Source organism: Providencia sp. 2023EL-00965, assembly GCF_033550225.1.
GTDB classification, from domain to species: domain Bacteria; phylum Pseudomonadota; class Gammaproteobacteria; order Enterobacterales; family Enterobacteriaceae; genus Providencia; species Providencia manganoxydans.
Genome location: NZ_JAWUEH010000015.1, coordinates 57,672 through 115,342, shown reverse-complemented (window position 1 = coordinate 115,342; position 57,671 = coordinate 57,672). Strand labels below are relative to the sequence as shown.

Below are 57,671 nucleotides of genomic sequence, written 5' to 3'. Positions count from 1 at the left end.
CCATTGGGCAACTGCAATTTTAAATGGCTCAGCTCATCTTTCGCTGCACACAGACTGCGTAACCATTCAATAAATTCAGGTTGTCTTTTACCTCGACGAGGGGAAACTAAGCGGATCACTCGCGCCGAAGCGAGGGTTTCACGAGCGCTAATATCACGAAGAATCAGCCTATCGTCATCCACCAGCCACAAAGGTGTATCAAGGATCAGTTCGGCTAATAATGGCGCCTTACCTTGCTCCGTTAGCAACGAAACGCGTCCTGTAATATGACTCGCGCCATGATAAAGGTGCACGGGTTGCCAATGTTTAATCACCGAGTCACACGTTAATTCAACAATCACCCTTGTCGCCGCAGCAAAAGGCTTCTCAGACAACAACCAATCACCTCGGGTGATATTTGTTTTATCAATATCCCCTGCAAGATTTAATGCAACACGATCGCCTGCTTGCGCGAAATCAGATTGTTGATTTTGCCGGTGAATTCCTCTCACACGCACTACAGAATCGGCTCCCGTTAGCCATAACGGTTCATTCAATGCAACTTTGCCCGCTAAAGCGGTGCCCGTCACCACGATCCCCGCACCTTTCACATGAAAGACACGGTCAATAGCGAGACGAAAACGTTGCTGTTGATTTTGATGATCGGCAGTTTTCTGATGCAGTTGTTGTAAATACGTCTGTAATTCAGGGATGCCACGGCCTTCATTTGCAGCAGTAATAAATAAAGGGGTATCGAGCCAGCCTTGGCGATGTAGTTCAGCTTCTACATCAAGCGCGACCTCTGTTACTCGCTGTTCATCAACGCGATCCGCTTTGGTTAAAACAGCCGTCACACATTGGCAACCCGCTAAACGCAAAATCGCTAAATGCTCTCGCGTTTGCGCCATAACGCCATCATCACAGGCAACGACAAGCAATGCATGATTAATCCCCCCCACGCCAGCTAACATATTACCTAAAAATTTTTCGTGGCCGGGAACATCAATAAAACCAATAGAGCTACCATCGGGCTGAGGCCAATAGGCATAGCCTAAATCAATGGTCATGCCACGTTTTTTTTCTTCGGGTAAGTGAGCAGTATTCACCCCTGTAATAGCTTTAATTAATGTAGTTTTACCATGATCGACATGGCCTGCGGTGGCAAAAATCATGACAATAACACCTGTAACAATCCATGCTCATCGTCTAAACACCGTAGATCAAGCCATAATTTGCCGTCTTTAATTCGCCCAATCACCGGTTTTGAAGACTGACGCCAACGTGTAGCAAGTAAGGCTAATGAGTTTCCACGTCCATCAAATGGCGTGAAAGTCACAGCATAGCTAGGTAGTCTATCTACAGGCAATGAGCCACTGCCTATTTGAGAGAGACAGGGTTCCATTTCAACCACAAATTTATCGCCATAAAAAGCTTGCAATGAAACAATCAGTCGTTCTGCTCGTACCTTGATTTCATCGGCACTGCGTGTCAACCAACGCAATGTTGGCAGTTCAGTAACCAACTTTTCAGGTGTGAGATAGAGCTTTAATGTAGCCTCTAAGGCTGCTAACGTCATTTTATCCGCACGTAACGCACGTTTTAGAGGATGTTTTTGAATTGCGTCAATCCACTTTTTCTTACCGAGTATGATCCCTGCTTGCGGGCCACCCAGTAATTTATCTCCCGATATTGAAACAAGATCGACACCTTGTGCGAGATAAGTTTGCGGCATAGGTTCGGCGGGCAAACCGTAAGCAGTCATATCCACCATCGAACCACTACCCAAATCAATGGCTGTTGGTAACTGATGTTGCCTGCCTAGCTCCGCCAGTTGTTCACCTTCCACTTCAGCAGTAAAGCCCTCAATACTGTAATTGCTGGTATGCACCTTCATCAATAATGCAGTTTGATCATTGATAGCATTTGCATAATCACGTAGATGAGTACGATTAGTTGTGCCGACTTCGACTAATTGGCATCCTGCTTGTGCCATCACATCCGGAACACGGAATGCCCCGCCAATTTCCACTAATTCACCACGAGAAACAATGACTTGCTGGCCTTTTGCTACCGTTGCTAATAACAGTAGCACCGCAGCAGCATTGTTATTCACAATACAAGCATCTTCCGCACCGGTGAGCTGACAGAGTAAATCTGCCAATGCGCGATCACGATGCCCTCGCGTTGCACCATCAAGAGAATACTCCAATGTGATTGGAGAGCTCATCACCTGATTCACTGCCATAATCGCAGGCTCTGCCATTACCGCACGCCCAAGATTAGTGTGCAACACGGTCCCTGTTAAGTTAAATACTGGTTTTAATGCGCTTTCTTGCAATAACCCATGCCGCCTAACTAATTCTGCCACCCAATCATTATGCCACTGAGGTAATTGCTCATGTTGTTGGATAAATTCACGTGCTTGCTGTTGCATATCACGTAACTGTTCCGTCACCCAGTGGTGCCCAGACTCAACAACAAGGTTTTGTACCTCATCAAGCTGAAGTAGTTTGTCGATAGCGGGAAGCTGGCGATATAAGGCGGCAATAGAGTCGTCGGCCATCGTGATTACTCTCTTATTAGTGACTATTTTTCGCCAGGAAATAAAAATGGATTAATACTACTACGAGCAAAACCTTCTTCTTCCATGCGCGCATCTAGGATAATAGAGGCTAGATCATCAGCAACGGCTTCGACTTTCGCTTCTTTCTCTTGATACAGAATTTTTAAATAACTGCCGCAATCACCACAGCTTTCAGCTTTTACCGCGGCATTTTCATCATCAAGCGACCAATAATTAAGATCACGAGTTTGTTCGCAGTTGCTGCATTTTACGCGCACCATATGCCACTCAGTTTCACATAAATTACAGTGCAAATAACGCAAGCCTTGTGATGTACCAATTTGTACAACACTCGATACAGGCATGCTATTACAAACAGGGCAGTAGTGACGATGATCGCCATGTTCCGCACGTGCTTTACCGGGTATTTGTGCTGCCATTTGCGCCCAATAAACCGATAATGCCGCCCAAACAAATATAGATTTATCGGAAGGCACCTTTTCAAATTGCTCACTTAACAACGCGGTGGCCATTTCTTCCAGTTCACTCTCTGACGCTTTGTCGAGATTTTCTAACGCAGGGCGTGCTGAATCAGGTACGACTGGCAATAATTCAGCAATGATGGCATGTAAAATGCTGTGCCAATGGTTGGTACGAGGGAAGGTTTTAGCATCTAATGGTGGATTGTTGCTTGCCATTGAACGTGTTAACACTGCGCTCATATCAATCTCAAGGGGATGATCATGCTGCGCATTATGTTGTGCCATTGCCACTTCCGCTGCAAACTTAAGATAATCTGCAAAAGGATGCTCTCCCGCGGCCAGTTCTTTTAATCGTTCAGCGCGTCGTTGATAGAGACTTTTTAAATTTGGGAATAGAACAGGAGGGATAAAACCAATCCCTTTTTCTTTTAATCTTTCTTGTCCTAAATCTTCTTTAGGGACGATACGAATACCCATCGCATTGCTCTCTTTTAAATTTTTTAAACGACTTGTCCGAGGCCATGGTAACCACTTCCTCGGATTTATTGTGCGTATTTTATGCTTATACCCCAAATAATTCGAGTTGCAGTTAGGCGACAAGTGAAGATAGACGGAGGAGCATAGATAAACTCTATGACTCGGCTAGCTGAACGTGGTCAACAACACTGCAACTTGAAGAGTTTCGGGTATATCAGCAAAAATTGCTGTTATCTACTACTCAGGATAAAACAAAAGTGGCTGAGTAGCTACTTTGTTGCCTTGGTATCAAGGAGTAATGTAAGTAATCATCTAATGAAATGGACTATACTCTAAGTAATGCGAAGTACAGCTAGGCAACAAACGAACATAGACGCGGGGTATGTGACTTGGCGAACGTAGCATAGTCAACACCTCTGCATCTTGAAGTATAACGAGTATATAACGTAAATTTTTGCAATATAATACGACCTTATAAATACCTACTATATTGCTCTTACATTGAGTGAATAACCTTGTCCTAACGAAATTTTCAGGCCTATTAATGCGATTAAGTTAATCTGACTATGTTTAGCTAGACTGAAAGATCGCAAATTGTCATCAAAAAAATAATATCATAAAAAATAAATTAATAACCTTCTTTATATTTCACTTAATTAGAATCGATAGACAACCCGCTATTCTCTTTTGAGAAATGACGTCCCATGGTAAAAATTAAGCATAATGGGATTAACGTTACTAATAATGCATATTCTCTGGCGTAATCCGCTAACATGGCCATCATAAAAGCACCACCCGCAAACCCAAATAGGGTCAAAAAGTAACAATAGCTTTTATACAGCGCTTCTCTTCTTTCTTGGCCTTTAAAAGCAACAGATTCCGCTAATGAGCTAAACCCTAACTGCACATTTAAAGTCACTGCAATATTACCATATAGCATGCCGTTAATTTTATGGAATGCATTACCCTGCATACCAGCAATAAAGGATAAGGCCCACACAGCATGGAAGCCGCTTGCCTCGACTTTATAAAAATAAATATAAGCGATCAGCAACAAAATTAGGATGATTTCTAATGATAACAGCGTGAATGTCCACGTTTTTTCATTGGTATTGTATTTATAACGTAACCAAGCCAATAGCATTGCCCCTGCACCAAATGCAAAGATGGTAATGATATACGGAATAATTGCCGCTAAACCATGTTTGGCGAATTCATAGCCTAACATAATGATGTTGCCTGATTGGAAAGTGGCAAACGATTTAGTGGTGAAAAAAGCATAACCATCTAACATACCTGATGTAATGGCTAATAAAAAAGCAATTGTTGGCAATTGCATAAAGGGGATTTTGGGTGTTGGTGTTGTCATAATTATTTAACCTAAAAGCAAATCTCTAAATAATTCAAGTGACAGGTAGTCAGTGAGCGTAGCGTAGTCACCTCCCCTGCAACTTGAAGTATGACGAATATAAAAAATAAATACTCCCTGCGAATTGGCAGAGAGTATTTTTCAAATATCATTTTTAAAATTAAGCTGTTAACGGTGGAAACCAAATCGCCTGCTGACCACTAATCAAGCGCTCTTGATTAATCCATGTATAGGGGGCAGGTACTTGTGCTTGTAACCTAACATCCGCTGCATCACGCTCAGCCGTCAAGGTTGGCGTTAGTACTACGGGTTCTGGCCCATAAATTGCTGCTGACGTAAAATCACGATCATGTCGGCCGCCACATACCACCCATAGCTGATTTAACGTCGCGATAGCATAGGGTATAAAATCAGCACGCCCAGTCGGTGGGTTATCAACAGAGAATAAATGGCTTTCGATTTCAACACGTAAATCACTCGGTAGCCCCGCAGGAGCTGCAATGATATCGGCACGTAACGTGCTGTATAAGCCACCGAGTTCTGGAACTTCTAATTCATGGGCCGCAGCTAATGCAATGCGCCCAATTGGTGTTGATGTCACGCTAACTGCATTACCCGCACTCGCCCAGCCTTTATCGCGTTCATTAAGATGTGTTACACGATATCTTGCTAAAATTTCTCCCGCAGGCCCTGCCAATACAACGGTATGATATAACTTATCGACGTCGATCTCAGGGTAGCTACCCACGACATATCCCTTACCAGCGGCGGCGATCTTGGTAATAGTTTGTTCAAACGTTCCGCCTTGTTTCTCTGCATGTGTCAGTAAAACGTTTGGATCATTGGTGTATGGCAATGCAGATAATTCAGGCAGTACCAACAGCTCATTTTCACCCACGGTGGCAGTATCAAGACTAGATGTTGATTTATCCCATTGGGCTGCAATCAATGTTGTTTGCACTTTTGTGGTCGTTGCATTGATATCCGTTGGGCTGCGGTGGAAAGCCAATGTCGGGAAATACAATTCAGGGCGACGTTTTGCCAGCAATGCTTCTCGCTGTTTGTCGGCCTCATCAAGAGAGATAGTCGCACAGAAAATACCGTTCAAGCCTGGCTCTAATTCAAGCGGGCTTAAAACTGGCGATTGTGCCACTTTATGACCCGAAGGCGCCCATACACTTGAACCACCGTTATAGTACAGTTGCCCATGAGTAATTGGATTGGTTTCAATACCACTGCGTGTTGCACAAACGACCCATGCACCATTAAATGCACTCATATGCTGCACATGAGCAACCGTGGAGTGATCCCCTAGCATCTCAGCAGGTGTCGCATTCGGCATCATACGGTCAGAAACTGAGTGCCAACCAATGATCTGCGCGCCTTCTAACGCTGCCAAACGTACATATTGCCAATAGGTATCGTCGTAACAAATTAATAATGCAATACGGCCAATTGGCGTATTAAACGTTTTCACTCCTGTATTACCCGGCGCAAACACTTTTTGGTCTTGGGAGTTCAAACCTATTTTACGATATTTACCAATAATACCTTCTGGACCCATCAATACCGCTGAGTTATAGGCTAATCCAGTATCCGTATCGCGTTCAGCAATACCAACGCTCATATACATACCCGTACGTGCGAGTATCGGTAAGATCGCCGCCGTTGTTTTGCCGGGTATGGTGTCGAGATAAGGTGCCAATTCCGCAGAATCAGAAAATAAATAGCCGCTCACTGCCGTTTCAGGGAATACCGCATAGTCGACCCCTTGCTCTGCAACTTTTTCCGCCGCCTCAGCTAAGCGACGAATATTGCCATCTAAATCTCCCCAAGCAGGGACAAAATCAACAGCGGCAACTTTACTGCTTTTTTTAATTATTACATTGTCCATATTATTAACCCTTAATATAAATAGGCAAATAATGGATGAGCAAAACCCGCTCATCATTATTATTGATAAGATATTGATGTGTCTGATTGGGTTATTTAATAATCTTTATACTCGATAATAATTCGTGTTGCAGATAGGCTGGGAGCACAACGGAATACAGCTCCCTACCTTAACTAAAAACCTGCAATTAGAAATATGTCGAATATAATTAAATAACTTTTTTATCTTTCATATTTGCTATTTGTTGATCGCTATAACCCAGCTCTTTAAGTATTTCATTATTATGTTCCCCCAAAAGTGGCGCACTTTTAATTTCAGGCGTAAACGATGAAAACTTCATTGGACAGCCGACAGTCAAATAATGCCCACGTAATGGTTGTTCGACTTCAACAATGGACCCACTGCCTCGTAAAGAGGGATCATCAACTAACTCTTTCATACTTAATACTGCGGAACATGGCACACCGAACTGATCGAAATAGTCGGTTAATTCATGCTTATCTTTATCTTTAGCAATTTCTTCGATGGCATCCCAAACATCTTGGATATGGCTAGCTCTTGCTTCTGTCGTGACAAAAGCAGGATCCGTTTTCCATTCAGGTTTACCAATTGCATCACAGGTATTTTCCCAATTATGATCTTGGTTAATAAAATAAATATAAGCATTGGGGTCGGTATCACTGCCTTTGCATTTCAGCATCGTACCCGGTTGTCCACCTCCACTTGCATTACCACCACGTGGAACGGCATCACCAAAAGTTCCATTAGGATATTGCGGGTACTCTTCTAAAAAACCCAACTTTTCGAGTCGTTGTTGGTCGCGTAATTTAACGCGGCAAAGATTCAATACCGCGTCTTGCATTGACATGGTCACGCGTTGCCCTTTACCCGTTTTTTCTCGTTGTAATAATGCAGCCAGTAGACCAATCAGTAGGTGCATACCTGTATTGCTATCCCCTAAAGCAGCCGAACTCACAACAGGTGGACCATCAGGGAAACCCGTTGTCGATGCTGAACCACCCGCTGCTTGTGCCACATTTTCATACGCTTTGACATCTGCATAAGGTGAATTTTCATTAAACCCTTTAATCGAGCCAAAGATCAGTCGCGGGTTAAGTTGCTGAATGATTTCCCACGTAAACCCCATATGATCAATCGCCCCCGGATGGAAGTTTTCAACCAGTACATCGGCTTGGCGGATCAGCTTTTCCATCACCTCTTTGCCTTCCGGCGTTTTGGTATTCAGTTCTAAGGAACGTTTATTACTGTTCAGCATGGTGAAATAAAGCGCATCTACATCTGGAATATCTCTAAGTTGACTGCGTGTCACATCACCAATACCCGGTCGCTCAATTTTTATGACGTCAGCACCGAACCACGCTAACATTTGGGTACAAGATGGCCCTGATTGAACGCCAGTAAAATCCAGTACTCGAATACCATCTAATGGAAGAGGAAAAGCCATAATCACTCCTTAATTTGCTGGCGATATGAAACCTATTAAATGCTTCACATCGGCCGATTTATGCGACTAAACGTGCGATATAAATCCACAATGGCGCCGCAATAATGAAACCCATCACACTGACCGCTAATGATGCGGTTCCTGTTCGGGTATACACATTAAATCGGCTCGCAATAATGGTTCCTGAGAATGCAGGTGGAAGCGCACCGGCTAATACCATCATTTGTAATTGTGTCGATTCCATATGGAATAATAGTCCAGCAATTAACATTAAACCTGGCATTAAAATCAGCTTCAGCATGGTGTTATAAATAATCTCACCATCGAATTCGAATTTATTTGCTGCCAATGTCAGTCCTGCTGCGAATACCGCCACCCCAGAGTTCGCTTTAGCAATTAAGTCGAATGTTGGATCCCAAACATCAGGAATTTTAATTCCGACGAGGACTAAAACGGTCGCTAATATTGGTGACCAAACAACGGGCTCTTTAAAGGCAGAAATAAGCGCACTCATACCACCGCCGCCTTTTTGCCCATTAGCGCTACCTGGGTTAAGTAAAAATAGGCCTATTGGGATAGTAATTGCGTTAACGATAATTGAAATAATCGCAACCACTAGGCCGGTAGAAACCGTATCACCATAGATAGGATCTAAGACCGCGAAGCCAAGAAAACCAATCGTTGGTGAACCAGCAATTAAGGCACAAACTGCGGCTTCTGGGCGCGAATGTTTAAAGAATTTTTTACAGCTAAAGAATGTGAAAAAGAAACACAGCAGCAGAACAACTAATGAAATAATCGTGAGTTTCATGTCAGCAAAAATCATGTCGCGATTTGCACGAACTAATGAAACAAATAATGCCGCCGGTAATGCGTAGTTTAATACTAGTTTATTAAATGCTTTTGCTTGGTCATTAGTAAATACGTTACGTCGACCACTCACGTATCCTAATACCATAATGATAATTATGGGCAATAAATCGCTCATAAATATCTTGAACATAAAATCCGTCATTAGACTCACCTTTTTTGGGCAAAAAGCGTCCTAATGCCACTTATTAACTAAGTGGCATTACGTTTTTATTTAATTGAAAAGGTTGTTTAGTTTTTGACAACCGATTTAGGATTTAAATTACCTATGTGACCACTTTCAGTGCCTACCGCAGGGTCAATCACCACATTAATCAATGTTGGTTGGCCCGAAGTAAGACCTGCTTTTAAAGCCTGTTGGATTTCATCAGGTGTGGTTGCGTTATAACCAATACCGCCGAAAGCCTCGATCATCTTGTCATAACGAGCGCCCTTCATGAACACGGTTGGACATGGGTCACTGTCACCATGCAAGTTAACGCCATCACCACGGTAAATACCGCCATTATTGAAAATCAAGATAGTTACTGGCAGCTTATAACGGCAAATAGTTTCAATTTCCATGCCACTAAAGCCAAACGCACTATCACCTTCAATTGCGACTACAGGTTTGCCACTGGTTACCGCTGCGCCCACTGCGTAGCCCATACCAATTCCCATCACACCCCAAGTACCACAGTCTAAACGCTGACGTGGTTTATACATATCGATGATATTTCGTCCATTATCGAGGGTGTTTGCCCCTTCGTTCACAACATACACATCTTTGTGATCGACCAGCACATCACGAATAGCACGCAGCGCGTTGAAATAATTCAATGGTGAAGTATCAGTATTCAGCTTAGCGGCCATTTTTTCGCTATTCACTTTTTTGATATCATCGATACCCGCCATCCAGTCACTCGGGGACTTAACTGGGGTTGATTTCAAGCCAGCAAGTAACGCTTCAATACTTGAATAGATGTCACCAACAATAGGCGCGGCAATTGGACGGTTGCTATCAATCTCTGTTGGCTCGATATCTAACTGAATAAATTGTGTTTCTGTTGACCAATGCTTACCTTTACCATGATCGAGCAGCCAATTCAGACGTGCTCCCATGAGCACTACCACGTCTGCATTTGATAATGCATGAGAGCGTGCAGCTGCCGCTGATTGTGGATGATCATCAGGCAATAGCCCTTTCGCCATTGACATTGGTAAATAAGGAATACCTGTTGTTTCAATAAATTGACGAATATTTTCATCTGCTTGTGCGTAAGCCGCACCTTTACCTAAAATAATCAACGGGCGTTTTGCCGCCGCCAATAATTTAAGGGCTTTATCGACTGATTCGGGTGCTGGTAACTGACGAGGTGCAGGATCTTCCACAGTAAAAATGGTTTTATCTGCTTCATCTTTATCCATTACGGCAGCAAGTACTTCTGTAGTTAAATCAAGGTACACGCCTCCCGGACGACCTGAAACAGAAGCACGAATAGCGCGAGCTAAAGCAATACCGAGGTCTTCTGGTTTATTCACTCGATATGACGCCTTAACAAAAGGTTTCGCGGTATTCATTTGATCCAACTCTTCATAATCACCTTGTTGCAGGTCGATAATGGCTCTATCGCTAGAACCACTAATTTGGATCATTGGAAAACCGTTAGTCGTTGCATTGGCTAACGCCACCATGCCATTTAAAAAACCGGGGGCAGATACTGTTAAACAAATGCCAGGTTTTTGGGTTAAATAACCGCTAATAGCTGCTGCGTTACCCGCTGATTGTTCATGACGAAAGCCAATATAACGAATGCCTTCTGCCTGCGCGTGACGCGCCATATCGGTGACAGGGATCCCCACAACACCATAAATTGTGTCGATGCCATTCTTTTTCAGTGCATCAACGATAATATGCATTCCATCGGTCAAGTTTTGTGTTTGATCGGTCGACATGTCCACCTCATAAAAATGTAAATCGTGTGGAGGGAGCTTCAATAAAGCTCCCTAATAGAGAATTAAATTGCTTTATTAGTACGCATAGATGCAATTTGCTCTGCGCTATAGCCCAATTCAGTTAATACTTCATCTGTATGTTCACCTAACAACGGTGCACTCTTAATTTCAGGGGTAAATGAAGAAAACTTCATTGGGCAGCCCACAGTGAGGTAAGTACCACGTTTTGGCTGCTCAACTTCCACAATACTACCGCTATCACGCAATGACTGATCACGTGCAATCTCACGCATACTTAGTACAGGTGCACAAGGCACACCATATTTGCTCAAATACTCAACGGCTTCGTGTTTGTCTTTATCCGCTAAGAATTTTTCAATTTCAGCAAAAATATCAAAGATATGTGGCTGACGAGCTTGTGGAGTGCTGTATGCGGGATCCGTGGCCCACTCAGGCTTGCCGATCGCCACACAAGTTTGTTCCCAGTCTTGCTCTTGAATAGTGAAATAAATGTAAGCGTTCGGGTCAGTTTCCCAGCCTTTACATTTTAGGATCCAGCCCGGTTGACCACCGCCACCAGCGTTACCACCACGAGGCACTGCATCACCAAATTTACCGTTTGGATATTGCGGGTACTCTTCGAGATAACCCACTTTTTCTAAACGTTGTTGGTCACGTAATTTGACTCGACAAAGATTCAATACCGCATCTTGCATCGACATGGTCACGCGTTGCCCTTTACCCGTTTTTTCACGATGTAATAACGCGGCCAATAAACCAATCAGCAAATGCATACCGGTATTACTGTCACCAAGGGCTGCTGCACTGACTAATGGTGGGCCATCCCAAAAACCTGTCGTTGAAGCCGCACCACCCGCAGCCTGAGCAACGTTTTCATACGCTTTAACATCTGCATAAGGTGAATTTTCATCAAATCCTTTAATCGAGCCAAAAATCAAGCGTGGGTTAAGTTCTTGAATATGTTCCCAAGTAAACCCCATATGGTCGATAGCACCTGGATGGAAGTTTTCAACCAGCACATCGGCTTGCTTGATCAAACGTTCCATGACTTCCTTGCCTTCTGGTGTTTTAGTATTCAATTCAACAGAGCGCTTATTGCTGTTCAGCATGGTAAAATAAAGCGCATCTGCATCAGGAATATCTCTTAGCTGATTACGGGTGACATCCCCCACACCGGGGCGTTCAATTTTAATTACATCAGCACCGAACCACGCTAACATTTGGGTACAAGATGGCCCTGACTGTACACCGGTGAAATCGAGTACTTTGATACCTTGTAAAGGAAGATCCATGAATTACCTCATTATTTAGCTGTCGTAAATGGAATTAAATATTTATTTAGCTGCGGTGAACGTCATTTCAAAAAGGATAATTTTTATTAGAATATTTCTTATTAAGAAATAATGATTTACACCGTTATAATAAATATCTCACTTAATGTCTAGAAAGCTAATATATTGAAGTTCAATTATTTAATTATTCTAATCTAGTAATATTTAGAGGTTATTAATATTTTATTCATTCACTAATCGAGCATACTGCTATTGAATTATTCTAAAAATGGCATTATTGATTGTTCTGATATGATAATTTAAAATCCAATTAAGAAAGTCTTATTTAAACCATCCTTTTAAAATCCCATAATATGAGCATCTATAAACGATCAACAACAAAAAAAAATACCCTTATAAATCAAAATAACGTAATTTAAGGAGCATCTTTAAATGATGAATATTTAAATTCTACTCAACAATAAACACATTATTATTGAATAGCATTCAAATATTATTTATTTGAAGTTAAACACAACAATATTCCGTAATTACCTCGTAAAAGGACTATGCCAAATCGACTCCAGAAAATTAATTATTATAATTAAGTAATAATAAAATGATTTTATATATCTTTATTGCATTATATTCTAGGCACAGCCAAGTGATAATTAAACGAATTACTAGGTGTAATGAGTCACTCGTGAACCTGAAATCAGCATACCTTAACAAAAAATACGACAACGTGAAGAATGGCGCGTAATGAATATTAAAAAACCCACAAGCAATATTGCCTGTGGGTTGATAACTAGTTAACAATTAAAGAATTTAGTTCTTCTCTTGTTGCTGCTGTTTCTCTTTTTCGACGATTTCACGATACCAACGTGGATGATGTTTCTTCGCCCAGCCACGTGTTACCCAACCTTCGACCATCGCGCGAACTGAACCTTTCACCCAAATTGCGGCATAAGCATGCACCACAATCATGATGATTAACGCAATCGCAGACAGAGAGTGCACCATAATCGCTGCACGGTAAATTGGGATAGAGAAAAAGTCAGCGAAGTAAGGACGCCACATGATCACACCACTTACCGCCAACAGCAGTAAACAGATAGTCACCACCCAATACACCCCTTTCTGACCAAGGTTATATTGCCCAACGTCACCTGCTTCTTCATTCTTCAGGACTTTACCGATATTTTTCGCCCACTTAATATCTTCTTTGTTGATAAAGTTATGGTGAAAATAACGGAAAAACATAAAGATAAACAACAGGAACATCGCCGTACCGACAAATGGATGCAGGATCCTAGCCAGTTGTGGTGTGCCCAAAATGTTCATAAACCAGTTGAGTGATGGGAAGAAAAACCCCAACCCACTAATGGCAGTGAACAAAAAGCAAATCACAACCGCCCAGTGATTGATCCTTTCAATCGGCTTATGGCGAATAATTTTTTCATTATCCTGCGGTATCATTTTTGATCCTCCCCTTCAACTGACTTTGAAGTCTCAGAAGTTGTTGAGTCCTGAATATCTTTCAGAGCCTCTTCTTCTTCCTTCTTGGAGACGCGGTTCGGACCAATACCCACATAGTGGAAGATGGCCGCCGCAAAAGTTGCAGCAAAACCAACCGCTGCTAACGGCTTCCAGATACCTTTCCAGAAAGTGACTGTCGGGCTAATGGTTGGGTTTTCTGGCAAGCCATGATACAACTGAGGCTTATCAGCGTGATGTAGAACATACATCACGTGTGTACCACCAACGCCTTCAGGATCATACAGACCCGCGTTGTTGTAACCGCGTGTTTTCAGTTCAGTCACACGATCAGTTGCCAGCGCTGTCATATCCTCTTTGGTACCAAAGTGGATAGCCCCTGTTGGGCAGGTTTTCACGCACGCAGGCTCTTGACCAACTTCAACCCTATCGACACACAGCGTACACTTGTATGCACGGTTATCTTCTTGGTTGATACGTGGCACGTTGAACGGACAACCCGCAATACAATAACCACAACCAATACAATGCTCTGATTGGAAGTCAACAATACCGTTTTTGTACTGAACAATTGCGCCTTCTGATGGGCAAGCTTTTAAGCAGCCGGGATCATAGCAGTGCATGCAGCCGTCTTTACGGATCAGCCACTCGAACTTGCCATTTTCTTCCACTTCAGAGAAACGCATGACAGTCCATGACTTAGCGGTTAAATCAGTTGGGTTATCATAAACCCCAACGTTTGTACCGATCTTGTCACGAATATCGTTCCATTCAGAACAGGCAACCTGACACGCTTTACAGCCGATACACGTTGTTACGTCGATCAGCTTCGCCACTTCTTCCTTATAGTCCCGTACTTGCGCTGGGGGCGTCAGGGAATTGGTGGCGGAACGACGAATAATGTCCTGTGATTGCATTGACATAATTTATCTCCTTACACCTTTTCCACATTCACAAGGAATGACTTAAATTCAGGCGTTTGCGTGTTGGCATCACCCACATATGGTGTCAGTGTGTTAGCAATAAAGCCTTTCACTGCTAAACCTTCAAAGCCCCAGTGGATAGGGATACCAATGGTATCAATATCTTTACCGTCGACTTTCAACGTATGAATACGTTTTGTGACCACTGCTTTCGCTTTAATGTAGCCACGTTTAGAGCTGACCTTCACCATATCACCTTGTTTAATGCCTTTTTCTGCCGCTAAGCGATCACCGATTTCGATAAATTGCTGAGGCTGAATAATGGCATTCAACAATGCGTGTTTTGTCCAATAGTGGAAATGTTCCGTTAAGCGATAAGTTGTTCCCACATAAGGGAATTCTGTCGCTTTACCCATTTGCGCCCAGTCATCTTTAAACACGCGCGCCGCAGGGTTAGAAACCACATTTGGATGCAATGGGTTAGTATCAAGCGGTGTTTCTATCGGTTCATAGTGTTCAGGGAATGGACCTTCAGCCATTTTATCCAGTGCAAACAAACGACCCATACCTTCAGGTTGCATGATGAACGGATGAACACCACTACCCGGAGGAGCGTTGCTATAGTCAGGTACATCCATACCAATCCACTTGCTACCATCCCATTCAAGGATTTGGCGACGCGGATCCCATGGTTTACCCATTGGGTCAGCAGATGCACGGTTATAGATAACACGACGGTTCAATGGCCATGCCCACGCCCAGCCAAGTGTGTTACCCAGACCTGTTGGGTCAGAGTTATCACGACGAGCCATCTGGTTACCTTTCGGTGTCCAGCTACCAGTAAAGATCCAACAACCACTTGATGTTGTACCATCATCACGTAATTGAGCAAATGAGCTCAACAGTTCGCCTTTCTTCACAATGACATTGCCATCAGCGTCTTTCAGATCGACTAAAGCATAACCATTGCTTTCTTGGGCAACTTCTTCCGGTGTTGGATTATCACGGTCGAGATAGTTCCATGTCATGTTTAGAACTGGCTCTGGCGTTTCTCCACCCTCTGTTTCATACAGCTGACGTATACGATGATAGATACCAGACAGAATTTCACCATCACTGATGGCTTCACCTGGGGCATCCGCACCTTTCCAGTGCCATTGCAACCAACGTGCTGAGTTAACAATCGAACCATTTTCTTCTGCAAAGCAGCATGATGGTAGGCGGAAAACCGTAGTTTGGATCTCAGCAGGATCCACTTCGTTTATCTCACCATGGTTTTGCCAGAAGTTAGCCGTTTCCGTATTCAGTGGGTCAATCGTGATCAAGAATTTCAGCTTAGACAGTGATTTTGCCACTTTGTTTTTATTCGGGAATGAGGCTAATGGGTTAAAGCCTTGGCAGATATAGCCATTCACTTCACCTTTATCCATCATTTCGAAGTAACGCAACACATCGTATCCCTGATCCCATTTAGGCAACCAGTCAAAGCCCCAGTTATTTTCTTTCTGCGCTTTATCACCATAGAAAGTTTTCATCATGCTGACGAAAAATTTCGGGTAATTACCCCAATAGTTCACCTGACCTGGTTGGGTCATTTTCGGTGTATTGGCCGCTAAATAACTTTCAAGTGTGGTTTGTTTATCCGATGGTAGGGTCATATAACCCGGTAAGCTTTGTGATAGCAAACCTAAGTCGGTCAGACCTTGAATATTCGAGTGGCCACGCAGTGCGTTCACACCGCCACCTAGCATCCCCATATTACCAAGCAGTAACTGGATCATTGCCATAGTACGGATGTTTTGCGCACCAATGGTATGTTGCGTCCAGCCAAGTGCATAAAGGAATGATGCCGTTTTGTCTTTAGCACTCGTTTCTGCAATGTACTCACAGACTTGTAGGAAGTCTTCAATTGGCGTACCACAGATGTTATTCACCACTTCTGGCGTATAACGGCTAACGTGTTCTTTCAGTAGATTCAACACGCAACGAGGGTGAGTCAAAGTTGGATCGCGTAATGCGAAGCCATTCTCATCCATCTCGTAGTTCCACGTGGTTTTATCGTACTGACGTTTTTCAGCATCGTAGCCTGTAAATAGACCATCATCAAAACCGTAATCTTCACGGATAATAAGGCTAGCGTTGGTATAAGCTTCGACGTATTCCTGCTGGATTTTTTTGTTATCCAGTAGGTATTTGATCACACCTGATAAAAAGGCAATATCAGTCCCTGAACGGATAGGCGTGTAGAAATCCGCCACCGCCGCTGTACGGGTAAAGCGTGGATCAATAACAATCAATTTAGCTTTATTATGGATTTTAGCTTCCATCGCCCAGCGGAAACCAACTGGATGCGCTTCTGCCGCATTACCACCCATAACGACTACAAGGTTGGCATTTTTAATATCAACCCAGTGGTTGGTCATCGCACCGCGACCAAATGTTGGAGCAAGACTTGCTACCGTTGGTCCGTGTCAGACACGCGCTTGGTTATCCACGGCAAGCATGCCGAGGGCGCGACTAAATTTTTGGGTTACAAAACCGGTTTCATTACTCGCTGCTGATGCACATAGCATACCCGTGGTCAGCCAGCGGTTAACCGTTACACCATCTTCATTTTGTTTAATAAAGTTAGCATCACGGTCTTCTTTCATCAGCTTAGCGATGCGATCAAACGCTTCGTTCCAAGTGATGCGTTTCCATTCGTTAGTACCTGGTTCGCGTACTTCAGGGTATTTGAGTCGACTTTCACTGTGAATGAAATCGATAAGTCCTGCACCTTTCGGGCAGAGTGCGCCGCGGTTTACCGGATGATCCGGGTCTCCTTCGATATGAAAAATGCTTTCTTTTGCATTCTTCGCTCCATCACCTAGGCTGTACATTAACAGCCCACAGCCGACAGAGCAGTATGTGCAGGTATTTCGGGTTTCTTTCGCACGCAGTAATTTATACTGACGTGTCGACGCTAACGCAGTTGAGGGTGCAAAACCCAGCGCTGCTGCCGTTGTACCAGCCATACCGCCAGCGCAGATCTTAAAGAACTGCCTTCTGCTGACTTGCATGGGGATCTCCTCATTTACATTGCTCTTGTTTACCTACTGAATATCTTAAATATCAATACTCAGGTAAACTGTTCTTATTCAACGTCTTCCGTATCGTATTCAGGTTCATTGCCTGAGAATGGTGTAAATTCTTTTTACCCATAATGAATATTATGTATCATTAGTGCTAGGAATTCATCTAATGCATGAAACAAATAACACGAAACAGTCAAAATCTCTCAAAATGATTGGTGCAAATCACACAAGCGTGCAACAAAAAGGCAACCTTCAACAGCCTGTCAATGACTGGGTTGCAGAAGAATTACCTGTCGCATTGGTCTATAACGGTATATCCCATGTCGTAATGATGGCAACACCAAAAGATTTACAGGATTTTGCGGTTGGCTTTTCATTATCCGAAGGGATCATACAGTCAGGGCAAGAAATTCGCGGGATTGATATTGTCCAAGGTTGTCATCGTGGTATTGAAATTCATATCGAATTATCCAGCCGCCGTTTTATGGGTTTGAAAGAGCGCAGACGCAATCTTGCAGGCAGAACAGGTTGTGGTATCTGCGGGACAGAGCAGCTCGATGAAATTTTCAAACCTATTATGCCTTTGCCTTTTACCCAAACATTTTCACTCAGCTACCTTGACCATGCTTTAACAGAATTAAAAAAAGTTCAAGAAATCGGTGCTATTACCGGCTGTACCCATGCCGCCGCATGGATTTCCCCCACAGGCGAGTTAGTTGGCGGCTGTGAAGATGTCGGCCGTCATGTGGCACTTGATAAACTATTAGGCATGAAGCATCGCCAAAACTGGCAGCAAGGCGCCGTATTAGTTTCTAGTCGTGCAAGTTATGAGATGGTGCAAAAAGCGGCAAGCTGCGGCGCAGAAATATTATTTGCAGTTTCTGCGGCTACCTCACTGGCAATTGAAGTGGCTGAAAAATCAAACCTCACATTGGTGGGCTTTTGCCGCCAAGGAAAAGCCACCGTATTCACACATTCAAGTCGGATAATTGATTAATCGTTATCCATGCTCCAATGGGTGTATCATCCACAAATTCGGTTCGATATACTCAATCCATTGTTTTTCAAAATCAACAGAAACAGGTACAAGTGCGCTAGGCACTACATATTGACCTGACTGCATAAAACGCATACCTGTCCATGACTCCCACTGTTCAATAGTGCCTTCTATCACCATTGAACGGTATATTGGCCATAAAATTTTACCACCTAGTCGCCAATGTGTGCGGATCCATGGATCAAATGGCTCACCCTTTTCATTTTTCCAAGCACAATAATCATCGAATGATTGCAATGGATAACAATGTTTGAGCGTTGGGCGAACAGGTACGACAACGGCTTTTGCACCATAGTTCATCGCCGCTTTTTTCAACGCGCTAATTAACAATTCGGGTATGTGATACCCACGATATTTAGGTTCAACCGTGACTGATAACGCTGAAACATAGCGGGTATCCCCTTGTTTGTTCTCAATCGCAAAGTTAAAAATATCATCCCAACCAAACTCTTTTAGCTTAGTCAGATCACTATCAGCCCATTGAAAAGGCACAGCTTTAATTACCCCAATAACCGTTTCTTTCCCCTTAACCGTTGTGGCGGCTAAAAATTGGAAATGATTCATTGGTTCTTGATAGAGTTGTTCCCAATACTCATCGGGAACTGCGGTTTCACACATGAATTGTGGCCATAAGGCGTCTAACAGCACCTCCGACTGTTCGATCAAATCAGGGCGCTGTACAAAGCTATAAATGTTTATCGTCGTGATATCGTTCATTAATTTAGACCTGATATTCATATTAATCAGTATTGTAATAAGTAATCAGGAATAGAGCTTAACGAAATATTAAACTTTCGTTATTTGCTACTTTTTTTACTCTAAAAATAAACCAATGAATTTAATAAGAATATTCCGACCACAATATAAGAATTTGAATTTATTGATTTAATTAGCAAAACAAAATCAATCAATTGATTTTGATCTGTTAATTGTGATGCAGATCACATTAATTTATTAATGCTGGTATTATGCCGGTTACGCCTAACTAGACTTCAAATGACTTTCAAACAACAGGAGATAGTCATGAAGCATTTATTGTTAGGTATCTCTCTGATTTGTTAGTCATTTTTCACCACCTATGCTGTAGCGAATGATTCTGGCGCTGATATTTAAGCGGTTATTAATTCCATTACAGGCGCTGATATCAGTATAGATGTTGATATTCCCGTGTTTCCTAGTCTGAATCTTTGATAATCATTTATCCTTATAGGAGATGGTCCATGAAAAACTTACTGTTAGGTCTATCAATACTTTGCTCTTCTGTTTTCGCAACCTATGCTGCGGCAGATGATATCGATGTTTGTCTCCAAGCAGTCGTTGATCCGATTACAGGCGCTGTTATCTGTTTAGACATTGATTTGCCAGATTTACCTGTTCTGCCAGGTCTGCCACTTTAATCATTGTTTACAGATATAGAGTAAAGACTCCACATATCATCGAGATAATACCGATCAGTCAAGACAGATAATCGGTCAACAAAACTCGTGATAAATAACCATAGCCTCATCAAATTTTTGATGAGGCTATTTTCACTACTTCTTGTAACAATAGTATAACAAAACGATTTGAGCAATTATTTACCAATACAAAAGCTAGAAAAAATACGGCCTAGCAAGTCATCTGAGGTGAATTCACCCGTAATCTCACTGAGTTCTTGTTGTGCTAAACGTAATTCTTCCGCCAGTAGTTCACCAGAACGAGCCACCACTAACTGCTCATGGCCCCGCGCTAAATGTATCGCTGCGGCATCCAGTGCTTGCAAGTGGCGACGACGTGCCAAAAAACCACCTTCCATATTGCTATTGAAACCCATGGTTTCTTTAAGATGGTCGCGCAGCAAATCAATACCTTTTTCCTCTCGAGCAGAAAGGCGGATCAGTGGATAACGGGCATCTTCAACAAATTCAATTTGTTCTCCCGTTTTATCTGCTTTATTGCGGATCACAGTGACAGGCAAAGTATCGGGTAAACGAGCCATAAATTCAGGCCAAATATCTTGTGGCTCCGTAGCATCGGTGGTTGTACTATCTAACATAAACAGTACCCGATCCGCCTGCTCAATCTCTTTCCACGCTCGCTCAATACCAATACGTTCAACTTCGTCACTTGCTTCGCGTAAACCTGCCGTATCAATAATATGTAGTGGCATGCCATCAATATGAATATGTTCACGTAAGACATCACGGGTCGTACCTGCGATATCGGTTACAATCGCAGCTTCACGACCTGCTAATGCATTCAATAAGCTTGATTTACCTGCATTTGGACGACCAGCGATCACCACTTTCATCCCTTCACGCAGTAAACTGCCTTGACGCGCTTCGCCGCGAACACGTCCTAAGTCGGCAATCACCTCATCCAGCTTGGCTTCGATTTTACCATCAGAAAGAAAATCAATTTCTTCATCAGGAAAATCAATCGCAGCTTCAACATAAATACGTAAAGTCGTTAATGCTTCAACCATATGATGAATTTGTGCAGAAAAAGCGCCTTGCAGTGAATTCATCGCTGAACGCGCAGCTTGTTCTGAGCTCGCATCAATCAAATCAGCAATCGCTTCTGCTTGTGCTAAATCCAGCTTATCATTTAAAAATGCACGCTCAGAGAATTCGCCAGGGTTAGCAATACGAATACCATCAATGGTTAAAATACGTTTGAGTAATAAATCAAGAATGACAGGGCCACCATGCCCTTGTAGTTCTAAAACATCTTCACCTGTAAAGGAGTTAGGGCCGGGAAAGAAAAGCGCAATCCCTTGGTCAAGCACACTATCATTGACATCACGAAAAGGCAGGTAGTCTGCATAACGTGGTTTTGGTAGTTTGCCCAATACAGTTTGAGCAACGAATGCCGCTTTTGGGCCTGATACTCGTAATATACCGACCCCACCACGACCAGGAGGCGTTGCCTGCGCAACAATCGTATCATTGGTTTGCATAATGTTTCTCTGTCATCCTATAACGAATTAAGGCGGTCATTAAATGGCCGCCTTAATATTATATCGATAGCTGAGCAGAAGGCTCATCTATGATTTACATTATTTCTTTTCTTTCTTATCGCGACTATGTAAACCACGTTTTTCCAGACCACGATAGATAATCTGTTGTTGGATAATCGTCACTAAGTTACTCACGATATAGTACAGTACCAGACCTGATGGGAACCACAGGAAGAAGATCGTGAACACGACAGGCATATAAGTCATGATCTTCTGCTGCATTGGGTCAGTTACCGCCGTTGGCGACATCTTCTGAATAACAAACATAGTCACACCCATCAGCACTGGAAGGATGTAGTATGGATCTTGTGCTGACAAGTCCTGTATCCAACCAAAGAATGGTGCATGACGCAGCTCAACAGACCCCATCAACATGTAGTAAAGGGCAAGGAAGATTGGCATTTGGATCAGCAGAGGTAAACAGCCACCCAGCGGGTTAACTTTTTCTGCTTTATACATCGCCATCATTTCTTGGCTCATACGCTGTTTGTCATCACCAATACGCTCACGCATTGCAGCCAGTTTAGGTTGCAGTAAACGCATTTTCGCCATTGAAGTGTACTGCGCTTTAGTCAGCGGGTACATGATACCGCGGACAATAAAGGTAATAACAATGATAGCAATACCCCAGTTACCGACAAAACCGTGAATGAATTTCAGCAGTTTGAACAGTGGCTGAGAGATAAACCATAACCAACCATAATCAACGGTTAAATCTAAGTGTGGAGCAACATCCGCCATTTCTGACTGGATTTCAGGACCAATCCACAATGTCGATGAATATGTACCCGCACCGTTTGCAGCAATGGTCACAGGCTCACTCTTATAACCAATGATTGCAGCGGTTTTATCAAGGTCGATGGTATAGAAAGTGCTTTTTTCGCTACTTGCAGGAACCCATGCCGTCGCGAAATACTGTTGCAGCATCGCTACCCAGCCACCTTTAGTGGTAATGCTGAGGTTTTTATCTTCAATATCGCTAAAACTATATTTTTTATAGTTAGTTTCATCAGAAGAATAAGCCGCACCACGATAAGTATGTAATGCAAAGTTGCTGCTACCCGTATCACGCTCTTTTGGTAATTGAATAGTCTGTTTCAACTGACCAAAGAAAGCGAGGTTCAAAGCTTGTGCTGTTGGGTTTTGAATATTGTATTCAACATCAACAGTGTAATGGCCGCGTTTTAAGACATAGGTTTTTTGATAAACCACACCGTCTTTATCGGTGAATGTCATTGGAACACGTAGCTCATCTTGGCCATCCTGTAATACAAAGCTAGATTCAGCCGTATTATAAACAGGACGTTGACCATTGTTATTCGCTGGGTTATCAGGGCCGTGTTGGCCAATCAGACCACTTTGTGCCTGATAGAGAAAACCTGGTGTAGTTTCTAGTAAGCGGAAAGGATCTTCCGAATGAAGGGTCGCAGGATAGGCTAACAAGTCAGCCTCATCGATATCACCACCACGTGTATTGATGCGTAAATCTAACACATCTGTTTTCACTGTGATCAGCTTACCTTGCCCACTGCTCGTTACAGTTTGGGAATCACTGCTTGGCATATCTGTTTGTTGTGTCGTTTGGACAGTTTTTACATCTTGGGTAACTTTATCGCTTTCCCAAGCCTGCCAGACTAAGAACGAAACAAATAGCAAAGCGATGAGTAGAAGATTGCGTTGCGAATCCATCGTTATAATTCTCTATTATCATCGTTTTTTTTAGGTGGAACAGGATCGTCACCACCAGCGTGTAAAGGGTGGCATTTTAATACGCGTTTCGCTGTTAACCAACTACCTTTTAACATTCCGAACCTGCGCAATGCCTCAATTCCATAATTTGAACAAGTTGGATTAAAACGGCAACGAGGCCCCAATAGCGGACTAATCGCCAATTGGTACCCCCTAATCAGCCCGATCAGGATTTTTGAGCCAAGCGATTGTGCCGACGCCATAACTTACCCAATGCTTCCGTGATTTGCTGGTTATCGAGATTAGCTACCCCTCTCCTTACCAATACCACAAAATCCATTGGAGGTAACTCATGTTGATGCAAACGAAAATATTCACGGGCTAATCGTTTAATACGATTTCGCTCATGAGCTCGTTTAACATTTTTTTTGGCGATGGTAAGACCGATGCGGGGATGCCCCAGCTCGTTTAGGCGACCAAGGATTGTTATCTCTGGGGAACTCGCCCTCTGCGGCTGCTTAAAGACATTATCGAAGTGCCTGGGAGTTAACAAACGTAACTCCCGGGTAAAAGCGAGCGTAACCACTAGAATAGAGGGCTAGCTTTATTACTTAGATGAAACGGTCAGACGAGCGCGGCCTTTAGCACGACGGCGAGCCAGAACCTGACGACCATTTTTAGTGGCCATACGAGCACGGAAACCGTGTGAACGGTTGCGCTTCAGTACGGACGGTTGAAAAGTGCGTTTCATAACGATTTCTACCTAACTTTTAAATTTATTACTGATTCAGTAAACGCGTTGGCAACCAGTGGAAACTGATTTACACCTGTGCCTCTATCGCAACAATATAGAAAGAGGCAGGATTGTAATAAAACATAGGGGGTCACGTCAATGAAATGACGCAATCAAACCACTTTTATTTATAGCCTGGCTGACAGGTTTGCTGACATATACTGTCACAGCGCATAAAGCGGTGTTTTCATTTTAATCACTTACCTAAACGTAAATGAGTCATCATAAAAATCGCTTCGACGCAGTACACAGGGTGGAAGATTATACGGACTCCACCCTAAAGCGCAAGGATCATCGGTCGATCTAAAAATATTTTTTGATCTTAGAGAATATTTTCCAGAAATAGTCTAAAGTTATCCCCAACGTTGTGGAAAAAAACATTGATGATCGCGATCAAACTGTATGCTTCTCTGTTAACCTCGTTGTCTTACCACATTTACCTGTGGATAAAAAGCATAAAAACTGTGTAAAAGAATGAAGATCTCTTGCCAATTTTACGGTATGATCTCCGGTCACATTTCTGATCTGAGGATCGGAAAATTCTTTGCTTAATCCGTACTTCTTTTGTTTCATTGATGATCTTGTTTAGGGGAGTCCACCGTGTCACTTTCGCTTTGGCAGCAATGTCTTGCCCGATTGCAGGATGAACTACCTGCCACAGAATTCAGTATGTGGATACGCCCTCTTCAAGCTGAATTAAACGATAACACATTGGCACTTTATGCCCCGAATCGTTTTGTCCTTGATTGGGTGAGAGATAAATACATCAATAATATCAATGAACTACTGAATGATTTCTGTGGTACTGACGTGCCTGCTCTTCGTTTCGAGGTGGGAAGCAAACCCATTTCCGTTTCTCAAACGAATACCCAGGCTCGCCCTGCACATGAAGCTCCCGCTGTTGTCATTCCTTCAGCGCCGATAAAGCCAAGTTGGGATAATTCAACTAAAATACAACCTGATGTCGCCTATCGCTCAAATGTGAACCCCAAACATACTTTTGATAACTTTGTTGAAGGTAAATCTAACCAGCTAGCTCGCGCAGCCGCGAGACAAGTTGCTGAAAACCCAGGGGGCGCATATAACCCATTGTTCCTCTATGGCGGCACGGGTTTAGGTAAAACGCACTTACTACACGCCGTTGGCAATAGCATCATGCAACATAAAGCCAACGCACGTGTCGTTTATATGCACTCAGAACGTTTTGTACAAGATATGGTTAAGGCTTTACAAAACAACGCGATTGAAGAATTTAAGCGCTACTACCGCTCTGTTGATGCATTGCTTATCGATGATATTCAATTTTTTGCTAATAAAGAGCGCTCTCAAGAAGAGTTTTTTCATACCTTCAATGCGCTACTAGAAGGTAACCAGCAAATTATTTTAACTTCAGATCGCTACCCTAAAGAGATCAATGGCGTTGAAGATCGTTTAAAATCGCGTTTTGGTTGGGGGTTAACGGTAGCTATTGAACCACCAGAGCTTGAAACTCGCGTAGCGATCTTGATGAAAAAAGCCGATGAAAATGAGATCCAGCTTCCAGGCGAAGTGGCTTTCTTCATCGCCAAGCGACTACGTTCTAATGTCCGTGAATTAGAAGGGGCATTAAACCGCGTTATCGCCAATGCAAATTTTACCGGCCGCGCCATCACCATTGATTTTGTGCGTGAAGCGCTGCGAGATTTACTTGCACTACAAGAAAAACTGGTAACTATAGATAACATTCAGAAAACTGTGGCTGAGTATTACAAGATAAAAGTTGCAGATTTACTTTCCAAACGCCGTTCTCGTTCTGTCGCTCGTCCGCGCCAGATGGCAATGGCATTGGCAAAAGAACTGACTAATCATAGTTTACCTGAAATCGGGGATGCCTTTGGTGGCCGTGATCATACAACGGTATTGCATGCTTGCCGTAAAATTGAACAGTTACGGGAAGAAAGCCATGACATCAAAGAGGATTTTTCTAACTTAATCAGAACATTATCATCTTAATTGCTATGAAATTTACTATTGAACGTGAGCAGTTATTAAAACCGTTACAACAAGTTAGTGGCCCATTAGGCGGGCGTCCGACGCTACCTATTTTGGGCAACCTTCTGTTACAAGTAAAAGAAGGGGCTTTGCTATTGACGGGAACCGACTTAGAAATGGAGATGATGGCCAATGTTCCCCTAACACAGGAACATGAAGTTGGAGCAACTACCGTTCCAGCACGCAAGTTTTTTGATATCTGGCGTGGGCTTCCTGATGGTTCAGAAATCCGTGTTGAACTCGATGATGACCGGTTATTGGTTCGCTCTGGGCGTAGCCGCTTCTCGTTATCAACTTTACCGGCGAGCGATTTTCCTAATTTAGATGACTGGCAAAGTGAAGTTGAATTTTCACTGCCACAGTCCATCCTGAAACGCCTGATTGAAGCTACACAGTTTTCAATGGCACATCAGGATGTCCGTTACTACCTTAATGGTATGCTATTTGAAACCGAAGGGCAGCTATTAAGAACTGTTTCAACGGATGGTCACCGCTTAGCGGTTTGTTCGATGGAAATCGCTCAAGAAGAGCTGCCATCACATTCGGTCATAGTTCCTCGTAAAGGGGTTATTGAGTTAATGCGCCTATTAGATGGCGGCGACTCACCCGTACAACTACAAATCGGTAGCAATAATATACGCGCCCATGTCGGCGGTTTTATTTTTACCTCAAAATTAGTTGATGGCCGTTTTCCTGACTACCGCCGCGTGCTACCGAAAAATCCAGACAAAACATTAGAAGCGCGTTGTGATTTACTCAAACAAGCTTTTTCCCGGGCGGCAATTCTATCAAATGAGAAATTCCGCGGTGTTCGCTTGTATTTCAGTGAAAACCAATTACGTATTACTGCCAATAACCCAGAGCAAGAAGAAGCTGAAGAGATTGTTGATGTCAGCTATCAAGGCACTGAAATGGAAATCGGCTTTAACGTTAGCTACATCTTAGACGTGCTAAATGCATTAAAAAGCGAAAATGTGACACTATTCTTAACCGATGCAGTGTCGAGTGTGCAGATTGAAGACTCCGCGAGCAGCGCTGCTGTTTATGTTGTCATGCCAATGCGTTTGTAATCATTTTCTATGATCCTTTCGCGTTTATTGATCCGCGATTTTCGTAACATTGAAGATACCGATCTCGCGCTAGCTAATGGGTTTAATTTTTTAATTGGCCCAAATGGGAGCGGTAAAACCAGTGTACTGGAAGCGATTTATACACTTGGACATGGTCGTGCTTTTCGCAGCATTCAAGCAAACCGAGTGATCCGTCACGAACAGGAACAATTTATCCTACATGGGAAATTGCGCCATCTTGATGGGTCACGCAAAGAGCTGTCACTTGGTTTAAGTAAAAACCGTGAGGGTGATAGTAAAGTAAGAATCGACGGTACAGATGGCCATAAAATTGCTGAATTGGCAAAATTACTGCCAATGCAATTGATTACCCCAGAAGGCTTTACATTACTGAATGGTGGTCCAAAGTATCGACGTGCATTTATCGACTGGGGGTGCTTTCATAATGAACCCTTGTTTTTTTCCGTTTGGTCCGATTTAAAACGGTTATTAAAGCAACGTAATGCTGCATTACGCCAAGTCAGTCGTTATGAGCAAATACGTCATTGGGATCAACAATTGGCGCCATTAACTGAACAAATCAGTCAATGGCGTAGTGACTATATTGCGGGTATTGCTGAAAATATTAAGCAAACTTGCCAACAATTTTTACCTGAATTTGTATTATCAGTTTCTTTTCAACGCGGTTGGGATAAAGAAATTGAGTATTCAGAATTATTAGAGCGCCAATTTGAGCGTGATAAAGCGTTAACCTATACCGCCTCAGGGGCACATAAAGCGGATTTGCGGATCAGGGCCAATGGCACCCCTGTGGAAGATATGCTTTCACGCGGTCAGCTAAAACTTTTAATGTGCGCTTTAAGGTTAGCGCAGGGTGAATTTTTCACCCAACAGAGCGGGCAACGATGCCTGTATCTACTGGATGATTTTGCCTCGGAACTTGATTCAGGCCGCCGTCAATTATTGGCAGCTCGTCTCAAGGCTACGCAAGCTCAAGTGTTTGTTAGTGCAATTACACCTGAGCAAGTTCAAGACATGATTGATGTAAATAGCAAGATGTTTAGCGTAGAACATGGCAAAATAGAAGTTAAACCACAGGAATAATATAGCGGGAAACGTTGATGTCGAATACATATGACTCCTCAAGTATCAAGGTATTAAAAGGGCTGGATGCGGTGCGTAAGCGCCCAGGCATGTATATCGGTGATACCGACGATGGTACCGGTCTTCATCACATGGTCTTCGAGGTTGTCGACAACGCTATCGACGAAGCCCTCGCCGGTTTTTGTGACGACATCGTGATCACAATCCATGCTGATAACTCGGTCTCCGTTCAAGATGACGGTCGTGGTATTCCAACAGGTATCCATGAAGAAGAAGGAGTATCAGCAGCAGAAGTTATCATGACTGTTCTGCACGCAGGCGGGAAATTTGACGATAACTCCTATAAAGTCTCCGGCGGATTGCATGGAGTTGGGGTATCTGTTGTTAACGCCTTATCTGAAAAACTCGAATTGACTATCCGTCGCGATGGTAAAGTTCACGAACAAGTATATAGCCATGGTGAGCCACAAGGCCCACTGACTGTCGTCGGTGAAACTGACCAAACAGGAACACGTGTTCGCTTCTGGCCAAGCATGGATACCTTTAAAGGCATCACTGAATTTGAGTATGATATTTTAGCTAAGCGCCTTCGCGAGCTGTCATTCTTAAACTCAGGGGTATCAATTAGACTGATTGATAAACGTGATGGTAAAGAAGATCACTTTCACTATGAAGGTGGTATCAAAGCCTTTGTTGAGTATCTAAGCCGTAACAAAACGCCAATCCACCCATCCGTATTTTATTTCTCAACCGAGAAAGATGGCATTGGTGTTGAAATTGCCATGCAATGGAACGATGGTTTCCAAGAAAATGTTTACTGCTACACCAACAACATTCCACAACGTGATGGCGGTACTCACCTTGCAGGCTTCCGAGCTTCAATGACGCGTACTTTGAACAACTACATGGATAAAGAAGGCTATCAGAAGAAGGCCAAAGTCAGCGCAACGGGTGACGATGCTCGTGAAGGCTTGATTGCTGTTATCTCTGTCAAAGTCCCTGATCCTAAGTTTTCATCACAAACCAAAGAAAAATTGGTTTCTTCAGAGGTAAAAACCGCTGTTGAAACGATGATGAACGAACGTTTTGTTGAATACCTGTTAGAAAATCCAAACGATGCAAAAATCGTTGTTGGTAAAATCATTGACGCAGCGCGTGCACGTGAAGCGGCTCGTAAAGCACGTGAAATGACGCGTCGTAAAGGTGCACTAGACTTAGCGGGCTTGCCAGGCAAACTGGCTGACTGTCAAGAACGCGACCCTGCACTGTCTGAACTCTACTTAGTGGAAGGGGACTCTGCGGGCGGCTCTGCAAAACAAGGCCGTAACCGTAAGAACCAAGCAATTTTACCTCTGAAAGGTAAAATTCTTAACGTTGAAAAAGCGCGTTTCGATAAAATGCTCTCCTCACAAGAAGTGGCAACCCTAATCACCGCATTAGGCTGCGGCATTGGTCGTGATGAGTACAACCCAGACAAACTGCGTTATCACAGCATTATTATCATGACGGATGCTGACGTCGATGGTTCACACATTCGTACTCTGCTACTCACTTTCTTCTATCGCCAAATGCCAGAGATTGTTGAGCGAGGTCATGTGTATATCGCTCAGCCACCACTGTATAAAGTGAAAAAAGGCAAACAAGAACAATATATTAAAGATGATGATGCGATGGATGAGTATCTGATCTCTATTGCTCTTGATGGCGCAGCGCTGCATTTAAGTGCCGATGCACCTGCGATGAAAGGTGAAGAACTGGAAAAATTGGTAGTCGAATACAATGCGGCACATAAAATCATTCGTCGCCTTGAACGCCTCTACCCGCAAGCTCTGCTCAATAGCTTAGTTTATCACTCAACGCTGACAGAAGATGCATTGAAAAATAACGAGCAAGTTGAAGAGTGGGCTAAAACCTTAGTTCAGCGTTTAGAAGAGAACGAGCTACTGGGAAGTACTTATAGCTATAGCATCACTGAAAACCGTGAACGCCAGCTATTCGAACCTACCATTCGTATTCGTACGCATGGCGTTGATACTGACTACAACTTAGACTTTGATTTTGTCCACGGTAGTGAATATCGTCGTATCACCCATCTCGGAGACATGATTGCTGATCTTATCGAAGAAGGAGCTTACATCGAACGTGGTGAACGCCGTCAAAATATCGAAAATTTTGAAGAAGCGTTAGCATGGCTCACTCGTGAATCACGTCGTGGTCTCTCTGTACAACGTTATAAAGGCCTTGGTGAAATGAACCCAGAGCAGTTATGGGAAACCACTATGGATCCAAATACACGTCGTATGATGCGTGTGACAGTCAAAGATGCGATAGCTACAGACCAACTATTCACAACATTAATGGGTGATGCAGTTGAACCTCGTCGTGCCTTTATTGAAGAGAATGCTCTGAAAGCGGCAAATATTGATATCTAATTCTTAACCATGAAATAATGTTATAAGAATGAAAACCCCGTGTAAAAACATGGGGTTTTGTTCTTTCTATGACTTAACCTCACGCTAGTTTACAGTTTTTTACCCCGCCAATATTGATTACACACGCTTTTATTATGTTATAACCAATAAATACATACCTAACTCACTAGAAAAAATACTGACAAATATTCTAATAATGGTTATGCGTTTACTGATTATATCGATTTATTTTCTGCTGATTTCTGCGATGCCAGCGCTCTTGGGTGGTGATATTAGCTTACTGTCTAAGCTCGTCATTATAGTGACGGGCATGCTGTTGATGTTTATTTGCGCAGGAGTGTATAAAAGCTTAGCAGGCAAAATATTCACTGTGTTGATAAGTGCGTTATGGGCACTTAACCTATCGGTGTCTTTTTTCTTTTATCAAAAACACGATATCCGCTTTTCATCATCAATCGCTGAAACCTTTATCAATACCAACAGTAGCGAAACTGTTGGTATGCTTTCCTATAATAAATACTACATTCTTTTTTATATTATTGTTTTTGCTGTTTATTTTATCAGCATCCATAAAAGTGCTAAATATCTCAATCGTAAGACTACATGGGCTAGCTTAGGGTTGTTTTTTGGCTACCTTGTTGTTATTCCTGCACATTCTGCGGTACTACTTCCAAAACCTGGGAGCTATCTCTTATTAGCCGAACAGTATCTCTCTCATACGCCTTTTTATAATGCATCAGCGCTGGTTCGAAACCTCTATGAAAATAGAGAAATCACCAAAATACCGAATACAGTTGTGCAATATCAGTATGATAAAAAAGAAGCGAGTAGCGATATTTATGTGCTGATCATTGGCGAATCAGTACGTCGAGATCACTTAAGCCTTTACGGTTATCAATACGAGACAACCCCAAATTTAGATCAGCGAAAATCGCAAATGTTAGTATTTGACCAAGCCTACTCACCCGCACCAGTAACCATTTTGTCAGTCCCTATCTCGCTGTCAAATATCAGCTTTTCGCAAATGCAAGACAAGCAACACTATGCAGACAATATTGTCGCGCTAGCCAATCATGCTGGATTTGAAACCTATTGGATAAGCAATCAAGGTAAAACCAATCGTAAAACTAGCATAATTTCCACTATTGCCAGTATGGCAAAACATCGAAAGTGGAATGAGTTTGTCGGTTATGATGAGGAAATTTTAGGCTATTTCAACAACGCCATTAATGATGGCGTGAAAAAGAAAAAACTGATCGTCTTGCATACCTATGGAAGCCATGAGCCATCCTGTAATCGTTTCCCTGAAGAGAAGTATCAAGAATTTAGTACTCAAGAAGATGATAACTGCTATGACAGCTCTATCGCTTACACTGATGCGTTGATCGAAAACATCTTACAACAGCTCTCAGGTAAATCCGCCACTGTAATGTATTTTTCTGATCATGCATTACAACGTTTAGATGATAAATATGATGTTTATTACCATCACGGGGTCAATAACCCAACTAAAGAGGCGTATGAAATCCCCTTGTTTGTTTGGTATAGCCCAAATAGTGCAAAACCCTCGTTGGATAACACGGCACTCAACGCACCTTATTCAACAGCCAACAACTATTGGTTAATTAGCGATTGGCTCGGTATACAACAACATAGCCCTAAGGCGTGCCTATCGCCGCTAAATAGCTGTTATCAAGCACAGAAAGAAATCACTATGATTGATGGCAATCGAACTTTACTGAGTTTAAAAAACCTGCCTTCTGAGCAAAAGACTCATGATTAATGCTCTATTCAAAAGAGCATTAATATCACACAAGCTCTATGACCCATATTATGAGTTATTATCTTGGAATGACATGGATGTGTTATTACTTTCTTCAAAAAAAACAACTCGGTATGTCGTATAATAAGACGCAGGGAAAATCATCGGCATAAGAATAAAGCCAAAGTAAAGAGGAATGGATGCAATAGAAACTAAGCCAATAATGATAAAGAAAACAAAAAATGGAATAATATTTCTTTTAAAAGCAAGACAACTCGTTTTAATCGAATCCATAACAGAAAAATTATGATTAATTATCAATGCAGGGGAAAACCAAAACATTCCCACATAGATATACGTTGTAAAAATAACAAATATGGCTGAGAGTATTCTTGTTACTATTAAAGAAGTATTTTCTAGTAAACTATAATAATGGTATGTATTTGAATTTATAAATAAATCAATAGCAATATCATTTATAAAAGATACAATGAAACCAAACAACACATTGATGCCGCCTAACAAAAGAAGCTTTCCTGTATTCTTTTTGAAACCAATAAAAAGAAGACTAAGATTGATTTTTCCCGTGATTTCTTGATTGCTACACATAACGATAAACCCAGCCATGAATAGTGATGACATTAACAAACTCACGACTGAATCATCAAAAAAAGAAAAATCAACAGCAAACATAATAATATATATGCAGCCAAAGATAAAAACGGCTAAAAACCACATGAAAAAGTTTTGAAAAATAATATTCCAAGCGTCACCAAACCAATCAATACCATAATTGGCCGTTACTTTTTTTGGATTATCAATAAAAACAAACTCTTTTTTTGATTTTTTATCAAAAAAAGATGCGAAGGTAGAAGAACTATTCTTATTTATACTATTATTATCCATTTTCAGAAACTAAATCGTTACATTAAGTAATAAAAACATGCATATATTTTACTAAGAACCAAAAAACCAAACAATTATAAAATAAAATTCATATGATATTTTGAATAGCTCTAGAGATAATTAGGCTAAAAAAGAATAAATCACTGTGACGAATACCAATAAACATCGCTATCATACCTAAATGAAGTACGATCCAATTTAAGCATAGCAAGTCTGCATTAGCTTTTTATTACTGAGCAATCAAGAAACTAGTTTATAAAATTAAACATCATTGGCTGTCAGACTAATTACTGCCTGAAGTTACTTTGAAAGCCCCCTTATTGCTATAAGGGAGCTTAATGAAATGAAATTACAACAAAATATTCAGCATACGGCGTAGCGGCTCAGCGGCACCCCATAGTAGTTGGTCACCAACGGTAAATGCCGACAGGTATTCAGGCCCCATATTAAGCTTACGTAAACGACCAACAGGGGTACTCAATGTTCCGGTTACCGCAGCAGGCGTCAATTCACGCATGGTGATCTCACGATCATTAGGCACCACTTTCACCCACTCATTATGAGACGCTAATAGCTGTTCTATCTCATTCAGTGCAATGTCTTTTTTCAGCTTTAAAGTGAATGCTTGGCTATGACAACGTAGTGCACCTACACGTACACACAAACCATCCACAGGGATAATATTATTACCGGTAGCTAGGATTTTGTTAGTTTCTGCTTGGCCTTTCCATTCCTCACGGCTTTGACCATTTTCTAACGCTTTATCAATCCATGGGATAAGGCTACCCGCTAACGGCACACCAAATGCATCTGTTGGCATCGCGCCGCTACGCGTAAAGTCAGTCACTTTTTTCTCGATATCTAAAATTGCTGAGGCTGGATTTTGTAATTCTTTCGCTACTTGGCTATGTAACTCACCCATTTGTACCAATAATTCACGCATATTACGAGCGCCAGCACCGGAAGCGGCTTGGTATGTTGCAACAGACGCCCACTCAACTAAATTATTCGCAAATAAACCACCCAGCGACATCAGCATTAAACTGACCGTACAGTTACCACCAACAAAGGTCTTAATGCCTTTATTTAATCCGTCTTGGATATGTTGTTGGTTAACTGGATCAAGGATGATAATCGCATCATCTTTCATACGTAGTGCAGATGCCGCATCAATCCAATATCCATTCCAGCCAGCTGCTCGCAGTTTTGGGTAGATCTCATTGGTATAATCACCGCCCTGACAACTAATAATAATATCTAACGCTTTTAGCGCGTCGATATCATTGGCATCTTGCAACGTTCCGCGATGGCCGCCATAAGCGGGTGCTTCTGCACCATGCTGAGAAGTGGTAAAAAATACAGGATGAATTGCATTAAAGTCACCTTCTTCTACCATTCTCTGCATTAAAACTGAACCGACCATACCACGCCAGCCGATAAAACCTACATTTTTCATTGTGTTCACCCTGTCTGTTTAAAATTTTTACGGCAATAAATTTTAATTTCCCACTGCGTACTAACAGCAGAAACTGAAAATTTATCGACTACTTAAAGCTGACAAAATATGAACCAGTGTGCAAGTGAATTTCATAACTATTAATGAGAATATTAGTAATTTCGCTAATATACTCGTCACACTTCACGTTGCTGCGCTTTTTGTTAAGGTATAAGGCTGCACTCACTCGCACTAGCCACCTCATTTTCTTACGCTTAGCGATTCCTCGAATGATTTTGAGCTTATTTACCGATGAAGTTTCCAAATTGGAAAATTGCCTTTTACTATTAATCAATACCTTGAATAGCACATACTGATTAAAATCGCCTCCCTGTTTTTTTATCTGGATGCTGTTATCCCATGATCAAATATGTCCTTTTTAGCTTTTGGATAGTGCTAATTTATCCACTTGGCGTCGACTTACATCTTACTGGTATTCCATTGATTGCCGCTGATTTACAGGCTAGCGAAAGCCAGCTACACATTGCCTTTTCTATCTATTTAGCAGGCATGGCATCAACAATGTTAATTGCTGGATGGTGTTCAGATCATATTGGTCGTAAACCCGTCGTTTTAGTTGGCGCTTTTATGTTTGCTAGCGCATCTATCATGGCGGGCTCAGCGACGACGGTAAATGTCTTCTTAAGTGCGCGCTTTTTACAGGGTATCGGGGCAGGTTTTTGCTATGTCGTCACTTTTGCTATTTTACGTGATGTTCTATCAGCGCGGATCAGAACCAAAGTACTATCAATGATGAATGGTATTACCTGCATTGCTCCAGTGCTCGCACCCGTAATAGGTTTTGGTATTCTGCTGTTTTATCATTGGTCAGTCATGTTCTACTTTATGGCGGCTTACGCAATAGTCAGTATTCTGTTTTGTTTAATTGGTATAAAAGAGACCAAACCCTCTATCAATAAACAAGCACCAAGTACCACGACAGCACCACTTGCCGACGAACGTTTTCTTAACCTGTTTTTTCTTACTCGTTTAGTGATTTCTTGCTTTGGTATTGCTGTCATTTTGACCTATGTAAATGTGTCACCGATCATTTTAATGGGTAACCTTGGTTTTACTACCGGACAGTTTTCAACATCCATGACCTTACTTGCGATGTTAAGTATGGCAACCTCATTTTCAATGCCAAAATTGATCTCAACATTTAAAAGCCAAACACTGTTATACACCGCGCTCAGCTTGTTCTTATTAAATGCGGTACTTTTATTAATTTATCTATTGGCAATTAAATATACCCCTCTGTTATTTATTGTTTTCGGTTTATGTGGCGTTGGTTTTTCAATGCTATTTGGCATCATAATGAGCCAAGCACTATCGCCTTACGCCAGAAAAGCAGGGATCGCGAGTTCTATTTTAGCTATCTCACAATTGAGTTTCGCTTCTCTATATATTTGGGTTATGGGTTGGGTAGGCATCGCTTCAGTACAGATGCTTTTTATTATCTTACTGGCAGCTGCTATTATCGGTATGGTATTACTGAAAATATCTTCTCTGTCCAGTAAGGTTGCATCCCTTGAATAAACAATTGCATCGATTAGATTTAAATTTACTCGTCATTTTGCAATATCTTGTCGAAGAGCGTAGTGTCACTTTAGCGGCTAAGCGACTGTCTATCACGCCTTCTTCCGTCAGCAAATCATTGGCTAAATTGCGCCAGTGGTTTGATGACCCGCTGTTTATTCGCAGCCCGCAAGGGCTAACCTCAACTCCCTTGATGCATCGTATTGAAAAATCGCTGCCTGAATTTTTAAATTTAGCCAATTACATTGCAGATATTCGTGATACAGAAAAACCTCGGGGACTAAAATTCCGTTTAATGATGGAAGCGCCACTCAACCTAATCATGCTGCATGATTTATCGCTGAAAATTTTAAATCAATACCCTGAATCTAATGTTAATGTGCGTGATTGGGATTATAACTCCTTAGCAAGTATTGTTGCTGGAGATGCGGATATTGGCGTATTAGGGCGAGAGAGTTATCATAAATCAAAAGAATCGATTAATGCCCTACCTGATATCCTCAATTTTGAAGTACTATTTATTGATAGACCGCTCGCCTTTGTGCGCACAGATCATCCACTATTAAGTGAAAAGTGGGATCTGACTAATTTATTAAAATATCCACATATCAGTACTGAATATGGCAATCGTATCCCTTGGGCATTCGATGATGTGCTGCACAGTATGGGGTTAACGCGTAATATCCAGCTATCCTATTCGTCCTTCGAACAATCATTATTAATGACATCACAATCAGGACATTCACTACTAACCTGTGCTCCGGGCTATTGCCAACATTATGTGAATGAATTTCATCTGGATTTAGTGTGTATCCCTTTACCACTAGAACCTGAAATTTACCAACAGTTAGATATTCCTTTTTTAATGCTTTGGCACAAAAGAAATGCTTATAATTCCAAAACACGCTGGTTAAGGGAACAAATAAAAAGCGGTATCGCCAACTTTGTAAATCCTTAAAAAAACCATCACGGCACAGGACTGCCGCGATGGATCAGGAAAACTGAAGTCGGTAAATCGAAGACCAACAGTTTCAAGATAAAATTAACGTTTCTTTTTACAGCCTTGTACTGCTTTGAAGCGCGGGTTAGCTTTACAAATCACATAAACTCGACCACGGCGGCGAACGACTTGGCAATCAGGGTGGCGCTGTTTAGCTGTTTTTAACGAGCTCAGTACTTTCATGTTTATTTCTCCTCTTTTGACAAGAAGCGAGCAAAACGTTTCTGGAACTGCGCAGTCTTCCCTTCTTGTGAGATCATTTTTTGTTTACCGGTATAAAACGGATGTGATTGCGAAGACACATCCAAGGTGACATATGGAAAATGTTCACCTTCAAATTCAATCGTTTTTTCCGTTTTAATCGTTGAGCCAACTTTAAAGTACGCATCAGCACTCGTGTCATGGAACACGACAGTGCGATATTGAGGATGGATCCCATGTTTCATCATAATGCACCATTTGTTATGTTATAATATAACAATATAAAATTTAAAATAACGATGCAACTGTTTTATGAAAAACACAGAATAGGAACAAGCTAATTTATTGTTTTTAAATTAAAAATAAAAATTAAAAACACACAAACCATCATGCTTAATAATCCTTATTTGATATTTTCAATTCATATTTGTTGGTAAGTTAATTAATAGGCACGGCAATTAATAGGATGATTACATGGGATCTCATACATCGGTTACGACTCAAACGCCATCAATTTGTACAACATCACACAGCACATCATCGCCAAAAAATACAACAACAACGAATTTAGGATTTACAAGGATCACACAATGTAAAAACAATTATTCTTCGACCCATTTTTCTAAACACAATCAATCTGATCAAGTTGATGGTTCTTTATTTGGAAGACATACAGAAACAAGGATCTCAGGAAAACAGTTCCAATTAACCAGAATGTATGCAGACAAGCTCCATAAAACAGCAAAAAAACCGATTACCTATTTTGATTGTGTAACTGTTATTGGAGACAGCCTATCCGATTCAAAAGGAAGAATGTATAAAAAATCGGGAGGACTATTAACTCGTGCCAACCCATACTATGACGGTAGATTCACTAACGGTAGTACATGGAGTGAATTTCTCACGAATCCGAGTGCCATGAGAAGTAGTCAATACAGTGAAGGTAGAGCAACTCAGCCACAAATAGAACTGATTAATAAAGCTGAAGGTGGTTCACCTAGCGCTTCATATTTTAAACGCACCTTCAACCCAACATTTGCCATACTCTCAAATATGGAAAAACAAGTGAAAAATCTTACATTCACTGAAAAAAACCTAGGGATAGTTTTTCTCGGTGCGAATGATTATATGACCTATAGCAAGACAGATATTGACTTTATCGTTGCAGATCAGAAAAAAAATATTGAAAAAATGATAAAAAACGGTGCAAGAAATATTGTGGTGATGGGGATCCCTGATTTATCACTCACCCCCGCAGCAAAAAAATTAACAACTGAGAAAAAAGAGTATCTGCAAAAAATATCAACGGAACACAATAAAAAAACTCAAGAAATAGTTGATCTATTGTCTGTGCAGCAGCTTTGCCGAATCCAATTTTTTGATGTTAGCAAGGTATTTAATGAAGTAATGAGCACGGTAGAGGGGATCAATAAAGACAAACCAGGCTCCTATGAGGTCGATAAACCTTTTTCTGATGGTTACATTCGTCGTGATAACAAGAATCCATTGGAAATTGATCAGCATTATCTGTTTATTGATGATGTTCATCCGTCTCAAGAAGTCCATATGATTATCGCCATGGAATTGCACCAGTTTATTGCTGATAAATTCAAACCTCTGACTTAGTAACCTTTAAATCACTAATAAGAGGCTAAATTTGTTTAAAACCCGCCTCTTATTCACACTCCACAAATAAATCTAAAAACACTAATTCAACCTGCTAAGAACTTTTGTATAATTAAGCAACTATATATTTAATATGCATTATTTATCAAATAGATATAGAATAATTGACGATAAATAAATCTTTGAGGGGAAATCAAAATGTACTATGGCTTTGATATGGGCGGTACAAAAATTGAGCTCGCGGTATTTGATGAGTCACTGAACCCTATCTGGCAAAAGCGGGTTCCAACGCCAAAAGAGGATTATCAAGAACTGCTAAGTACCTTTCAGCGTCTTACAGAAGAGGCCGATACAAAATTTAGCTGTATTGGTAAAGTTGGAGTCGGCGTACCCGGTATCGTTAATCATCAAACAGGAACAGTTTTTACCACCAATGTTCCTGCGGCAAAATATAAACCACTGATCCCTGATCTCGCTAACATGCTACAGCGCCCAGTAAAAGTAGAAAACGATGCAAACTGCTTTGCGCTTTCAGAAGCATGGGCAACAGATTTTCAACACTATCCAACCGTACTTGGACTCATTTTAGGTACTGGTGTTGGTGGCGGTTTTATTTCTCACGGTAAAGTTCTTTCTGGAAAAAATGGTATTGCGGGTGAAATTGGCCACATGAATATCACCTTACAAGGCGCACAACATTTAGGCGATCGTGTGCCAGAAATCACCTGTGGCTGTGGAAAGAAGGCCTGCTTTGAAACTTATTTATCTGGCCCAGGCTTTGAACGTATCTATAGCGCTTTTAGTGGAGAAAAGCGTTCGGCAATTGAAATCATTCAGCTTTATCAACAAGGTGATATAACGGCTAAACAACATGTCGAGCGTTACATTGATTTATTAGGGATGTTTTTAGGGCAAATCATCACCGTGTTAGATCCTGATTTAGTCGTTCTTGGTGGTGGATTATCCCAATTTGAAGGAATTTACCAATTATTGCCAAATATCGTGCCCAAATACTTATATGGCACCGCAACTGTTCCTGCCATAGAAAGAGCAAGGTATGGGGAATCAGGAGGCGCCAGAGGTGCTGCATGTTTAAATTTACGTGATTAATTAAATTAACATTATCAAAAAAAGCTTATCTTTTTAATATCTATCTACATCATATAGCGAAATATTTCCTTATATGATGTAGATAGTAATAATTTGAATTTATAGTAAATAACGGCTCAATCATTCATTTCCCCTCTATATTTAGCAATAGTCATCCGTATTTTTCGGAGTTTTTTTAATCATACAATTTCAATGGGTTATAATATTTTATTACATATTAGACCGCTGATTGATTATCTTTTTCTATGAATTAATGGCATGATAAAACACTGTCTAATGAATTTTTATCAGTTATTGATAACGCAAGAAGCCATTGAAAAATAATTGATAAAAATCAGCCAGATAATAGAGACTAGTCCGATATTGTTAATCATTAAAATAGATATGATGACAATAAAAGTAATAATAAAATACAACTCTAAATATAGAGAGAAAATTTATGAGTTTGTTTCTACAAAACTGCCTGACCTTCCCCGCCATTATTTTTAGCGGCTTATTTATCATTATGATGTTTTATTGGGTTTGTGCAGCTTTTGGTCTATTAGATATTGATTTATTTAGTGTTGATACCTCTGTTGATGGTGGAGGTTTTGATGCAACTGGCTTTGCAGGCTGGCTGACCAAACTTGGGCTTGCAGGCATTCCTATCACTATCATTTTGACTTTATTCACATTATTTGGCTGGTTGCTGAGCTATTTTAGTGTGCATTGGTTTATCCGCTTCATCGATATCACCCTACTGCGCTACCTAGTGGGTTTCGTTGTATTATTAGTCGCGTCATTTATTTCAATTCACCTAACCGCTTGGTGTCTAAAACCTCTACGCGAAAAATTAGCAAAATCCAACCCACCCAAAAGCGTCCATCAATTAATGGGGAAATTAGCTACAGTACGCTCAGGCGAAGTCACCGAGTATAAAGGGGAAGCCATTTTAGAAGATGGTGGAGCCGGACTGATTTTACAAATACGCGCTGCTGCAACTGAAAATCTAAAACGAGGTGATCGTGTGGTTATTATCAGCTATGACGCTGCATCACACAGCTATCTTGTTGTGACTGAAGAAGAATTTCGTAGTTTATAAAATTTATACTCAAGGAGCAGTTAGTCGAGAAAAACATAAATTTCTAGAAGCATAGAAAAACGATGAGGCTGGCGCGAATGAGCGTAGTCACCATACCTCAGCGCAAGACGCTGTGACTTGCAGTATAACAAATATAAATACCTTAAATAATCAACGACGATATACCTAAACCCACGGAGAGAAAATATGGAATTGGCTGATCTAATGCCCTTTTTAACCATTATTGGGGGCATAATTATAGTCATACTGGGCTTCTTTGGGCTATTCAAAGCCTTCTATATCAAGGTCCCGCAAGGAACTGCGCTTATTGTCAACGACATGTCATCGCAGCCAAAAGTCCATTTTACAGGCGCCTTAGTTTATCCTGTCATCTACAAAAAAGAGTTCATGCGCATCTCTCTTTTGACCTTAGAGGTTGATCGCCGTGGTAAAGATGGCCTGATATGCCAAGACAATTTACGTGCGGACATTACTGTCGCCTTTTACCTACGCGTTAACGAAACCACTGAAGACGTTCTAAAAGTTGCAAAAGCGATTGGTGTCGATCGCGCATCTGACCATCAAGCCGTCAGCACGCTATTTAGCGCTAAGTTCTCTGAAGCACTAAAAACCGTTGGTAAACAGTTTGAATTAGCCAAGCTATTTGAAGACCGACAAAACTTCCGTGATCGCATTGTTGATGTTATTGGTAAAGATCTTAACGGCTATGCACTTGAAGACGTGGCAATTGATTATTTAGAACAAACACCAAAAGTCGCTCTTGATCCAAACAATATTTTCGACTCCGAAGGTATTCGTAAAATCACCGAAATTACAGCCATCCATAATATTGAAACTAACCAAAAAGAACGCGACCAAGAGTTAGCTATCCAGAAAAAAAATGTGGAAACCCGCGAAGCAAGTTTAGCGCTTGAGCGCCAACAAGCAGATGCAGAAGCACGCCAAAAACGTGAAATCGATAATATTCGTGCTCGCGAACAAGCAGAAACGCTTCGTGTACAAGAAGAAGAGCGCCTCAAATCCGAGCAAGCGCGTATTCAAACTCAACAAGAAATTGAAATTCGCGAAGAAAACCGGATGCGTGAAGTTGAGGTCGCTCAACAAAACCGTACACGTGCCGTTGCCATTGAAGAAGAACGCGTTAATCGTGCTCGTGATCTCGAAATTGTCGCCCGTGAACGTGAAGTAGAACTACAACGCATTGAAAAAGAAAAAGCGTTAGAAGAAGAACGCAAAAACATTTCCAATGTGATCCGTGAACGCGTCATTGTTGAGAAAAGCGTCGCTCAAGAAGAAGAGCGCATTAAAGAAGTTCGTGAAATTTCAGAAGCTGACCGCTTACGCCAAGTCACCGTGATCAACGCACAAGCGGAAGCTGAAGAGTCTTTAGTCCGCCAAGTGAAAAAAGCAGAAGCGGATGAAGCCAGTGCAAAACACAGAGCTGAAGAAATTAGCACTATGGCACAAGCTGAGCTAGAGGCATCAGCAAAACAAGCTGAAGCGAAAAAACGTTTAGCTGAAGGGGTGGAAGCCGAACATGCGGCATTAGGCCTTGCAGAGGCTCGTGTACGCCAAGCAACCGCTGAAGCTGAAGAGAAAGAAGGCTTAGTACAAGCTAACATTACTGCTGAAAAATTGCTTGCAGAAGCGCGTGGTTTGAAAGAAAAAGGCTTAACTGAAGCACAGGTCATGGAAGCCAAGGCACAAGCAGAGCAACAACAAGGCTTTGCAGAAGCGAAAATTCTTGAAGAAAAATTGGCTGCTCAAGCACGTGGTGAAGAGCAACAAGCTAACGCTAAAGAAAAATTGGGTCTGGCTGATGCCAAAGTTCTTGAAGAAAAACTGGCAGCGCAAGCTCGTGGTGAAGGCCAATTGGGTGCAGCACAAGCTGAAGTTATCCGCCAACGCTTGAAAGCAGAGGCAGACGGTCTAACTGACAAGTTTAAATCAATGGATCACCTCAGTGATACTGCTCGTGCGCATGAAGAATTCCGTATGCGTCTTGAAAAAGAGTTCGAACAATCCATGGCTTCTATTGATGCCAACAAAGAAATTGCCCGTGAACAAGCTGATGTTCTGGCAGCCGCATTAACCAAAACCAATATCGAAATTGTGGGTGGTGATGGCAGCTTCTTTAACACCTTCTCTAAAGCATTGAGCTTAGGTAAAGCTGTCGATGGTTTTATGGATAAAAGCAGCTTCGCAAAGGAAAGCGTGGAAAAGCTGATGAATCGTAAAACTGATCAAAAAATAGATATTGCATCATTGCTTAAAAACCCAGAAATTCAAGATTTGATTAATGGGTTTATGGCAGCGAAAGGTGCTGGACAACAAGCAAAAGTTGTCACAGAAAAACCAAAAACACCAACTGATGATTTATTTTAATTAAAGCATTTATACTCAAAATAATTCGAGATGCAGCTAGACGACCAGTAAGTACGTCACTAGAAGCCTACAAAAATAGGTAACTAGTACGCATGTACCTAGTCAATAATGCTGCAACTTGAATTATAACGAATATAAGTATGCCTTTGTTATAGCCAAGGGAATCAGCGATACATGTCAATTCAGGATACGGATCACGAACAGGAAATACTGGATAGTGCTGTTGCACAAGGTGGTGCTTATGAAATATTACGCAAGCGCCTTACCGAGCAAGGGCAACAGCTTCATCAAAAAGCCGCGCAGCTCAATGACAGTCGCTTGCAAGAGTTCGGCCAAAGTCAAATGGACATTATTGGCCGTATCCGTATTCGCACAGAAAATAACTGCCAAGCAAGAGATATTGTTCGTGTCGGTGATTGGTTGTTATTTGGCTATAATGTTTTCCTTGGTTTAAAACGAGAAACACATCTTGAAGATGTGTTTTCTTTGTATCGCTTGATTGATAATCAAGGCGACTTCGATGTTGAAGCCGTGCCTTATGAAGGCACCTTTCTCAGTGATACCCGCTTTGTTCAAGACTTCACCGAATTATATACCTACTATAAGAATACCCAATTATTACAACTGGTTGAACGTGATGGTAAGCTATTAGCTAGCTTCCAAATCGGTGATCGTATTAGCGACGTACGTGTGTTCCGTTGGTCTATTTCCAGTGATAAAAGTAAAATAGATTATATTGATAACCGCGGTGAACGTGATATTGCCCTTCCTCCTGCTTATGATTTTGAATGGATTAAAACGACACGTGAAGACACGGTAAATGGTCGTTTTCCCCATATCAATATTTTAGATACCGTTTTTGTTGAAACTATCGGTGGCGATCTCACTATCAAGTGTGAAAATAATACCGAAGATGGATTGGGAATTTATCGTGAAGCAGTTCTCGATAAAAACCAATCACTTGATGATGCACAAATCGAGTATGCGCAAACAGGTAGTTTGATCCTTCTTAAAATCTTACCTTATCGAGAGGAAAGTTGGCGTTATTTGGTTTACAACACGCTCACTCAAACGGTTCAACGCATTGATGCCATAGGCCAAGCTTGTGTGCAATTACCTGAAGATCACGGCATTATCTTCCCCGGTGGCTATTATCTACAAAACGGTGAATATAAAACTTTCGACCAACCAATGGATGGCATGCGTTTTCGTCGTCTACGTCGTTCACCTAATGGTGAAGATGTCCTATATGTATTCTATTCACCAAATCAAGGTCGCATCGCCCTATTTAACTACAACTTAATTGAGCGAAAACTGGCTATTCCGTTGATCGGCCATGGTTATGCCATGCTCGAAGATGGCAAGATGGTGCTATTTGAAGGTGAAGGTGACGAAGCAACTCGTGTTCATCCAATGCAAGTATGGCAAACACCTTTTTATACTGAGGAATTCGCGGATCAACAACCTGCTCGAGGCGGCTTTTTCGGCAAAATTGGTAATGCTGATTTGGTACGTGGTATCTCTGAAATATTGCATATCGCCAAAGAGATTGAAGGCAATCAAGTATCCGTTGCTCGCTATGAACAACTTAGCCAACAACCCAAGAATCTATTAGATATCTATTACTGGTTCAATGATGAACAGTGTTTAGGTATTGGTAAATTACTCAAAGAAATCACACAAACCAGTGAGTTGGTGTTAGACGAATATGAAAAAGTAGAAAGTATTCGCCAACAATCTGCGAAATCAATGAGTGAAGCGATTAGCCGCCAAAAATCATTACTTTCACTAACTCTACCCGAGAGTTGGAATGATATTCAACAATTTGTTGATGGACTAAATGCACTCAGTGCACAACGCGGTCATCTTATTTCCTTACGCGAATTCCGTTATATGGATTTGACCAAACTAGGTCAAATGGAAGAAGAGATCACTCAAACTCAGCAACAAGTTTCCCAAGCAACCGCGGCATTTCTTGCGAGTGATAAAGCACTACAACCGTTTAAAACACAGTTAGCCGCCTTTGAAGAACAGATGGAAGGCGCACAAAATAGCGCTCAGCTCGACATTCCTATGAATGGAATGGAAACCATGTCTAACGATTTAGACATGCTATCAAATTTAATGGCATCATTAAAATTCGAGGATGTGACACAACAAACTCATATCATTGATGCTATTTCACAGATTTATGCGCAATTAAACCAATCAAGAGCACGCTTACAACAAAAACGTAAATCACAAAGTAGCGTCGAAACGGTTGCCCAATTTGGCGCACAATTTCGCTTATTTAGCCAAGGCATCACTAATGCTTTATCACTTTCGACCGACCCTGAACGTTGTGATGACCAATTATCACGGCTGTTAGTACAATTAGAAGAACTCGAAAGTCAATTCAGCAACCATGATCAATTTCTCGATGACATTTTAGCCAAACGTGAAGAGCTATTAGAGACTTTTGAATCACATAAACAGGCACTACTGGATGACCGTCAACGCCGTTCCCAAAACTTACAAACAGCAGCAGAACGGTTGTTAGAAAGCTTACAGCGCCGTACTCTACGCCTACAATCGCAAGATGAATTGAATGCTTTTTTTGCCTCAGATCCATTAGCAGCAAAAACTCGTGAAATCATTGAAAAATTAAGAGAAATCAATGATAACGTTAAAGCCGATGATATCGATGCTAAATTGAAAGCAGCGCGCGACCAAGCAATTCGTACATTACGCGATAAAACAGACATCTTTGAAGATGGTGGCAACATTATTAAATTGGGGCCTCGCCATCGCTTTAGCGTAAATACCCAAGAGCTAGACTTAACCATTCTGCCAAAAGAAAACCAGCTATGGTTATATCTGACCGGTACTGATTTCCAAGAGCCAATCGACAACCCACAATTAGCAGATTTACAACCCTATTGGTCAGCCACATTAGAATCTGAGTCAGAAAGCGTTTACCGTGCAGAGTATTTGGCTTACTCAATCATTTATGCAGCCAGTAAACGTCAAGATGGCCTTGACTACAATATGCTGAAATCCGCATTATCCGTGCCTGAAAAACTGGATAAAATTGTGCGTGATTTTGCCGCTCCTCGCTATAAAGAGGGTTATGAAAAAGGTATCCATGACCATGATGCCATTGCCATTTTGAAAAAATTGATCCCTGTTGGTGAAAGTGCAGATTTACTACGTTATAACCCAACAGCACGAGCAATTGCGGCCATTTTCTGGGAACAAGCACAAACAAACGCATATCCGGCACTATGGCCTGAGCGCGCTCGAACAGCAATGAATATCCAACAACTATTCCACAATGACGATGCCTTACTTGATTTGCAGGCAGAAATCGAAGCGGATATTAGCCTTTTCCTACAAGAGCACCCGATAGCATGTGAAGGTTATCAACAAACCCAAGCTGCTGAATACCTTAGCTTTGCTTTGGCGCGTAGCCCAATCGACCTTATATACAGTAAATATGCACGGGATCTTGTTTCTGCACTACAAAGCAGATTAGAAGACGCACATATGTGGATTGATTTTAACCGCTCACAGCAAAATCTATCGGATCGCTATGCACAACGTTGGGCATTAATCCAAAATTGGTTACAAGGGCTGTGCTCTATTGCTGAATTTGCCCATTTGACGCCATACATTCCAGGTGCAATTGCGATCATTATTTTAGATAAAGCCGCTTCAGCACGTTACAGTGAAGCAGACCTTTACTTCAAAGTGAATGGCTTGCTCGGTGAGCACCCAACAATAGAAAATCAAACACTTTCACTGAGTTTAGATAACTATTTCAGCCGCATGCGTCGTCAACGCAAACAATTTATCCCTGCTTTCCGTGAGTATCAATCATTACGTCAGCGTATCGTAGCAGAAGAGCGACGTCGCTTGAAACTCCACGAGTTCAAAGCACGGCCTCTAAGTTCTTTTGTGCGTAACAAATTGATTAACGATGTTTACTTACCGATCATCGGTGACAACATGGCGAAACAAATCGGTGCACTAGGTGAAGGTAAACGCACCGATTTAATGGGACTGTTGCTGATGATTTCACCACCGGGCTACGGTAAGACAACATTAATGGAATATGTTGCCGACCGCTTAGGCTTGATCTTCATGAAGGTCAATGGCCCCGCATTAGGGCATGACGTCCTCTCTCTCGATCCAGCTCAAGCCCCCAATGCAACCGCAAGGCAAGAACTTGAAAAACTCAATTTAGCCTTAGAGATGGGGAATAATGTCATGCTGTATGTTGATGATATTCAACATACTCATCCTGAGTTTTTACAGAAATTTATTTCATTGTGTGATGGAACAAGGCGTATAGAAGGTGTTTGGAAAGGGCAAACCAAAACATACGATATGCGCGGTAAAAAATTCTGCGTCGTCATGGCAGGTAACCCATATACCGAATCAGGTGAGGTTTTCCGCATTCCTGATATGTTAGCTAACCGTGCAGATATCTATAACTTAGGGGAAGTGCTCGGTGGTATGGATGAAGCATTTGCATTAAGTTATATCGAAAATAGCCTGACCTCTAACCCAGTACTTGCTCCTCTTGCATTACGTGATTTAAATGACCTTTACCTGCTCGTTGATAAAGCGATGGGTAAATCAGTCTCGACTAATACCTTGAGCTATCCATACTCAGATGCAGAAATCAGTGAAATCGTTGCAGTTATTAGCCATTTGCTCACGCTACGCGATGTGGTATTAAAAGTTAACCAACAATATATCGCAAGCGCTGCACAGTCCGATAAATACCGTACTGAGCCTGCATTCCGTCTACAAGGCAGTTATCGTAATATGAATAAATTAAGCGAAAAAGTGTCTTCAGTGATGAATGCAGAAGAGCTAGAGCGTTTATTAGATGATCACTACCTTGGGGAAGCACAGCTACTCACAACAGGCGCAGAAGAGAACTTACTAAAACTCGCGGAAATTCGTGGTGTACTCACCGAGCAAGAAGCGTCACGTTGGCAGCAAATTAAGCGTGATTTCATGCGAAATAAAGCGCTTGGTGGTGACAATGCTGACGTAGGTGATCGTGTTGTTGCGCAGTTAGCCGATCTAGTCGAAAGCGTACAAGCACTTGGTCAGCAGTGACTATGAAACCATGGTTAAGCCAACGTATTAAATTATTGGTTATTCTGTCGGGGCTATTAATTTTAATCCAAATTATTAATAGCCTAACAGGTGCATTAACGCATTTTGGGATCATACCCAGACGTTTCGATGGGTTAGTCGGCATTGTGTTTGCCCCCTTTATCCACGGTAGTTGGGGCCATTTACTGAGTAACCTCCCACCTTTACTGGTTTTAAGCGCATTACTCCTTCATGGCCGAATCCGTGATTATATATACGCCTCTATATTTATTATTATAACTAGTGGTTTAGCTGTCTGGCTAGTAGGTCGCTATGCGGTGCATGTAGGAGCCAGTGGTTGGATTTTTGGCCTTTGGGGGCTGCTTATTGCACAAGGTTTTTTTCGCCGCCAAATATCTGATATAGCCATTGCAATCATCGTATTGTTTTACTTTGGTGCAATGGCCGCAGGGCTATTACCTGTACATGAATATATTTCAACTGAATCACATATCGCAGGTGCATTATCTGGTTGCTTTTATGCATGGTGGATCAACCACCAAAAAAATAAAAGAAATATATCTACAAAACACTAACAATTAACAACGTATATAAATCATAAAATGAGATTTAGTTTATTTCATAGATATACCAAGAATATTATTCTTTTCTAAATAACCTGACCAATCATTGTTATCGCTATCTGTATACCCATAAAAAAATGGAAAAGCACTAGATACCTGATTAACTTTATCGACAATCAACTCATTGTATATATTATATACTAAACGGCTAGATTCATTATTTGAAAAGTAATCACTTTCGTGAACTTTTATTCCACCTAAAAAACAAATGGTATCTGGATTTTTTATTTTAAAGCCTGAGAAATGATAAACCAGCGCTTTATTTTCACCAAAAAAAACATCATTATTTCTACGCTTCCACTCTCTTTTTAACACATTCCAAGGACCTATGTTTATCACTGTTGATGGTTCATAAAATACATTATCAAATAGTGAAGGTACTTCATTCAAATACTTTTGATCGCCAAACGTCACATCATTGACATCACAACTTTCAATACATTTATTTTTCCACCAAGATAAAACTTTTTTACCTTTAGCATCTTTTTTAAAACTAATGAAACCACTATTAAAATTACCTACTATACTTTTAATATTATTATATTCTTTCTTTTTATCGTGTTTGTTTTTAGGTAAAAACTGCTCTTCAAAAGTAAAAAACACAGAATAATCTTTTGAAGATAAATAACTGGAAGCATTACCCATAAAAAAGAGATCTGAATCTGTGTATGTAACACAATCATGTTCATTTATTAAATCGAGTATGAACATACAAAATATCGATTTCAATGTCCAACAATATGAAAAATAATGGCGCGTATTTTTAAGATCACGAATATTATCATTAATAATATTCTCTTCTTTTAAGATAAAAACATTGGCATAGCTCTGAGTAAAAGAAGAAATTATCTCATAGGATTCATCATCCATAGATAAAACATAAATATTTGATTTATCAGCATTCTTTATTATTGAATCGATTAAAACAAGGGCTTGGTAAACTCTCATTTTTGATGAAATTATTGCCCAATTATTCATAAGTGCTCCTTTAATTTATAATTAATGATTCTTTATTGAATTTACTAGAAAATAATCTTAATTGTTCCAAGGTTATACTTTCACTTTTTTGATTTTTATAAAAATATGCTTCATACCATTCAACGGTATATCTCATCACTTCATTAATAGTGAAAATATTACTCCAACCTAGATGATAAGCAGACTTATGACTATCTAATTTCAATAAATTACTTTCATTGATAAGTGATGGCGATACTTTGGCTTTAAGGTCATTTTTCTTCCATAAACTAAATAAAATATCAACAACCTCTTTTACAGTAACGGATTGATTTGTCCCAAAATTCCAACTATCAAATTTAATCGTTGTTTTATACATTGATTCTGCTAAAAGCATATATCCAGCTAATGGTTCAATAACATGTTGCCAAGGTCGAATACTATTAGGAAACCTAATGGATATATCACAATCACTAACAAATGACTTGATACAATCAGGTATTAATCTATTTTCTGACCAATCTCCTCCCCCAACAACATTCCCAGCTCTAACTGTTGAAAAGCTGATATCAAGATCTTTAAAAAAAGATCTTGCATACATCTCGGTTACCATTTCAGAACAAGCTTTACTGCATGAATACGGATCTAACCCTCCTAATTGGTCGGTTTCCCTATAACCCCATATCCATTCTTTATTTTTATAAACTTTATCTGTTGTAACGTTTAAGAAAACTTTTGTCTTCAAACCTTGCTTTTTAAGTTCATACAATTCCTTTAACAAACAGTTTGTACCTAACACATTCGTTTTCATTGTTTCATGAGGATCTAAATAGGATGCCAAAACTAAAGGCTGAGCCGCCATATGAATAATAATATCAGGGTTACTTTCACTTAAAATAAAGTTTATTAACTTATCATCATTGATATCTCCATAAAAATTTAAAATATTATTATTTATGTTATCAAAAATATTACTTGTACAATCGACATGTTTACTTAAACCTACAACTTTAGCACCTAAATTACTTAACCAAATAGACAACCAACTTCCTTTAAAGCCATTAGCACCAGTAATTAAAACTGTTTTATTCTCCCAGAACCTCTCCATTTAAAAATCCTTATTTTTAAATAAATAATAATAGAACTCAACTATTGGAAATAATTTATACTCAACCGCTGATAACTCCTCTAAATTAGAATTATTATCAATGATAGATACTAATTTTAATAAAATATTTTTCAATTCTAATATTGAAATTTTAAATTCATATTTAATACTCATCACATCACTAGATTTAGATTCACCCATTAAGATAAGATAGATAGTATTAACAACCTCATCAACAGAACAAAACTCAATTTCTTCTAATAATGAAGATTTAGTTTTGATCGCTTTATTACTTATTATACACTCCATTATAAATGGTATTATTCTAGTTATAACCTTATCTTTTCCATATATATTGCATAACCTTAAGGAATGATAGTTCTTACTATATTTATGATTACAGTAGCGGATCATGTCCTCACAAATTTTCTTACTTAAAGAATATGCATTAAAATAAAGCTCATCAACTAAAACCTTTTTGCTTGATAAGTAAATAAATTTAGGTATATTATTTTCTATTGCATACTTTAATAATAATGATGTAGATTTAATATTAAAATAAAGAGTATTAAGACAATTACTATCGTTTCTAGACTCACCAGCACAATGGACTAATGCATACACATTTTTTATTTCGTATAATAAATCTATATTTTCATCTACTGTTAAATCAATATACTTAATATTAAAACTATTTGTATTATATGGAGATTCTCTCCTAGATATTCCAACAGTTTCAATATTTTTTTTATTTAAAAAGTTAATTAGGTTTCCACCAATAAAACCAGAACTACCTGTAACGATTATCGTTCCCATAAAGATTTCGATAAGTTATTAATATCCGACAAATCTTTCTGTGTATCAATACATTTCCAAAAGCCTTTATGATGATAAACAGATAGTTGATTATCTTTTGCTAGTTTTTTTAACGGTAAATCTTCAAAAATACAATCTTTAGAATCAGTTAAATAATTAAAAACATCAAACTTACAACAAAAGAAACCACCATTAATAATCTCTTCACTCTTTTCTTTCTCTTTAAATGACGTAACCAATTTATTTTCAACGTCTAAAACACCAAATTGGCTTTCTCTATTAACTCCAGTAACTGTAACTATTTTATTTTCTTTTTTATGATGATTTATCAACTTATCAATACTTATATCACTTAATCCATCACTGTAAGTCAGTAAAAAATCCTCATTATTGACTAATTTTCTACACTGGTTTATTCTATACCCTGTTTGTGAGTTTAACCCTGTATCGATAAAATGAATATTAAAATCAAGATTATCATTATAAATCTCAATTGCATTATTTTTCATTGTTAATTTAAAATCATTAATTTTCCATTTTAAATTAACAAAATATTCTTTAATCCAATCACCCTTATACCCTAGAGGGAGAATAAAATCATTCACACCATACTTTAAATATATTTTTATTATATGTAATATTAGGCTTTCATCTTTTACTTTCACTAATGGTTTTGGTAATGGAGATACATCACCTCCCATTCTCATACCTTTACCACCACATAAAATAATGCATTTCATATAAACACCTTTAATAAAGATAATAGAAATAAATTTATTATTAAAGGCAATATGAATCAATTATAAAAACAATTAATTACTAATAAAATGAATTATTATTTTATGATATAATCATGAATAATGTATCTAGTATGTGATTTATTATTCATGATCTTTATTCTAGGTGGTTTAATAGTTTCAGTTATCCAATCTTTTGGACTCGATAAACACAACGACCCGCACCATCTAGTAAATACTGTTCTCTTTCAATAGTGACGTCTTTTCCCATAACCTCTTGAAATAATTTCAATTCTGAACGACAAAAATTTTGACAGGCTGTTGCTGCTGCACAGATAGGGCAATGATTTTCAATAAACAGCCAACTATTGCCATCTTGTTCAACTCTAGCCATATACCCTTCTTCGCTACGAACATCGGCTAACATTCGTAATTTTTCAACAAAAGATAATACCCCACACCGAGAGAGATATTTATCTTTCATCTCTTTTTCGCGCTGGGCGATCAATTTTTCTAAACCTTCACCACCAAAAATATTTTTTACAGAATCAATCAATTGCAAAGTCAATTGAGCATGAGTGTCAGGAAAACGTTGATGGCCTAATTCAGTTAATACCCAATTTTGTCTAGGTCTTCCCGCACCTAACTGTGAAGTACACTGAACACCTTCAACCAAGCCTAGTGCAGACAATTTTTGAATGTGCTGGCGAGCAGCTTCACCAGTCATATTGAGATCTTTTGCTATCACTGCGGTTGATATAGGGCCTTTAGTTTTAATACAAAACAGCACCTTATCTACCGCTTGGCTAAGGTTTAAATTATCAAAGTAATTACTTGCATTAATCATTGTGTCACTCTAATATCCAAGTCAATACTTGGATATTAACGTTTTTTTAACCCTTTCGTCTAGCAGGTCTCGCTATGAGCAATGATCCATCAACCATAACCCAAGCCAAATGGGCTGATTTACTTCGTGGAACTAACGCACTATTAACGATAGCCCTTACTGGCGGTGTCGCACTCCATGCCATTAATATCTATATAGTTACGACTATTTTACCCAGTGTCGTCAATGATATTGGAGGGCTCGAATACTATGCATGGAATACCACCATATTTGTGGCGACGTCAATTGTTGGCTCTGCCTTATCGAGTAAAATACTCAATAACTTAGGGCCTAAATTTGCTTATTTGACCGCGTTATTATTATTCTCATTAGGATCTATTTGGTGTGCAGCATCTCCCTCAATGCTATCTCTATTAGTAGGCCGAGCATTTCAAGGTCTAGGAGGAGGAATACTATTCGCATTAAGTTATGCTTTGATCCGCGTCGTTTTCCCTGAAAACCTTTGGTCAAGAGCAATGGGGATTGTTTCAGGTATGTGGGGTATAGCAACTCTTTGTGGCCCTGCGATTGGAGGAATATTTGCTCAGGGCGGCCATTGGCGTTGGGCATTTTGGTCATTGCTACCCGTTGCGATCCTGCTCGCATTAATAGTGATAAACCAACTACCAAGAAAAAACAACCATGCACAACAAGCCAATAAGCTACCTTTACTAGCCATTATATTATTAGTTGCCTCCGTGTTAACTATATCCATAGGCAGTCTCTCTAGTGATCTCTTATCAAATACTATTGGTCTATTGGTCGGTATTGGTATCTTAGTCACTATCGCACTCATTGATGGCAAAAATGGTAAACGCCTACTGCCAACAGGCTCATATTCACTGAAAAGTGCACTTGGTATCATTTATCTGACCATGAGTTTGCTAGTTGGAGGAATGACAACCGAAATCTATGTCCCATATTTTCTACAAACTATTCATCATTTTTCTCCACTATCTGCTGGCTACCTGACAGCGATTATGGCAGCAGGTTGGACAATCGGTGCTTTATTCAGTGCAAACAAAACTGGCTCAATAGTACTAAAGATATTAAGAGCGGGTCCGGTCATCATATTTATGTCATTAGTTGTTCTCGCAATATTGACACCTAACTTACAACTCGTGCATTCAATCGCACTGTTTATTATTTACTTAATAGCGATGATGGGAGTCGGACTAGGTATTGGTATTTGCTGGCCACACCTTGTCCTAAGAGTTTTCAATGCCGCCCCTAAAGGCGAGGAAAACCTTGCATCCTCTTCTGTTATTACCGTTCAGTTATATGCAACTGCACTGTCCGCGGCCCTCGTTGGTGTGGTTGTTAACAATACGGGTCTCATTAATCCAGGAGGCGTAGAAGGGGCACAACAAGCGTCTGTTTGGCTATTTTCACTATTCGCTATCTGCCCATTCCTTGGCATATTCTTAATTAGAAAAGTGAAATAGATAATTGTTAAATACACTCAAAATATGATGTGTATATCATGGTGGTTAAACTAGTACTTATTTAATCACCATGATAAATGCTTACCCCTCTTGTTTGAGTAAGAAAAGAGGATTACATAGCCTTTGAGTGGTTTTCATTTCTTGTACTCTGTTATCATAATCAACAATTTCACTATTATTTTTTAATTGCATTAGATTTAGGCACATTAATGGTATATCAGGTTTAAATAGATTATAACGATGATACTTATCTGCAAATTCAGGATATCTTTCTTGGTAATTTACTATTTTTTTCTTAACTAGTCCCCAGAATTGTTGTTCAGAAAATAAAAATGCTTTATTTAAAATAGGCACTAAAAAACGGAATATACCATTAAAAACATCATTAAATATATAGTCAACCTTAAGGTCATCATCTACTTTTATTGATAATCGCAATAAACTTTCGGGTATTTCTATTTTTGCATTTAAAAATTTAATTTCTTCACCAAGATCCTTCATAAAAACATGAACCGGTTGATTATTTTCAAGCACTAAAATAACATTTTCACCATGAGGCATAAAAATCAAGTCATAACAAAAGAAGGCATGCAATAGCGGTGAAAAATATATATCTAAATACCTATTTATCCATTCAGTAACTGATAACCCTGAGTCTTGAATTAATTCAGTTAAAAAAGCATTACCGTTTTTATCAATATGTAACAGTGATGCCATTGTAATTGTTTTTTGATTTTCAGCTATTTTATCGACAATAGACTCACGCCATAAACAAGAAAGCATACCTTTATAAGGGTGTTCAGCATGCTGTTCATCATTAAATACATCTTCAATTCGACTATCTCGATAGCTAATAGTGGCAATTTCTTTAATTAATCTAAATCCTTTTTCTAAAAAATACGGATCTTGACGAATTAGCGCATCTACCCACTCACAAGCCATTGGTGATAGCTCCATACTGATGGGTGATAAAGTTCTTATAAAACCAGTATTTATAACTGACAATGCAGTTTTAACATAACACTTTTCTGGATGACTAACATTGTATAATGTCCGTACAGATTGCTGAGCTAAATAATGATCGTCTCCTAACCCTAAAAAAATAATTTGTTTAGCTGCAATATCAGGTGTAAATCGGGTTGATATTTTCTCTCGCCATTGCCATTGATGTACTGGCATCCAATAATAATCATCATTGAGCACTGCATTTTTATCTATAATTTCCCTAAATTTTTCAATTAGTTGACTAGATAGTTCGGACTCAATTAATTGCTGATAACTAATCGATGATATGCTAGAAAATTTAGCTTTTCTTTTGTGCACAGCTATCCATAAAACTTGTTGTTTCTCTGCACATTCAGGAGAATATTTGAAATAATCAATAGAATCAAATCCATGACGACCATAATTAGCAATCATTAATGGAAATCCTTCATTCATTGATGCTTCAACGGTTTGATAATTGGCGTGAGCTAACTCTTTAGAATTAAGTTTATTCGCTTGTAGCTTATATGTCATGCTATTCAAGGTAGCAATTAATTCATCTAAATATATAGGTAATACTTTTTCATTAATAATAAGTTTATCTTTTAATTCTAAAATAAATAACAAAGCATCTAAATTAACATTTTTTCCATTCTTCGTTTTTTTAATCGAATTAATTTCAATATCAAGATATTCCATCCAATAGGGCGTTGCTGAAAAAGTATAAGATATACCTTGCTCATCAAGATTTAACTCATAGTTATTTAGATTATAAACCTCTGGTAAAATAATTTTTTCATAAAAAAAACAAATTAGCATTTTTCTAATAAGATAACGATTTGCCTGTTCCCAATAGTTTTCACTCATATAACCCGTAATATTTAAATGAGACACATATCATCCT

Annotated in this window: 44 protein-coding genes (1 of these 44 only partly in view); 16 read left to right on the top strand and 28 right to left on the bottom strand. The window is 40.3% G+C overall.

Annotated features, from left to right (window positions below):
• The 12 genes from selB to fdnG form a co-directional block, all read right to left on the bottom strand.
• On the bottom strand, window positions 1-1,151 hold the 5' portion of the coding sequence (gene selB, locus SC428_RS17685) for a selenocysteine-specific translation elongation factor (RefSeq protein ID WP_318709337.1). The gene continues 718 nt to the left of window position 1, outside the view; the window shows 1,151 of its 1,869 coding nt (coding positions 1-1,151); its start codon is at window positions 1,149-1,151; its stop codon lies off the left edge, out of view.
• Complete coding sequence (gene selA, locus SC428_RS17680; RefSeq protein ID WP_070929861.1) at window positions 1,148-2,542, bottom strand: L-seryl-tRNA(Sec) selenium transferase; 1,395 nt, start codon at window positions 2,540-2,542, stop codon at window positions 1,148-1,150. The genes selB and selA overlap by 4 nt, the downstream gene beginning before the upstream one ends.
• A 23-nt stretch (window positions 2,543-2,565) precedes the next feature.
• On the bottom strand, window positions 2,566-3,501 hold the full coding sequence (fdhE, locus tag SC428_RS17675; RefSeq protein WP_070929860.1) for a formate dehydrogenase accessory protein FdhE: 936 nt from the start codon (window positions 3,499-3,501) through the stop codon (window positions 2,566-2,568).
• A 652-nt stretch (window positions 3,502-4,153) separates the two neighbouring features.
• Complete coding sequence (locus SC428_RS17670; protein ID WP_070929856.1) at window positions 4,154-4,870, bottom strand: YoaK family protein; 717 nt, start codon at window positions 4,868-4,870, stop codon at window positions 4,154-4,156.
• 160 nt (window positions 4,871-5,030) lie between these two features.
• Complete coding sequence (locus SC428_RS17665) at window positions 5,031-6,764, bottom strand: nitrilase-related carbon-nitrogen hydrolase (RefSeq protein ID WP_070929855.1); 1,734 nt, start codon at window positions 6,762-6,764, stop codon at window positions 5,031-5,033.
• Between the two features lie 208 nt (window positions 6,765-6,972).
• Entirely contained in the window at window positions 6,973-8,229 is a 1,257-nt protein-coding gene (frc, locus tag SC428_RS17660) for a formyl-CoA transferase (RefSeq protein WP_070929854.1), read from the bottom strand.
• Between the two features lie 58 nt (window positions 8,230-8,287).
• Window positions 8,288-9,232, bottom strand: coding sequence for a transporter YfdV (yfdV, locus tag SC428_RS17655; RefSeq protein ID WP_139158727.1), 945 nt, complete (start codon window positions 9,230-9,232; stop codon window positions 8,288-8,290).
• A gap of 98 nt (window positions 9,233-9,330) precedes the next feature.
• Window positions 9,331-11,034, bottom strand: coding sequence for an oxalyl-CoA decarboxylase (oxc, locus tag SC428_RS17650; RefSeq protein ID WP_070929852.1), 1,704 nt, complete (start codon window positions 11,032-11,034; stop codon window positions 9,331-9,333).
• Window positions 11,035-11,096: 62 nt separating this feature from the next.
• Window positions 11,097-12,347, bottom strand: coding sequence for a formyl-CoA transferase (gene frc / locus SC428_RS17645; RefSeq protein WP_070929851.1), 1,251 nt, complete (start codon window positions 12,345-12,347; stop codon window positions 11,097-11,099).
• Between the two features lie 807 nt (window positions 12,348-13,154).
• Complete coding sequence (fdoI, locus tag SC428_RS17640; protein ID WP_070929850.1) at window positions 13,155-13,805, bottom strand: formate dehydrogenase cytochrome b556 subunit; 651 nt, start codon at window positions 13,803-13,805, stop codon at window positions 13,155-13,157.
• Complete coding sequence (gene fdxH, locus SC428_RS17635; protein ID WP_318709329.1) at window positions 13,802-14,746, bottom strand: formate dehydrogenase subunit beta; 945 nt, start codon at window positions 14,744-14,746, stop codon at window positions 13,802-13,804. Before fdxH ends, fdoI begins: the two co-directional genes overlap by 4 nt.
• Window positions 14,747-14,757: 11 nt before the next feature.
• The gene (gene fdnG / locus SC428_RS17630) at window positions 14,758-17,805 is read right to left on the bottom strand and encodes a formate dehydrogenase-N subunit alpha (RefSeq protein ID WP_139158723.1); all 3,048 of its coding nucleotides are present in this window, start codon (window positions 17,803-17,805) and stop codon (window positions 14,758-14,760) included.
• A gap of 181 nt (window positions 17,806-17,986) precedes the next feature.
• Between fdnG and fdhD the strand changes: the two genes are divergently transcribed.
• Complete coding sequence (gene fdhD, locus SC428_RS17625) at window positions 17,987-18,817, top strand: formate dehydrogenase accessory sulfurtransferase FdhD (RefSeq protein WP_070929846.1); 831 nt, start codon at window positions 17,987-17,989, stop codon at window positions 18,815-18,817.
• Window positions 18,818-18,820: 3 nt separating this feature from the next.
• Here the strand turns inward: fdhD and SC428_RS17620 are convergent, their stop codons facing one another.
• Window positions 18,821-19,594 carry a transferase gene (locus SC428_RS17620; RefSeq protein WP_140179902.1) on the bottom strand — a complete coding sequence of 258 codons (774 nt, stop codon included), beginning with the start codon at window positions 19,592-19,594 and terminating at the stop codon, window positions 18,821-18,823.
• A 503-nt stretch (window positions 19,595-20,097) separates the two neighbouring features.
• On the opposite strand from SC428_RS17620, the gene SC428_RS17615 reads away from it, so the two are divergent.
• Window positions 20,098-20,274 (top strand): hypothetical protein, encoded by a 177-nt coding sequence (locus tag SC428_RS17615; protein ID WP_318709324.1) that lies wholly within the window; start codon window positions 20,098-20,100, stop codon window positions 20,272-20,274.
• Between the two features lie 176 nt (window positions 20,275-20,450).
• On the opposite strand, the gene mnmE is transcribed toward SC428_RS17615, so the two are convergent.
• The 5 genes from mnmE to rpmH form a co-directional block, all read right to left on the bottom strand.
• Window positions 20,451-21,815 (bottom strand): tRNA uridine-5-carboxymethylaminomethyl(34) synthesis GTPase MnmE, encoded by a 1,365-nt coding sequence (gene mnmE, locus SC428_RS17610; RefSeq protein ID WP_070929844.1) that lies wholly within the window; start codon window positions 21,813-21,815, stop codon window positions 20,451-20,453.
• A gap of 99 nt (window positions 21,816-21,914) precedes the next feature.
• Complete coding sequence (gene yidC / locus SC428_RS17605; protein WP_140179906.1) at window positions 21,915-23,564, bottom strand: membrane protein insertase YidC; 1,650 nt, start codon at window positions 23,562-23,564, stop codon at window positions 21,915-21,917.
• A gap of 2 nt (window positions 23,565-23,566) precedes the next feature.
• Window positions 23,567-23,827: a membrane protein insertion efficiency factor YidD gene (yidD, locus tag SC428_RS17600; protein WP_070929843.1), complete on the bottom strand. Its 261-nt coding sequence runs from the start codon at window positions 23,825-23,827 to the stop codon at window positions 23,567-23,569.
• Window positions 23,791-24,150, bottom strand: a complete 360-nt coding sequence (gene rnpA, locus SC428_RS17595) for a ribonuclease P protein component (protein ID WP_081336048.1) — start codon at window positions 24,148-24,150, stop codon at window positions 23,791-23,793. The genes yidD and rnpA overlap by 37 nt, the downstream gene beginning before the upstream one ends.
• Window positions 24,151-24,171: 21 nt before the next feature.
• Window positions 24,172-24,315, bottom strand: coding sequence for a 50S ribosomal protein L34 (rpmH, locus tag SC428_RS17590; RefSeq protein ID WP_004906236.1), 144 nt, complete (start codon window positions 24,313-24,315; stop codon window positions 24,172-24,174).
• Between the two features lie 642 nt (window positions 24,316-24,957).
• On the opposite strand from rpmH, the gene dnaA reads away from it, so the two are divergent.
• The 5 genes from dnaA (at window position 24,958) to SC428_RS17565 (ending at window position 32,777) form a co-directional block, all read left to right on the top strand.
• Window positions 24,958-26,349, top strand: coding sequence for a chromosomal replication initiator protein DnaA (dnaA, locus tag SC428_RS17585; protein WP_140179909.1), 1,392 nt, complete (start codon window positions 24,958-24,960; stop codon window positions 26,347-26,349).
• A 5-nt stretch (window positions 26,350-26,354) separates the two neighbouring features.
• The gene (dnaN, locus tag SC428_RS17580; RefSeq protein WP_070929842.1) at window positions 26,355-27,458 is read left to right on the top strand and encodes a DNA polymerase III subunit beta; all 1,104 of its coding nucleotides are present in this window, start codon (window positions 26,355-26,357) and stop codon (window positions 27,456-27,458) included.
• A gap of 9 nt (window positions 27,459-27,467) precedes the next feature.
• Window positions 27,468-28,562, top strand: coding sequence for a DNA replication/repair protein RecF (gene recF, locus SC428_RS17575; RefSeq protein ID WP_070929841.1), 1,095 nt, complete (start codon window positions 27,468-27,470; stop codon window positions 28,560-28,562).
• Between the two features lie 17 nt (window positions 28,563-28,579).
• Window positions 28,580-30,994, top strand: coding sequence for a DNA topoisomerase (ATP-hydrolyzing) subunit B (gyrB, locus tag SC428_RS17570; protein WP_070929840.1), 2,415 nt, complete (start codon window positions 28,580-28,582; stop codon window positions 30,992-30,994).
• Between the two features lie 202 nt (window positions 30,995-31,196).
• Complete coding sequence (locus tag SC428_RS17565; protein WP_140186558.1) at window positions 31,197-32,777, top strand: phosphoethanolamine transferase; 1,581 nt, start codon at window positions 31,197-31,199, stop codon at window positions 32,775-32,777.
• A gap of 48 nt (window positions 32,778-32,825) precedes the next feature.
• On the opposite strand, the gene SC428_RS17560 is transcribed toward SC428_RS17565, so the two are convergent.
• Both SC428_RS17560 and asd read right to left on the bottom strand, forming a co-directional pair.
• On the bottom strand, window positions 32,826-33,662 hold the full coding sequence (locus tag SC428_RS17560) for a BPSS1780 family membrane protein (RefSeq protein ID WP_318709306.1): 837 nt from the start codon (window positions 33,660-33,662) through the stop codon (window positions 32,826-32,828).
• A 349-nt stretch (window positions 33,663-34,011) separates the two neighbouring features.
• A complete protein-coding gene (gene asd, locus SC428_RS17555; RefSeq protein ID WP_140179920.1) occupies window positions 34,012-35,118 on the bottom strand; it encodes an aspartate-semialdehyde dehydrogenase in 1,107 nt (368 codons plus the stop codon).
• 399 nt (window positions 35,119-35,517) lie between these two features.
• Here asd and SC428_RS17550 point away from each other — a divergent pair, with 399 nt between their 5' ends.
• Window positions 35,518-36,696: an MdtL family multidrug efflux MFS transporter gene (locus SC428_RS17550; RefSeq protein WP_070929837.1), complete on the top strand. Its 1,179-nt coding sequence runs from the start codon at window positions 35,518-35,520 to the stop codon at window positions 36,694-36,696.
• Window positions 36,689-37,654: an HTH-type transcriptional regulator YidZ gene (gene yidZ / locus SC428_RS17545; RefSeq protein WP_070929836.1), complete on the top strand. Its 966-nt coding sequence runs from the start codon at window positions 36,689-36,691 to the stop codon at window positions 37,652-37,654. The genes SC428_RS17550 and yidZ overlap by 8 nt, the downstream gene beginning before the upstream one ends.
• A gap of 84 nt (window positions 37,655-37,738) precedes the next feature.
• Here the strand turns inward: yidZ and ykgO are convergent, their stop codons facing one another.
• Both ykgO and SC428_RS17535 read right to left on the bottom strand, forming a co-directional pair.
• Window positions 37,739-37,879, bottom strand: a complete 141-nt coding sequence (gene ykgO, locus SC428_RS17540; protein WP_070929835.1) for a type B 50S ribosomal protein L36 — start codon at window positions 37,877-37,879, stop codon at window positions 37,739-37,741.
• A 2-nt stretch (window positions 37,880-37,881) separates the two neighbouring features.
• A complete protein-coding gene (locus SC428_RS17535) occupies window positions 37,882-38,142 on the bottom strand; it encodes a type B 50S ribosomal protein L31 (protein ID WP_070929834.1) in 261 nt (86 codons plus the stop codon).
• Between the two features lie 229 nt (window positions 38,143-38,371).
• On the opposite strand from SC428_RS17535, the gene SC428_RS17530 reads away from it, so the two are divergent.
• The 6 genes from SC428_RS17530 (at window position 38,372) to SC428_RS17505 (ending at window position 49,786) form a co-directional block, all read left to right on the top strand.
• Window positions 38,372-39,523: an SGNH/GDSL hydrolase family protein gene (locus SC428_RS17530; protein ID WP_318709302.1), complete on the top strand. Its 1,152-nt coding sequence runs from the start codon at window positions 38,372-38,374 to the stop codon at window positions 39,521-39,523.
• A 198-nt stretch (window positions 39,524-39,721) separates the two neighbouring features.
• Window positions 39,722-40,633 (top strand): N-acetylglucosamine kinase, encoded by a 912-nt coding sequence (nagK, locus tag SC428_RS17525; RefSeq protein ID WP_070929832.1) that lies wholly within the window; start codon window positions 39,722-39,724, stop codon window positions 40,631-40,633.
• Window positions 40,634-41,072: 439 nt separating this feature from the next.
• Window positions 41,073-41,714, top strand: coding sequence for an OB-fold-containig protein (locus SC428_RS17520; RefSeq protein WP_070929831.1), 642 nt, complete (start codon window positions 41,073-41,075; stop codon window positions 41,712-41,714).
• Between the two features lie 186 nt (window positions 41,715-41,900).
• Window positions 41,901-44,099, top strand: a complete 2,199-nt coding sequence (locus SC428_RS17515) for a flotillin family protein (RefSeq protein ID WP_140179923.1) — start codon at window positions 41,901-41,903, stop codon at window positions 44,097-44,099.
• 174 nt (window positions 44,100-44,273) lie between these two features.
• Window positions 44,274-49,211, top strand: coding sequence for a DNA repair ATPase (locus SC428_RS17510; RefSeq protein ID WP_070929829.1), 4,938 nt, complete (start codon window positions 44,274-44,276; stop codon window positions 49,209-49,211).
• A 2-nt stretch (window positions 49,212-49,213) separates the two neighbouring features.
• Window positions 49,214-49,786 (top strand): rhomboid family intramembrane serine protease, encoded by a 573-nt coding sequence (locus tag SC428_RS17505; protein WP_318709296.1) that lies wholly within the window; start codon window positions 49,214-49,216, stop codon window positions 49,784-49,786.
• Between the two features lie 39 nt (window positions 49,787-49,825).
• On the opposite strand, the gene SC428_RS17500 is transcribed toward SC428_RS17505, so the two are convergent.
• The 5 genes from SC428_RS17500 to SC428_RS17480 form a co-directional block, all read right to left on the bottom strand.
• The gene (locus SC428_RS17500) at window positions 49,826-50,812 is read right to left on the bottom strand and encodes a hypothetical protein (RefSeq protein WP_318709294.1); all 987 of its coding nucleotides are present in this window, start codon (window positions 50,810-50,812) and stop codon (window positions 49,826-49,828) included.
• A 10-nt stretch (window positions 50,813-50,822) separates the two neighbouring features.
• The gene (rfbG, locus tag SC428_RS17495; protein ID WP_318709293.1) at window positions 50,823-51,899 is read right to left on the bottom strand and encodes a CDP-glucose 4,6-dehydratase; all 1,077 of its coding nucleotides are present in this window, start codon (window positions 51,897-51,899) and stop codon (window positions 50,823-50,825) included.
• Window positions 51,900-52,715 carry an NAD(P)-dependent oxidoreductase gene (locus tag SC428_RS17490; protein WP_318709291.1) on the bottom strand — a complete coding sequence of 272 codons (816 nt, stop codon included), beginning with the start codon at window positions 52,713-52,715 and terminating at the stop codon, window positions 51,900-51,902.
• Window positions 52,703-53,455, bottom strand: a complete 753-nt coding sequence (locus SC428_RS17485) for a sugar phosphate nucleotidyltransferase (protein ID WP_140179936.1) — start codon at window positions 53,453-53,455, stop codon at window positions 52,703-52,705. Before SC428_RS17485 ends, SC428_RS17490 begins: the two co-directional genes overlap by 13 nt.
• A 181-nt stretch (window positions 53,456-53,636) precedes the next feature.
• The gene (locus SC428_RS17480) at window positions 53,637-54,299 is read right to left on the bottom strand and encodes a metalloregulator ArsR/SmtB family transcription factor (protein WP_318709288.1); all 663 of its coding nucleotides are present in this window, start codon (window positions 54,297-54,299) and stop codon (window positions 53,637-53,639) included.
• A 74-nt stretch (window positions 54,300-54,373) separates the two neighbouring features.
• On the opposite strand from SC428_RS17480, the gene SC428_RS17475 reads away from it, so the two are divergent.
• On the top strand, window positions 54,374-55,783 hold the full coding sequence (locus SC428_RS17475) for an MFS transporter (protein ID WP_140179940.1): 1,410 nt from the start codon (window positions 54,374-54,376) through the stop codon (window positions 55,781-55,783).
• An 81-nt stretch (window positions 55,784-55,864) separates the two neighbouring features.
• Here SC428_RS17475 and SC428_RS17470 read toward each other — a convergent pair whose 3' ends face one another.
• Window positions 55,865-57,661 carry an IucA/IucC family siderophore biosynthesis protein gene (locus tag SC428_RS17470; RefSeq protein ID WP_318709285.1) on the bottom strand — a complete coding sequence of 599 codons (1,797 nt, stop codon included), beginning with the start codon at window positions 57,659-57,661 and terminating at the stop codon, window positions 55,865-55,867.
• Between the last annotated feature and the right edge of the window lie 10 nt (window positions 57,662-57,671).

Bases quoted from the DNA above. Each gene is read 5' to 3' on its own strand.
- selA (WP_070929861.1), bottom strand. From the start codon at position 2,542: ATGGCCGACGACTCTATTGCCGCCTTATATCGCCAGCTTCCCGCTATC.
- fdhE (WP_070929860.1), bottom strand. From the start codon at position 3,501: ATGGGTATTCGTATCGTCCCTAAAGAAGATTTAGGACAAGAAAGATTA.
- SC428_RS17670 (WP_070929856.1), bottom strand. From the start codon at position 4,870: ATGACAACACCAACACCCAAAATCCCCTTTATGCAATTGCCAACAATT.
- SC428_RS17665 (WP_070929855.1), bottom strand. From the start codon at position 6,764: ATGGACAATGTAATAATTAAAAAAAGCAGTAAAGTTGCCGCTGTTGAT.
- frc (WP_070929854.1), bottom strand. From the start codon at position 8,229: ATGGCTTTTCCTCTTCCATTAGATGGTATTCGAGTACTGGATTTTACT.
- yfdV (WP_139158727.1), bottom strand. From the start codon at position 9,232: ATGTTCAAGATATTTATGAGCGATTTATTGCCCATAATTATCATTATG.
- oxc (WP_070929852.1), bottom strand. From the start codon at position 11,034: ATGTCGACCGATCAAACACAAAACTTGACCGATGGAATGCATATTATC.
- frc (WP_070929851.1), bottom strand. From the start codon at position 12,347: ATGGATCTTCCTTTACAAGGTATCAAAGTACTCGATTTCACCGGTGTA.
- fdoI (WP_070929850.1), bottom strand. From the start codon at position 13,805: ATGATACCGCAGGATAATGAAAAAATTATTCGCCATAAGCCGATTGAA.
- fdxH (WP_318709329.1), bottom strand. From the start codon at position 14,746: ATGTCAATGCAATCACAGGACATTATTCGTCGTTCCGCCACCAATTCC.
- fdhD (WP_070929846.1), top strand. From the start codon at position 17,987: ATGCATGAAACAAATAACACGAAACAGTCAAAATCTCTCAAAATGATT.
- SC428_RS17620 (WP_140179902.1), bottom strand. From the start codon at position 19,594: ATGAACGATATCACGACGATAAACATTTATAGCTTTGTACAGCGCCCT.
- SC428_RS17615 (WP_318709324.1), top strand. From the start codon at position 20,098: ATGAAAAACTTACTGTTAGGTCTATCAATACTTTGCTCTTCTGTTTTC.
- mnmE (WP_070929844.1), bottom strand. From the start codon at position 21,815: ATGCAAACCAATGATACGATTGTTGCGCAGGCAACGCCTCCTGGTCGT.
- yidC (WP_140179906.1), bottom strand. From the start codon at position 23,564: ATGGATTCGCAACGCAATCTTCTACTCATCGCTTTGCTATTTGTTTCG.
- yidD (WP_070929843.1), bottom strand. From the start codon at position 23,827: ATGGCGTCGGCACAATCGCTTGGCTCAAAAATCCTGATCGGGCTGATT.
- rpmH (WP_004906236.1), bottom strand. From the start codon at position 24,315: ATGAAACGCACTTTTCAACCGTCCGTACTGAAGCGCAACCGTTCACAC.
- dnaN (WP_070929842.1), top strand. From the start codon at position 26,355: ATGAAATTTACTATTGAACGTGAGCAGTTATTAAAACCGTTACAACAA.
- recF (WP_070929841.1), top strand. From the start codon at position 27,468: ATGATCCTTTCGCGTTTATTGATCCGCGATTTTCGTAACATTGAAGAT.
- gyrB (WP_070929840.1), top strand. From the start codon at position 28,580: ATGTCGAATACATATGACTCCTCAAGTATCAAGGTATTAAAAGGGCTG.
- SC428_RS17565 (WP_140186558.1), top strand. From the start codon at position 31,197: ATGCGTTTACTGATTATATCGATTTATTTTCTGCTGATTTCTGCGATG.
- SC428_RS17560 (WP_318709306.1), bottom strand. From the start codon at position 33,662: ATGGATAATAATAGTATAAATAAGAATAGTTCTTCTACCTTCGCATCT.
- asd (WP_140179920.1), bottom strand. From the start codon at position 35,118: ATGAAAAATGTAGGTTTTATCGGCTGGCGTGGTATGGTCGGTTCAGTT.
- SC428_RS17550 (WP_070929837.1), top strand. From the start codon at position 35,518: ATGATCAAATATGTCCTTTTTAGCTTTTGGATAGTGCTAATTTATCCA.
- ykgO (WP_070929835.1), bottom strand. From the start codon at position 37,879: ATGAAAGTACTGAGCTCGTTAAAAACAGCTAAACAGCGCCACCCTGAT.
- SC428_RS17535 (WP_070929834.1), bottom strand. From the start codon at position 38,142: ATGAAACATGGGATCCATCCTCAATATCGCACTGTCGTGTTCCATGAC.
- SC428_RS17530 (WP_318709302.1), top strand. From the start codon at position 38,372: ATGGGATCTCATACATCGGTTACGACTCAAACGCCATCAATTTGTACA.
- nagK (WP_070929832.1), top strand. From the start codon at position 39,722: ATGTACTATGGCTTTGATATGGGCGGTACAAAAATTGAGCTCGCGGTA.
- SC428_RS17520 (WP_070929831.1), top strand. From the start codon at position 41,073: ATGAGTTTGTTTCTACAAAACTGCCTGACCTTCCCCGCCATTATTTTT.
- SC428_RS17515 (WP_140179923.1), top strand. From the start codon at position 41,901: ATGGAATTGGCTGATCTAATGCCCTTTTTAACCATTATTGGGGGCATA.
- SC428_RS17510 (WP_070929829.1), top strand. From the start codon at position 44,274: ATGTCAATTCAGGATACGGATCACGAACAGGAAATACTGGATAGTGCT.
- SC428_RS17505 (WP_318709296.1), top strand. From the start codon at position 49,214: ATGAAACCATGGTTAAGCCAACGTATTAAATTATTGGTTATTCTGTCG.
- SC428_RS17500 (WP_318709294.1), bottom strand. From the start codon at position 50,812: ATGAATAATTGGGCAATAATTTCATCAAAAATGAGAGTTTACCAAGCC.
- rfbG (WP_318709293.1), bottom strand. From the start codon at position 51,899: ATGGAGAGGTTCTGGGAGAATAAAACAGTTTTAATTACTGGTGCTAAT.
- SC428_RS17490 (WP_318709291.1), bottom strand. From the start codon at position 52,715: ATGGGAACGATAATCGTTACAGGTAGTTCTGGTTTTATTGGTGGAAAC.
- SC428_RS17485 (WP_140179936.1), bottom strand. From the start codon at position 53,455: ATGAAATGCATTATTTTATGTGGTGGTAAAGGTATGAGAATGGGAGGT.
- SC428_RS17480 (WP_318709288.1), bottom strand. From the start codon at position 54,299: ATGATTAATGCAAGTAATTACTTTGATAATTTAAACCTTAGCCAAGCG.
- SC428_RS17475 (WP_140179940.1), top strand. From the start codon at position 54,374: ATGAGCAATGATCCATCAACCATAACCCAAGCCAAATGGGCTGATTTA.